Source organism: Halanaerobium hydrogeniformans (assembly GCF_000166415.1).
Taxonomy (GTDB): domain Bacteria; phylum Bacillota; class Halanaerobiia; order Halanaerobiales; family Halanaerobiaceae; genus Halanaerobium; species Halanaerobium hydrogeniformans.
The window spans coordinates 346030-403700 of record NC_014654.1; the positions used below are offsets into that span (position 1 = coordinate 346030).

Annotated in this window: 52 protein-coding genes, 2 tRNA genes, 1 other RNA gene and 3 pseudogenes (1 of these 58 running past the window's edge); 49 read left to right on the top strand and 9 right to left on the bottom strand. The window is 36.2% G+C overall.

Annotation, left to right across the window (positions count from 1 at the left end):
- Positions 1 to 109 precede the first annotated feature (109 nt).
- The 6 genes and pseudogenes from HALSA_RS01480 (at position 110) to HALSA_RS01505 (ending at position 5896) form a co-directional block, all read left to right on the top strand.
- The gene (locus tag HALSA_RS01480) at positions 110 to 703 is read left to right on the top strand and encodes a TetR/AcrR family transcriptional regulator (RefSeq protein WP_238524766.1); all 594 of its coding nucleotides are present in this window, start codon (positions 110 to 112) and stop codon (positions 701 to 703) included.
- Positions 704 to 716: 13 nt separating this feature from the next.
- Positions 717 to 1429 (top strand): annotated as a pseudogene (locus HALSA_RS01485) (ABC transporter ATP-binding protein).
- Positions 1430 to 2674: an ABC transporter permease gene (locus HALSA_RS01490; protein ID WP_013404874.1), complete on the top strand. Its 1245-nt coding sequence runs from the start codon at positions 1430 to 1432 to the stop codon at positions 2672 to 2674.
- Positions 2675 to 2688: 14 nt separating this feature from the next.
- The gene (locus HALSA_RS01495; RefSeq protein ID WP_013404875.1) at positions 2689 to 3957 is read left to right on the top strand and encodes an ABC transporter permease; all 1269 of its coding nucleotides are present in this window, start codon (positions 2689 to 2691) and stop codon (positions 3955 to 3957) included.
- Between the two features lie 17 nt (positions 3958 to 3974).
- Positions 3975 to 4742 (top strand): outer membrane lipoprotein-sorting protein, encoded by a 768-nt coding sequence (locus tag HALSA_RS01500; protein WP_013404876.1) that lies wholly within the window; start codon positions 3975 to 3977, stop codon positions 4740 to 4742.
- 11 nt (positions 4743 to 4753) lie between these two features.
- The gene (locus HALSA_RS01505) at positions 4754 to 5896 is read left to right on the top strand and encodes a hypothetical protein (RefSeq protein ID WP_013404877.1); all 1143 of its coding nucleotides are present in this window, start codon (positions 4754 to 4756) and stop codon (positions 5894 to 5896) included.
- Positions 5897 to 5993: 97 nt separating this feature from the next.
- Here the strand turns inward: HALSA_RS01505 and HALSA_RS01510 are convergent, their stop codons facing one another.
- On the bottom strand, positions 5994 to 6947 hold the full coding sequence (locus HALSA_RS01510) for an aminopeptidase (RefSeq protein ID WP_013404878.1): 954 nt from the start codon (positions 6945 to 6947) through the stop codon (positions 5994 to 5996).
- A 281-nt stretch (positions 6948 to 7228) separates the two neighbouring features.
- On the opposite strand from HALSA_RS01510, the pseudogene HALSA_RS01515 reads away from it, so the two are divergent.
- Positions 7229 to 8546: pseudogene (locus HALSA_RS01515) on the top strand (RNA-guided endonuclease InsQ/TnpB family protein).
- A 128-nt stretch (positions 8547 to 8674) separates the two neighbouring features.
- Here HALSA_RS01515 and HALSA_RS01520 read toward each other — a convergent pair.
- Together HALSA_RS01520 and HALSA_RS01525 are read right to left on the bottom strand one after the other, a co-directional pair.
- Positions 8675 to 8983: a DUF6092 family protein gene (locus tag HALSA_RS01520; RefSeq protein WP_013404879.1), complete on the bottom strand. Its 309-nt coding sequence runs from the start codon at positions 8981 to 8983 to the stop codon at positions 8675 to 8677.
- The gene (locus tag HALSA_RS01525; RefSeq protein ID WP_013404880.1) at positions 8976 to 9512 is read right to left on the bottom strand and encodes a nitroreductase family protein; all 537 of its coding nucleotides are present in this window, start codon (positions 9510 to 9512) and stop codon (positions 8976 to 8978) included. The genes HALSA_RS01520 and HALSA_RS01525 overlap by 8 nt, the downstream gene beginning before the upstream one ends.
- Positions 9513 to 9654: 142 nt before the next feature.
- On the opposite strand from HALSA_RS01525, the gene HALSA_RS01530 reads away from it, so the two are divergent.
- The 16 genes from HALSA_RS01530 (at position 9655) to HALSA_RS01605 (ending at position 25874) form a co-directional block, all read left to right on the top strand.
- The gene (locus tag HALSA_RS01530; protein WP_013404881.1) at positions 9655 to 11286 is read left to right on the top strand and encodes a PucR family transcriptional regulator; all 1632 of its coding nucleotides are present in this window, start codon (positions 9655 to 9657) and stop codon (positions 11284 to 11286) included.
- Positions 11287 to 11418: 132 nt separating this feature from the next.
- Positions 11419 to 12096, top strand: a complete 678-nt coding sequence (locus tag HALSA_RS01535) for an aspartate/glutamate racemase family protein (RefSeq protein WP_013404882.1) — start codon at positions 11419 to 11421, stop codon at positions 12094 to 12096.
- Entirely contained in the window at positions 12093 to 13013 is a 921-nt protein-coding gene (locus HALSA_RS01540; protein ID WP_013404883.1) for a DUF1177 domain-containing protein, read from the top strand. Before HALSA_RS01535 ends, HALSA_RS01540 begins: the two co-directional genes overlap by 4 nt.
- Positions 13014 to 13114: 101 nt before the next feature.
- A complete protein-coding gene (locus tag HALSA_RS01545; RefSeq protein ID WP_013404884.1) occupies positions 13115 to 14677 on the top strand; it encodes an ABC transporter substrate-binding protein in 1563 nt (520 codons plus the stop codon).
- Positions 14678 to 14810: 133 nt separating this feature from the next.
- Positions 14811 to 15833: an ABC transporter permease gene (locus HALSA_RS01550; RefSeq protein ID WP_013404885.1), complete on the top strand. Its 1023-nt coding sequence runs from the start codon at positions 14811 to 14813 to the stop codon at positions 15831 to 15833.
- Between the two features lies 1 nt (position 15834).
- Positions 15835 to 16692 carry an ABC transporter permease gene (locus HALSA_RS01555; protein ID WP_013404886.1) on the top strand — a complete coding sequence of 286 codons (858 nt, stop codon included), beginning with the start codon at positions 15835 to 15837 and terminating at the stop codon, positions 16690 to 16692.
- A 19-nt stretch (positions 16693 to 16711) separates the two neighbouring features.
- A complete protein-coding gene (locus tag HALSA_RS01560; protein WP_013404887.1) occupies positions 16712 to 17740 on the top strand; it encodes an ABC transporter ATP-binding protein in 1029 nt (342 codons plus the stop codon).
- Positions 17733 to 18731: an ABC transporter ATP-binding protein gene (locus HALSA_RS01565; protein ID WP_013404888.1), complete on the top strand. Its 999-nt coding sequence runs from the start codon at positions 17733 to 17735 to the stop codon at positions 18729 to 18731. Before HALSA_RS01560 ends, HALSA_RS01565 begins: the two co-directional genes overlap by 8 nt.
- Positions 18724 to 19545, top strand: a complete 822-nt coding sequence (locus HALSA_RS01570; RefSeq protein ID WP_160143043.1) for a nitrilase-related carbon-nitrogen hydrolase — start codon at positions 18724 to 18726, stop codon at positions 19543 to 19545. Before HALSA_RS01565 ends, HALSA_RS01570 begins: the two co-directional genes overlap by 8 nt.
- A gap of 211 nt (positions 19546 to 19756) precedes the next feature.
- On the top strand, positions 19757 to 20191 hold the full coding sequence (locus HALSA_RS01575) for an NUDIX domain-containing protein (RefSeq protein WP_013404890.1): 435 nt from the start codon (positions 19757 to 19759) through the stop codon (positions 20189 to 20191).
- Positions 20192 to 20346: 155 nt separating this feature from the next.
- Entirely contained in the window at positions 20347 to 21573 is a 1227-nt protein-coding gene (locus tag HALSA_RS01580) for a 6-phosphofructokinase (protein WP_013404891.1), read from the top strand.
- A gap of 95 nt (positions 21574 to 21668) precedes the next feature.
- Positions 21669 to 22556 carry a fructose bisphosphate aldolase gene (locus HALSA_RS01585; RefSeq protein ID WP_013404892.1) on the top strand — a complete coding sequence of 296 codons (888 nt, stop codon included), beginning with the start codon at positions 21669 to 21671 and terminating at the stop codon, positions 22554 to 22556.
- Between the two features lie 207 nt (positions 22557 to 22763).
- A complete protein-coding gene (locus HALSA_RS01590) occupies positions 22764 to 23522 on the top strand; it encodes an epoxyqueuosine reductase (RefSeq protein WP_013404893.1) in 759 nt (252 codons plus the stop codon).
- Positions 23523 to 23528: 6 nt separating this feature from the next.
- A complete protein-coding gene (locus HALSA_RS01595; protein WP_013404894.1) occupies positions 23529 to 24065 on the top strand; it encodes a hypothetical protein in 537 nt (178 codons plus the stop codon).
- Between the two features lie 16 nt (positions 24066 to 24081).
- Positions 24082 to 24873, top strand: a complete 792-nt coding sequence (locus tag HALSA_RS01600) for an SDR family oxidoreductase (protein WP_013404895.1) — start codon at positions 24082 to 24084, stop codon at positions 24871 to 24873.
- Between the two features lie 113 nt (positions 24874 to 24986).
- Positions 24987 to 25874, top strand: a complete 888-nt coding sequence (locus HALSA_RS01605; RefSeq protein ID WP_041595747.1) for a fructose bisphosphate aldolase — start codon at positions 24987 to 24989, stop codon at positions 25872 to 25874.
- Between the two features lie 77 nt (positions 25875 to 25951).
- Here HALSA_RS01605 and HALSA_RS12310 read toward each other — a convergent pair whose 3' ends face one another.
- The gene (locus tag HALSA_RS12310) at positions 25952 to 26281 is read right to left on the bottom strand and encodes a DUF5684 domain-containing protein (RefSeq protein WP_013404897.1); all 330 of its coding nucleotides are present in this window, start codon (positions 26279 to 26281) and stop codon (positions 25952 to 25954) included.
- A gap of 40 nt (positions 26282 to 26321) precedes the next feature.
- Entirely contained in the window at positions 26322 to 28142 is a 1821-nt protein-coding gene (locus HALSA_RS01615; RefSeq protein WP_013404898.1) for a helix-turn-helix domain-containing protein, read from the bottom strand.
- A 213-nt stretch (positions 28143 to 28355) separates the two neighbouring features.
- On the opposite strand from HALSA_RS01615, the gene HALSA_RS01620 reads away from it, so the two are divergent.
- The 5 genes from HALSA_RS01620 to HALSA_RS01640 all read left to right on the top strand — a co-directional run bounded on the left by HALSA_RS01620 (position 28356) and on the right by HALSA_RS01640 (position 33795).
- Positions 28356 to 29537, top strand: a complete 1182-nt coding sequence (locus HALSA_RS01620) for a hypothetical protein (RefSeq protein WP_013404899.1) — start codon at positions 28356 to 28358, stop codon at positions 29535 to 29537.
- A 66-nt stretch (positions 29538 to 29603) separates the two neighbouring features.
- On the top strand, positions 29604 to 30845 hold the full coding sequence (locus HALSA_RS01625; RefSeq protein ID WP_013404900.1) for a Zn-dependent hydrolase: 1242 nt from the start codon (positions 29604 to 29606) through the stop codon (positions 30843 to 30845).
- Positions 30838 to 32004, top strand: a complete 1167-nt coding sequence (locus HALSA_RS01630; protein ID WP_013404901.1) for a M20 family metallopeptidase — start codon at positions 30838 to 30840, stop codon at positions 32002 to 32004. The genes HALSA_RS01625 and HALSA_RS01630 overlap by 8 nt, the downstream gene beginning before the upstream one ends.
- A 15-nt stretch (positions 32005 to 32019) precedes the next feature.
- Entirely contained in the window at positions 32020 to 33186 is a 1167-nt protein-coding gene (locus HALSA_RS01635) for a M20 family metallopeptidase (protein WP_013404902.1), read from the top strand.
- Positions 33187 to 33384: 198 nt separating this feature from the next.
- Positions 33385 to 33795, top strand: coding sequence for a DNA-3-methyladenine glycosylase (locus tag HALSA_RS01640; protein ID WP_013404903.1), 411 nt, complete (start codon positions 33385 to 33387; stop codon positions 33793 to 33795).
- Positions 33796 to 33902: 107 nt separating this feature from the next.
- Here HALSA_RS01640 and HALSA_RS01645 read toward each other — a convergent pair.
- A pseudogene (locus tag HALSA_RS01645) lies at positions 33903 to 35284 on the bottom strand (RNA-guided endonuclease InsQ/TnpB family protein).
- A 326-nt stretch (positions 35285 to 35610) separates the two neighbouring features.
- Here HALSA_RS01645 and HALSA_RS01650 point away from each other — a divergent pair.
- Complete coding sequence (locus HALSA_RS01650) at positions 35611 to 36483, top strand: aldose 1-epimerase family protein (protein ID WP_013404904.1); 873 nt, start codon at positions 35611 to 35613, stop codon at positions 36481 to 36483.
- 32 nt (positions 36484 to 36515) lie between these two features.
- Positions 36516 to 37190 (top strand): CDGSH iron-sulfur domain-containing protein, encoded by a 675-nt coding sequence (locus tag HALSA_RS01655; RefSeq protein ID WP_013404905.1) that lies wholly within the window; start codon positions 36516 to 36518, stop codon positions 37188 to 37190.
- Between the two features lie 86 nt (positions 37191 to 37276).
- Here HALSA_RS01655 and HALSA_RS01660 read toward each other — a convergent pair whose 3' ends face one another.
- Entirely contained in the window at positions 37277 to 37555 is a 279-nt protein-coding gene (locus tag HALSA_RS01660; RefSeq protein WP_013404906.1) for a hypothetical protein, read from the bottom strand.
- 151 nt (positions 37556 to 37706) lie between these two features.
- On the opposite strand from HALSA_RS01660, the gene HALSA_RS01665 reads away from it, so the two are divergent.
- Both HALSA_RS01665 and HALSA_RS12315 read left to right on the top strand, forming a co-directional pair.
- Positions 37707 to 38435, top strand: a complete 729-nt coding sequence (locus HALSA_RS01665) for a pirin family protein (RefSeq protein WP_013404907.1) — start codon at positions 37707 to 37709, stop codon at positions 38433 to 38435.
- 297 nt (positions 38436 to 38732) lie between these two features.
- A complete protein-coding gene (locus tag HALSA_RS12315) occupies positions 38733 to 42056 on the top strand; it encodes a PAS domain S-box protein (protein ID WP_013404908.1) in 3324 nt (1107 codons plus the stop codon).
- A 148-nt stretch (positions 42057 to 42204) separates the two neighbouring features.
- Here the strand turns inward: HALSA_RS12315 and HALSA_RS01675 are convergent, their stop codons facing one another.
- The gene (locus tag HALSA_RS01675; RefSeq protein WP_013404909.1) at positions 42205 to 42582 is read right to left on the bottom strand and encodes a CoA-binding protein; all 378 of its coding nucleotides are present in this window, start codon (positions 42580 to 42582) and stop codon (positions 42205 to 42207) included.
- 217 nt (positions 42583 to 42799) lie between these two features.
- On the opposite strand from HALSA_RS01675, the gene HALSA_RS01680 reads away from it, so the two are divergent.
- Positions 42800 to 44038 (top strand): sensor domain-containing diguanylate cyclase, encoded by a 1239-nt coding sequence (locus HALSA_RS01680; protein ID WP_013404910.1) that lies wholly within the window; start codon positions 42800 to 42802, stop codon positions 44036 to 44038.
- Positions 44039 to 44103: 65 nt separating this feature from the next.
- Here the strand turns inward: HALSA_RS01680 and htpX are convergent, their stop codons facing one another.
- The gene (gene htpX, locus HALSA_RS01685) at positions 44104 to 44934 is read right to left on the bottom strand and encodes a zinc metalloprotease HtpX (protein WP_041595748.1); all 831 of its coding nucleotides are present in this window, start codon (positions 44932 to 44934) and stop codon (positions 44104 to 44106) included.
- Positions 44935 to 45171: 237 nt separating this feature from the next.
- Here htpX and HALSA_RS01690 point away from each other — a divergent pair, with 237 nt between their 5' ends.
- The 16 genes from HALSA_RS01690 to holB all read left to right on the top strand — a co-directional run.
- Positions 45172 to 46137, top strand: a complete 966-nt coding sequence (locus HALSA_RS01690) for a Gfo/Idh/MocA family protein (protein WP_013404912.1) — start codon at positions 45172 to 45174, stop codon at positions 46135 to 46137.
- A 6-nt stretch (positions 46138 to 46143) separates the two neighbouring features.
- A complete protein-coding gene (locus HALSA_RS01695; RefSeq protein WP_013404913.1) occupies positions 46144 to 47229 on the top strand; it encodes a DegT/DnrJ/EryC1/StrS family aminotransferase in 1086 nt (361 codons plus the stop codon).
- A 341-nt stretch (positions 47230 to 47570) separates the two neighbouring features.
- A complete protein-coding gene (locus HALSA_RS01700; protein ID WP_160143044.1) occupies positions 47571 to 47840 on the top strand; it encodes a hypothetical protein in 270 nt (89 codons plus the stop codon).
- Between the two features lie 537 nt (positions 47841 to 48377).
- Positions 48378 to 49121 carry a SagB/ThcOx family dehydrogenase gene (locus HALSA_RS01705; protein ID WP_013404915.1) on the top strand — a complete coding sequence of 248 codons (744 nt, stop codon included), beginning with the start codon at positions 48378 to 48380 and terminating at the stop codon, positions 49119 to 49121.
- A gap of 102 nt (positions 49122 to 49223) precedes the next feature.
- Positions 49224 to 49673, top strand: coding sequence for a tRNA adenosine(34) deaminase TadA (tadA, locus tag HALSA_RS01710; protein ID WP_013404916.1), 450 nt, complete (start codon positions 49224 to 49226; stop codon positions 49671 to 49673).
- Between the two features lies 1 nt (position 49674).
- Positions 49675 to 49765: transfer RNA gene (locus HALSA_RS01715), tRNA-Ser, on the top strand.
- A 133-nt stretch (positions 49766 to 49898) separates the two neighbouring features.
- Positions 49899 to 49990 (top strand) — tRNA-Ser (locus HALSA_RS01720).
- Positions 49991 to 50019: 29 nt separating this feature from the next.
- Positions 50020 to 50285: signal recognition particle sRNA large type (gene ffs / locus HALSA_RS12540), an RNA gene on the top strand.
- A gap of 66 nt (positions 50286 to 50351) precedes the next feature.
- Positions 50352 to 52160, top strand: a complete 1809-nt coding sequence (gene dnaX, locus HALSA_RS01725) for a DNA polymerase III subunit gamma/tau (protein WP_013404917.1) — start codon at positions 50352 to 50354, stop codon at positions 52158 to 52160.
- Between the two features lies 1 nt (position 52161).
- On the top strand, positions 52162 to 52470 hold the full coding sequence (locus HALSA_RS01730; protein ID WP_013404918.1) for a YbaB/EbfC family nucleoid-associated protein: 309 nt from the start codon (positions 52162 to 52164) through the stop codon (positions 52468 to 52470).
- Positions 52470 to 53069 carry a recombination mediator RecR gene (gene recR / locus HALSA_RS01735; RefSeq protein WP_013404919.1) on the top strand — a complete coding sequence of 200 codons (600 nt, stop codon included), beginning with the start codon at positions 52470 to 52472 and terminating at the stop codon, positions 53067 to 53069. The genes HALSA_RS01730 and recR overlap by 1 nt, the downstream gene beginning before the upstream one ends.
- A gap of 300 nt (positions 53070 to 53369) precedes the next feature.
- Positions 53370 to 54836, top strand: coding sequence for an IMP dehydrogenase (gene guaB / locus HALSA_RS01740; protein ID WP_013404920.1), 1467 nt, complete (start codon positions 53370 to 53372; stop codon positions 54834 to 54836).
- Between the two features lie 113 nt (positions 54837 to 54949).
- Positions 54950 to 55900, top strand: coding sequence for a thioredoxin-disulfide reductase (trxB, locus tag HALSA_RS01745; RefSeq protein WP_013404921.1), 951 nt, complete (start codon positions 54950 to 54952; stop codon positions 55898 to 55900).
- Positions 55901 to 56052: 152 nt separating this feature from the next.
- On the top strand, positions 56053 to 56679 hold the full coding sequence (tmk, locus tag HALSA_RS01750) for a dTMP kinase (RefSeq protein WP_013404922.1): 627 nt from the start codon (positions 56053 to 56055) through the stop codon (positions 56677 to 56679).
- Positions 56679 to 57038, top strand: coding sequence for a cyclic-di-AMP receptor (locus HALSA_RS01755; protein ID WP_013404923.1), 360 nt, complete (start codon positions 56679 to 56681; stop codon positions 57036 to 57038). The genes tmk and HALSA_RS01755 overlap by 1 nt, the downstream gene beginning before the upstream one ends.
- 12 nt (positions 57039 to 57050) lie before the next feature.
- A protein-coding gene (gene holB, locus HALSA_RS01760) for a DNA polymerase III subunit delta' (RefSeq protein WP_013404924.1) crosses the window boundary here: on the top strand, positions 57051 to 57671 show its 5' portion. 369 nt of this gene lie beyond the right edge of the window; the window shows 621 of its 990 coding nt (coding positions 1-621); it begins with the start codon at positions 57051 to 57053; its stop codon lies off the right edge, out of view.

Here is a 57671-nt window from a genome sequence, read left to right on the forward strand (position 1 = left end):
ATGTGACTACAAAGTCATATGACCTAATAGTCATAAAATATAAATAGAGGTGATAGAGGTGCCAAAACAAACTTTTTTTAATCTGCCTTCAAAAAAGAGGGAGAGAATTTTGCAGGCCGGAATGGAAGAGTTTTCTGCTTATCCATATTTAAAAAGCAGCACAAATAGAATTATTGAAAATGCAGATATATCCAAGGGAAGTTTTTATCAATATTTTGATAACAAAAAAGATCTTTATAAATATATTATCAAAAAAGCTACTGATGAAAAAATAGAATTTTTAAATGAGCAGCTGGTAGATTTTGAAAAGCAGAGTTTTTTTGATTATTTAAGAGAATTATTTATTGGTGGAATTAAATTTAAAAAACAGTACCCCTTACTTTCTAAAATCGGAGATAGATTATTAACAGGTGATAATGAGAGTTTAAAAAAAGAAGTTTATGATGAAAGCAGACCTAAGAGCAATCAGTTCTTTTTAAATATACTTAAAAAGGCTGCTGTAAGGGGAGAATTAGACCCGGAAATTGATATCGAAATGACCGCATATATGCTGACAGATTTTTCAATAAGTATAATTGACTATTATTTTAAACAGTATGAACCAGAAAATAATGACAGGGTAGTAGAAGAACTAGAACAAATTCTTGAATATGTAGATAAAATGATCTATATTATGAAAAATGGAATAGCAAAAAAGTGTTAAGGGGTGTTTAAAAATGGCTCTGGTTAAATTAATCGAATTAGAAAAAATATATCAGCAGGGTAAAATTGCCGTCCCGGCTTTAAGGGGAATAGATATGGAAATAGAGTCTGGAGAGTTTACAACTATTTTTGGTCCTTCTGGTTCAGGAAAAACAACCCTGCTTAATATGATCGGCTGTCTGGATAAGTCTACTTCGGGAGAGATTATCTTTGCCGGTAATTCCATTAATCAGCTAAATAGAAACGAGTTAGCTGATATAAGACGCTATAATCTAGGGTTTATCTTTCAAAGCTATAACCTTATTCCGGTTTTAACTGCTTTTGAAAATGTAGAATTTGCGATACGATTGATCGATAAACATACGAAAAAAGAGCGCCGCGAAAAAGTAATGCATATTTTAGATGAGGTTGGCCTGGCAGATATGGCTTATAGAAAGCCAAATGAATTATCAGGTGGACAAAAACAGAGGGTAGCGATCGCCAGAGCTTTAATCAAAGAACCAAAATTGGTTCTAGCAGATGAGCCAACTGCCAACCTGGATTCTGAAACCAGTGAAGAGGTGCTTGAGATAATGAAAAAAATGAATAAAGAATTAAATACTACCTTTATTTTTCTACTCATGATCCTCAGGTTATGGAATATGCCAAAAGATTGGTAGAAATAAAAGATGGTAAGATCACTAAAGATCAGATGACAGCAGGTGAACATGAAGAAGGGAGCAGATAAATGTTTTTGATTAAGCTGGCCTTAAAGAATCTTAAGCGCAGAAAAAAAAGAACTTTTATTATGGCAGTCATTTTAGCAACTGCAGTTATATCTTTTCTGCTTTTAGACTCCCTTATGATAGGAATGATGGATTTATCATTTGGAAATGTCATTGACTTTGAAACACCCCATATTGAGATAGCTCAGAAAGAGTTTTTTGCAGAAATAGATGAGGATGAAGAACCACCTTTAGAACAGGCTTTTATTCCTGAACGATCAATGCTTGATGAATTAAGAGAGGTTGAAGGCTTTAGAGCATTAACTTCTGTGATAGACTTTTCAGCAACATTTATTTCAGGCAGATATGATTTTCCAGTCCTGGTTAGGGTAATAGATGAAGAAAGTTTTAAAGATGTATTTCGTCATCATGAACATTTAGAAAAAGGAGAATTTATATCTACTGGGGATTCAGGAGTTGTGATAGGTAAAGATTTAGCAGAGTTTTTTAACTTAGATATTGGAGATTATTATACCCTTAGATTTAGAGATAAAGATAATTACTTTAGTACAATAGAGGGTGAGATAAGAGGTATAATTTCAACTCCTCATCCAGAAGTTAATCAAAGAACAGTTCTGATCGCCAGGGATCAGGCAGTAGAAAGACTGGCAGTTGAAGAAAATAGTGTGACCCAGTTGATGCTGAGAATGGATAATCGTGATCTGGCTTTAGATAAAACTGATCTATTAGCAGCCAGTTTTGCTGATACAGACTTTGAAGTTCGTTCCTATAGAGATGCTTCTGAGATGCTTGTAGCGATTGAGGCCTGGGGCTATTTAGAAACATATTTTATTTTAGCACTCATTTTATTGGTAGGAGCCATCGGTATAATAAATGCCATTGTATTATCTGCCTTAGAAAGGGTAGGGGAAATCGGAATGATGAAAGCGATGGGATTAAAAGAAAAAGAGATTGTAAAAATATTTATTATTGAAGCAGGTGGAATCGGAGTAATAGGTGCACTGTTAGGCTGTCTTGTTGGCGGGATATTAAATGCTATTTTTGTTCAATATGGTATCGCTCTAGAAGGTTTATGGGATGCTGAAGCCCTTGGTTTACCTTTAACTGGAAGACTTTATGGAAGCTGGAGTTTATCTTCTTTTATTTTTATATTTATCTTTGTAATTATAATAACCGTGATTGCCAGTATTATACCTTCATATTGGGCAGCACGCAAAGATCCAGCAGATGCCATTCATCATAAATAACATAAGTTCTGGAGGTGAGAATAATCTATTTATTAAAAGTTGCCTGGCGTAATCTAAGCCGTAATAAGGTGAGAACCTTTGTTTCAGTTCTGGCAATTACTGCAGTTGTGATGATCGTAATCTTTGCCAGAGGCTTGATGCTGGGGTTTACCGAATCAAATTTTCAAACATATATAGATAATAGTTTTGGCCATGTTAGGATAACAGAAGAGGAGTATCAAATTAGAGAAGCTTTATTACCTCTTGAATATACTGTAGATGGTTTTGCTGGAGCGGGAAAAAGTGAGATGATCTCTGAAATCAAGACCCTTGATCGGGTAGAACATGTTCTGCCAAGGATTCGTTTTGGAGCTATGGCCAGTATTGATGATAGATTAATCAGGATGTCTGGAGTGGGAATTGATACTGCTGCGGAAAATGAATATGGGGCCTTAAAAGCAGATCTTAAAGAAGGAAGAATGCCTGAATCAGATAATGAAATATATGTAGGTAGTGGATTAATGGAAAAATTAAATGCTGATTTAGGTGATAGGGTAACTTTTTCCTTTGCTGATGCCTATCAATCATTAAGGGGGCGCAGCTTTAAGATTGTAGGTGTAAGAGAATCGGGAGTCGTACAGTTAGATGACAATTTCTTTTATCTACCCTTAAGCACAGCTCAGGATATGTTGTGGATGGAAAATGAAGCAACTGAATTACTGGTCTTTGCTGCTGATGCTCAAGAGGCAGAACGGCTGCAAACTGATATAAATACACTTCTAAGCGAAAAAAATGCTGAAAACTATACATCGGTCATCTGGAATAAGGCTGATCCATTAATAGAAATATATAATGAAGTAGGTAATTTGATGAATCTAGTTTATGTGTTATTTATATTGCTTGGTACAATAGTAGTGACCAGCAGTTTAAATATGATTATTAGAGAAAGAACTTCTGAAATTGGGATGATGGCTGCCCTTGGTTTAAAAGAAAAAGAAATAATGAAAATATTTGTTTATGAAGGTTCTTTTATGGGAGTAATCGGCAGTTTGATGGGTGTGATTGGTGGTGGAATAATAACATTTTATTATTCTATTGAAGGTATATATGTAGATGTATTTGCAGATGCTATGAAAGAATTAGATGTCCTTGTAGAACCTGTTTTTTATCTTATTTTTAATTTTGAGAATTTGCTTATAAGTTTTGTGCTTGGAGTAGTTGTGGTTACTTTAGCCTGTCTGTTCCCTGCCTATAAAGCTGCAAAAATGGACCCTGTAGATGCATTACATTATATTGATGAATAATTAAGGAGGGTTTCAATGTGATTAAAAAATTAAATTTATATCTTTTTATTTCTCTAATTCTATTTTTGCCATTGCTCTTTAGTTTTTCTTTTAATGTAGCAGCTGAAGAGCTAAGCGCTGAGCAAATAATGCAGAGAGTTGATGAAAATGAATATATAGAATCAGGTAGAATGGAAGCCGAAATGATAATTGAAGACCGTGGTAGAGAGATCGTCAAAGAGATGTTTTCCTTTATTGAAGGTCATAATAATTTAACCGAATTTACTAATCCCAGGGATAGGGGTACTAGATACCTGAAATTAGATGATGACCTCTGGATGTATTTTCCGGATGCTGAAGATTTGGTCAGGATTTCTGGTCATATGATGAGAGAAGGTATGATGGGCAGTGATTTTTCCTATGAGGATGCACTTGAATCACAGAGGCTGAGCGAACTATATAATTTTGAATTAGAAGGTATAGAAGAGATCAATTCCAGAGAAGCATATATTATTTCCGGTCTTGCTCGTGAAGATAAAGATGTCTCTTATTATGAGAGGAAGATCTGGGTTGACAAAGAACGTTTTGTAATCCTGCGTGATGAATATTACAGCACTGGTGGAAGGATGATTAAAGAATTAGATGTAAAAGAGTTAAAAGAATTTGAATCCGGACGCTGGTTCCCGGTCATAGCTGTTATGAATGATAAGTTAAAAGAAGAAAGTCAGACTACTTTAAAAGTATTAGAATTAGAATTTGATTATGATATTCCAGAAGGTAAAATTTCTCTAGAAGAACTACAGTGAGAGGTGTTGAAATGTTTTTTAAATTAAAAAACAATTATAAATTGCTTTTGACACTCTTTTTAATAATAACTTTTCTCTTCTTTGCAGATAAAACAGCAGCAGTTGAGCTGGGAGGTAAATTAGAACTTGAAAGCTCTTTGTTTTATGATGATTCTGTAGAACTTTCTCTCAGCGGCAGGAGTGAAGTAGAATTTTTCTTTGCTGATTATTCTAATTTTGAACCCCGCTTTGTTCTGCAGTCTTCACTTGATGATGATGGGCAGGCTGAACTTGAGATAAAATATTTATATCTTCGTCATCGAAAGGATAATAAGAATTTAACCATCGGTCGTCAGCCGGTTTCCTGGTCATATGGAGCTATAATTAATCTCCTGGATTATGGCCTTGGAATAGATGATCTGGCCAGCGATACTATCGAGCCAGGTATTGATGGCTTTCGCTATCATCATTCTTTAGGTCAGGGTAGGAGTTTACAGCTGGTTACTTCTTTTTCTGAACTTAATGTTGATGATTGGGAAGAACTTGGTTATGGTGCCAGATTGCGACTGCCTGGATCTGGCTATGATTTAAGCTTTCAGGCCAGTTATCAACCGATTTCAGACATAGAAAATGAAAATGATGAAAATAACGATAATTTGTTGAGAGCAGGGATGAGCTATAATAGAGACATAAGAGATCTGGGAACTTACGGCTCACTGGGTTATTTTTCTTCTTCTGATACAGATGATATTATGCTCCAATTTGGGATTGATTACAGCTGGATGATCGGTGATCTTAGAAGAAGACAGGTCTTTTTGCAGGCTGAATATTATAGGTTTTTAAGAGATAATTTGAGTGCAGCTTATCTAGCAGGGCTGGATATTGGTGGTGCAGAGGAATTAGGTGGAGATAGCAGTACAGCAGAAGGTCTTGCAGCCGCACTATTTGATAATAGAGATTTTTTGCTGATTGATCTCTCAGTTCAACTAGATCATTTTTCTAAGCTTGGTGTTATATTTATGGGAGAAAGCCAGGACAATAGAAAGCTTCTCGGTTCTTATTATACAAGTGAACTAGGGGGAGGCTTTGAAATAAGATTTGACGGAAATCTAGCTAAAAATGAAGAAGATGATTACCTCTATGGAATTTCTTCAACCCTCAGTTATTATTTTTAATATTGGAACAAAAAAGACATTGTCCTTTTGCTCTCCATTCAACTGAAGAGCTTCCGGGCAATGTCTTTAAATAAATTCAAATCTTTAATCATTATTTTTAAATTAGATGTTTACCTTTTTCAATTACAGCTTCACCATCTAAATAAAGGTTCGGTTCTAAGATAACTCCATCGATGTGGATAGCTGCTTCTACATTTCCACCCATTGAAGCATTATCACCAAAAGCTATGTGAACAGTGCCAAATACCTTTTCTGCTTCAAGCAGGCTGCTTGAAAGCTGGGCTTCCTCATTCGTTCCAATTCCCAGTTCAGCAATATTGTAGACATTTTCGTCATCGGCAGAACTTAAAAGCTCTCTTATTTCAGCTGCTGCTTTTCCACCTTCTATTTTTTTTACAAGACCATCCTTGATGGTAACTACAATATCTTCATCCATATCATTAATACCTGCTATAGCACCATCTATGACAAGTGTGCCATTTGCACTACCTTCAACAGGAGCTGTAAAAGCTTCACCTGCCGGGAGATTGCCGTACTCTCCTTTGTTAACTATAATACCAGTATCTGCTGTAGCTTTGCGGCCTGCAATAGAAAAGCTGAGTTCTGTTCCCTTTGCAGTAGTGATTTTTACTTCTTTGCTTTGATCTAATTTAGCAGCAAATTTTTTGCTTAAATTACTGATTTTATCATAATCTGCTCCAAGGGTTCTGATCATCATATCTTCTGTTATACCTGGCATAGTAGCTATTCGGGCGCCATTTTTACAGGCTTCTATTCTGGCCTGGGTATGGGATAAAGATTTAGTTGTTGGAGCTAGAACAACATCTGCATTTTTCATGGCTGCAGCCACAAATTTTGGTGGTTCTTCCCCATGGGTTGTTCTTTCGATCATTTTGATTAGAGCTGCTTCTGCATTAACTTCCAGGCAGGCCTCTAAAAGGCTTTCTCCCACGGCTACAGATTTTGGATCAACAATAACTAAAACATCTTCTCCTTTTTTAATCTGCAGACAATCGTTAACAACCGTTTTACTTGCTTCTTCCACTGACATAGAATCTCTCCCTCATTGATTATTTATCTGAAACTGCCAAGAAAACTCCATCCAAGCTATGCATTGGGTGGAGATGAATTGGCTATTTATTCTGATTTTCAATATACTTTTTAATTGTCTCAATAGCAGCATCACCAGAAGATACAATAATGATATTGTAGACTATAAACAGAATGATAATTGTTATTTAAGTCTCTATCCATAAAAATCAAACCTCCATTTTTCTTTTACAAGCAAACATATGTATGATATAATTATAGTAGGATGGAGGTGAAAAGTCAATGCGATTATCATTTAAATTCAAGCCTAAATTAAGCCATAAGCAATTAGTAATAATTAATGAATTAGCCTGGCATTGCTCTAAATTATATAATACAGTCAATTATCAGATTAAAAATAATAAAGATGTAAAAGCTGTCTATACTGAATTAGAAACTAGATATAAAAATAACTGGCATAATGACTACCTTCACTCCCATAACAGACAACAGGCATTAAAGCAGTTAGCTAAGGACTGGAAAAGTTTTTTTTATTCTCTCAAAGATTATAAAAAGAATCCTCAAAAATATAAGGGTCAGCCAGGGTCACCTAATTTTAAACATATGAACAGTAATCCCTGTGAAATAATTTTTACCAATTTAGCTGTTAGAATTAAAGATAACAAATTACTCTTATCCTTATCTAAAAAGATACAATCTAAATATAATGTGAAGGCTCTTAATTTTGAGCTGCCTGAAGCAGTTCAAAGCATTATAGATTTAGATGCTGTCCAGCAGATAAAGATTAAGCAGGACCGTATTTCTAAAAGATGGTATCTCTTAATTATCTACAAAGTTAAAGAGGCAAAAGAAAGTAAGAAATCTAACATAATGGCAGTTGATCTAGGTCTTGATAATTTGGCTACTTTAACATTTAAAAACAATTCTGATTGTTATATTATCAATGGTAAAACTATTAAATCCAAAAATTCTTATTTTAATAAAGAAATTGCCAGACTACAAAGCATTAGAATGAGGCAGTTAGCTACCAGTAAAATTAGAGATACTAAACGAATAAAATATCTGAGATTAAAGAGAAAAAATTATATTAGAGATTATCTCCATAAAGCTAGTTGCAAAATAGTTGATTTAGCAATTGAAAATCAAGTAGAAACTATTGTAATCGGAGATATAAAAAATATTAAACAATGCAGCAAACTTAAATCTTTTGTCCAAATACCGATTCAGAGATTAAAAAAATTAATTGAATACAAAGCTAAACTAAAAGGTATCAAAGTTGTTGAAATTGATGAAAGCTATACTTCTGGGTGTACTAAAGCTTTTAATTTTAATTACGCAAGGTAAGCTTTAGTATGACCGTATTCGATTTGGCCGCTATTCAGTAGATCTGGAAAAAATAAATAAAAGTAACTATGATAAATCCAGAAGAATTACTAGAGGTCTCTTTAAAACTAACGCGGGCCTATTAATTAATGCTGATCAGAATGGTAGTTTTAATATACTTCGTAAATATCATAACGATAAATGTATTCTCAGACCTATCAAAGAGGCGAGAGATAATGGATTTGTGGACAATCCTTCAAGATTAAGGGTATCCTAAACTATTAGGAGCAAAACTTAAAAGCCAAACATCTTGTAAACTGACCTAGTAATATAGGTTGAACTTTAATCTATATGAAGCAGTTAGAAGCTCCCTCTAAATCTTGGTTTTGATTTAGGTGGAGAGGTTCACATTTCTTTATTTAATTCAACAACAAGTTTGTTGATAATACTATCTAAATTTTCTGCACAATCTTCTTGACAATCTTCTGCTAGACATTCCCTTTTTATCTCATCAAGTTCTGAAATAATCTCGTCTAAATCTGTTTCATTCTTTTCTTTTATTACATCTGCCTTTTCTAGAGTTTGATATAATTTGATCGTTGAGTCGATAAGGCGAAAAGGTCCATAACTTTTTGGCTCATCGATCAATCCTCTAGCACTGGTAGTCATATGAGAAATTAACTTTAAAACTTCTTTTTGACTTAGTTCACTCATTATCTTCTTCACCCCAATGATTAAAATAAGATATTTTTTCAAGTTTATCCCTTTTTGGTGGAGGTGGTTCAACAAAAGAATGCCCCACCGAGATCAATAACTCGGGTTCAATTTTATCAGGCAGTTTTAATAATTCGATTAAAGCACCTCTATTAAATGATTTTACCGGACAACTGGCAAGGTCTTTTTCTGCAGCTAAAAGCATGATGTTCTGGGCAGCCATAGAAATATCCATTCTGCTTAAAATATCTCTACCAAATTTACCTCCCTTTTGATAGGCCAAGTTTTTATCATAACAGAGAATTATTAAAGCAGGTGGATTTCCAGACAGGCCTGGACTAAAAGCATCAATCTTTTCTAGTAAAATATCATCATCAACAACGATAAACCTCCATGATTGAATATTACCTCCAGAAGGAGCCCATATAGCAGCTTCTATTAGTTCGCTTAGGTCATCTCTTGGTATTTTATCATTACGGAAATTTCTTATACTTCTGCGTTTTTTTATTAGATTTAAAAGCTCTCCCACTATATCACCTCTTTTGAATTTTACTAATTTAATTCTACAGCAGATAATAAGTTTTGTCCAATGAAATTTAAATATTAATTATTTTCTAATATCTTTTCTTAATACCTAAATTTCTGATATAATAATTTAGGAGGTGTTTGATTTGAACCTGACAGTTGAGGCTATTTTAAAATGCGATTTTATGGAAGGGGCCAGATTGCTTGCTGGAATATCTGCCTTAGAAAAAGAGATAAAATATGTTGATATCATTGAGGTCCCTGATGTAATTAACTGGATAAATGAAGGTGGTTTTTATCTAACCACCGGTTATTCTTTTAAAGATGACCTGCAGTCTCAAAAAGAGCTTGTTCAAACTCTGGCTGCAAAAGAAAGTGCTGCTTTATGTATCAAAAAAGGCCGTTATTTTTCGGAGATTCCCGAAATAATTATCAAAACCGCCAATGAGCTTAATTATCCAATCATCGAACTTCCCCAGGATAAATCTTATGTGGATATACTACTGCCTTTAAGTAGTATGCTTTTAGATAAAAAAACCTATTTATTAAAACACTCAGAAAAGATCCATCAGGATTTAACAGATGTTGTTTTAAGTGGGGGTGGTTTAGATCATCTGGCCCAGACCTTATATAAGCTGATCGATAAATCTGTTTTAATCCAGGATAGAGAACAAAAAAAGTTGGTTTTTGTTGGTGATAAAGAAAATCTCCTGGAAAATGAAATATATATTCCAGAAACGGAATTAAAAAAAATGCTTTTAAAAGAAAATATAAATTTGATCAAATTAGAAGGTCAATTCAGGTTGATTACTCCGGTTAAGGTTTCAGGTAATATATTAGGATATGTTTCCATATTTTCAGGTCAGAACAGGAATATAGAGAAGATAGATTATCGGGCTTTACAACATGCAGCAACAGTTATTGCACTTGAGATGCTGAAAGAAAAAGAAAAAAATGAAGTGGAAAAAAGGCTTAAAATTGACCTTTTTAATGATTTAATCCAGAAAAATTATAATTCTGAAGAAATAATAATAAATCGAGCCTTAAATTTGAACTGGGATTTAGAAAAAAATTATCTGGTAATAGTTTTTGAAATAGATGATTTTGAAAGTTACTACCGGGATCTAGAAGAAAGACAGGAATATCAGATCAAAGATATTCAGGATAAGATCAAGCGGATAATCAGAAGACGCTTACTGTATGAACACAAAGACCTGATCGTGATCAATAAGAGCTCCTCTTTTATTGTTTTTTATAATTGTGCCAAGCTTGATCAGGAAAATAGAAAAGCAAAAAGTCTTGCATTTGCTGAAAATATAGCAGCTGAAATCGAAAAAGAAATAGCCAGCATAAAACTATTCGTAGGCTTTGGAGGACATTATCAGGGTTTAGATGGTATTCGAAAAAGTTATCAGCAGGCCAGACAGGCAATCGAGATGGGTAAAAAAATTAATAAAGAGAGCAATCTTTTTCACTATGATGATCTTGGTATTTTTAAGGTCCTGGTAAAATTAGATAACAGGGAGTGTTTAAGCGAATTCAACAAAGAGATGCTTGGGCCACTGCTGAAAGACGAGAACAGTGATCTTTTAAAAACCATCGAAGCTCTATTGAGCTCTTTTAATAATAAAAGGGAAGCAGCTAGAAAGCTCAACATCCACCGTAACACCCTTGATTATCGGATTAAAAAAATTGCCAAATTGCTGGATGTAGATCTGCAAAATAGTGAGAACTGGTTAAACCTATATCTAGCTTTTAAGGTTAAACAGATGCTTTAATTGTGCATAGTGCATAGTAATTATCTGAAAAGTTTTGATAAATGCACATATAATTTGCTGCTCTGCTGTGGTAAAATTATTATTAAGAATATTTAAACATAAAATCACAAATCAAAAAAGAGTTGATTTTAAATGCTGCAAAAAACGATTGCTGTAATCAGGGTGGTAACTTTAGACAATGCAATGGAGAGGAACAAGCATGCTCTAATCTTAAAAAGGCACTATCCCCAATTTAACTTTGTAACTTTTACGATACCTGATCAAAAAGAAGGGGTGCATGATTTTAAATCACATCAAAAATCTATCCCTAAAATTATCAAACTGGTTGAGCAGATAAAAAATGAGGTTGATGCAGTATTAATTAGTTGTGCTGCAGATCCAGCTGTTGCTGAATTAGAGCAGTTTTTGGATATTCCCGTCTGTGGGACCGGTGCCAGCTCAGCTCGTTTTGCCTTAAATTTAACTGATAAGGTAGCTGTAGTAGGAATGGGCAAATTTAAAATTGACGAAATTGTTGGAATTTTAGGAGATAATTTAGTAGATTATCAGCTCCTTAAAAATGCTAAAACAACCAATCAATTAAATACTCCAAAAGGAAAAATAGAATTAATCAAAGCAGTAAAAAACATTCACAAGCAAGCATCAGCAGTTATCCTAGCCTGTACTGGTATGTCGTCGATGGAGATAACAGATCATCTGGAAAAAAGTTTTGAACTTCCTGTTATAGATCCCTTAGTTACAGGAGCCTTGTTTTTAAAAAAAGAGCTGCGGGCTGCTGAAGCTAAAGAATTTAGGGAGGAAAAGACATGATTTTAAAAGAAGTAATCGATATTTATGATCTCTTAGACAGAGCAGATGCCAGTGGTAAAGAGCTCGCAGATTATTTAAGGGATAATGGTGCTGACAAGGTAGAAGTTACCAATATAGAAGGAGAAAAAGGTACCACCGATGGATTAAAGATAACCATTGAGGGGGCAACGAAAAATGCTCCGGTTTTAGGGATCGTGGGCCGACTGGGTGGTATAGGTGCCAGACCAGAAATTAAAGGTTTTGTTTCTGATGGAGATGGAGCTTTAACAACTCTGGCAGCTGCTTTAAAACTTGCCAGAATGAAAAAACGAGGTGATCAACTCCAGGGTGATGTGGTACTGACAACCCATATTTGTCCAGATGCACCGACCAGAGAACACGAGCCAGTTCCTTTTATGGATTCACCAATCGACATGGAGGCCATGAACAAACATGAAGTCTGTGAAGAAATGGATGCAATTTTGTCTATTGATACAACAAAGGGCAACAGAGTTTTAAACAACAATGGTTTTGCGATTTCTCCGACCATCAAAGAAGGCTATATATTGAAGGTCAGTGAGGACCTTTTATCAATCATGGAAACGGTTACCGGGAAAAAAGCTTATGTATTACCTGTGACCCAGCAGGATATAACACCATATAGCAATGGATTATTTCATATAAACAGTATTTTTCAGCCTGCCGTAGCTACAGCAGCACCTGTTGTGGGAGTAGCGATTACAACCGATATGCCTGTTGCTGGCTGTGCCAGTGGGGCAAGTAATTTTTCTGATATAGAAAGTGCAGGTAGGTTTGTAATAGAAACTGCTAAATGTTTTACAGAGAAAAAATGCAGTTTTTTTGATGAAAAAGAATATAAAAAGTTGATCAAACTTTATGGTGATTTAAAGCAGTTTCAAACAGTTGGGATCAAATAAAATATTTTAAGGGAAGTGGTAATCTTCAATAACTAAATTCTTTGCAAAAAACAAAATTATTTATTGTTATTTTATCCATTAAAAAACCGAGGAGGAAGAAAATGAGTAGAAAGAGTACCTTGATGCTGACATTTGTTTTTATCTTGTCTATTTTGATTTTTTCGGCAGGCTTTGTAAGTGCTCAAAGAAATATTGTGAGCATGAGCATGAATCAGGATATTGATACGATCGATCCTTCTAAAACCACTGATTGGACAGAAGCGATGGCAATTCTTAATATGTATGATTCACTTGTAATTCCAAATCCTGATGGTACTATGGCTCCCCTTGTTGCTAGAGAATGGGATTATAGTGATGATGGAATGAACTATACATTTTACTTAAATGAAGGGATTAAATTTCACGATGGCAGGGAGTTAACTGCAGAGGATGTAGTGTTTTCTTTTGAAAGGATGCTTGATTTGGGACAGGGTTATTCCTGGCTCTGGTCTGATGTAGTGGAAGACGTTCAGGCAGCTGATCAATATACGGTAGAGGTTAAAATGCAGGAACCATATGCTCCTTTTATTTCAACATTACCCTGGCTTGCTATTTTAAACAAAGAACAGCTCATGGAAAATGAAGTAGATGGAGACTATGGTCAGGACTGGCTCTTAGAAAATGATGCTGGTTCAGGTCCTTATAGATTTAAAAGTTGGGACAGGGGAACCGAATTGGTTTTTGAAAGATTTGAAGATTATTTTAGAGGCTGGCATGAAAATCCTGTAGATGAGGTTAGAGCCCGGATTATCTATTCTGATTCAACTGTACTTTCAGAAATGAGAACCGGTAACCTGACGATAGCTGACCACTACCGAGAGGTAGAAAGTTATGGCAGGATGGAAAGCCTGGATGGGGTAAACATTGAAACCGCTCAAACTGGAGAAATCTTTTATCTTAAAATGAATACCCAAAAAGCACCTGTTGATGATATCCATGTTAGAAGGGCACTTTCCTGGGCTTTTGATTATGAAACCTTTAATGAGTTAATAAGTCCTGGAACAGAACAGGCACAGGGGCCAGTACCACAGGTTATACCAGGTCATAATCCGGATGTTTTCCAGTATGAATTTGATCTTGAGAAAGCTAGAGAAGAACTGGCAAAAAGTGATTATGAACCCGGTGAAATCTCAATTGATTTTGTTTATGTAGAAGGTATGGAAAGGCAGCGTCGACTGGGTCTGATGTTCAAGCAAGATTTAGAAGAAATAGGTATAGAACTTAACATCAGCTCTGAAACCTGGGGTAGAATAACAGATTTAGCTTCCTCAGTAGAAACAACACCTCATATAACAAATATCTATAGTGCTGCCAATTATCCAGACCCTGATAACTATTTATTTACCGCTTACCATTCTTCAGCTTCTGGAACCTGGATGTCCATGGAGTGGCTGGAGGATGAAGAAATTGATGAATTAATTTTGGAAGCCAGAAGGACAATGGATCGAGAAGAAAGAGAAGCAATATACCACGAAATACAAGATAAACTAGTAGATCAAGCACCCAGTATATATGTCTATTCATTACTGAAAAGATATGCCCTGCAGGATTATCTTGAAGGTTTTAAATTTGTACCAGTAATGTCTTTTGAATATGACTTCTATAAAATGAGCATTGCAGATTAAATCAAATTACTAATTAAATGAGAATTGAATCTGGCTTTCAATTTTTATTAATAAATGATATAATCTACTGGCCTTAGTGGTCAGTAGATTATATTTTGTTTTTTTATCTCCAATTATTTTGGGAGGCTAGGCAATGAAATATATTGAATATATATTAAAAAGATTAATCTATTCACTGGTGGTTCTTTTTGGGCTTTCTGTGATCATATTTATTATTTCCAGGGTTATACCTGGTGATCCGGCAAGAATGGCCCTGGGACCACATGCAACCCGAGAACAGGTTGAAGCTTTAAGACAGTCGATGGGGCTTAACCTTTCTTTAGTAGAACAGTATTTTATGTATATCGGTAATTTATTCAGGGGAGACTTTGGTATATCCCTGATTTCTAGAAGAAATGTTTTGGTAGATTTAAGATTATATTTCCCGGCAACACTTGAACTTATAATTTATACCATTATCTGGGTAGTAATAATCGGTGTTCCGATGGGAGTTATTTCGGCAGCAAAAAAAGACAGCAAAATTGATAACTTTTTTAAAACTCTTTCTTTTTCCGCCGTGGTAGCCCCTGCTTTTATTATCGGTCTGGCTTTTCAATTAATATTTGGTTATGCTTTAAACATCATGCCGATTACAGGCCGTTTAAGTTCTGCTTTAACAGCTCCCCCCCGAATCAGTGGTATGCTTAGCTTTGATGCTTTGCTGCAGGGAGAATTTCAGGTCTTTTTTAATTCTCTGCGCCATATTCTTTTACCTTCTCTTGCCCTATCGATGCCTGGTATCGGCCAGGTTTCTAGAATCACAAGGGCCAGCATGCTTGAGGTTGGCAGTAAAGATTATATTTCTGTCATGCATTCTTATGGAGTACCAGATGGAATAATAAACTTCGTTTATATGCTAAAACCAGCCTTTATCCCCAGTTTAAACATTATCGGGATGACCTTTGCCTCATTATTGGGCAATGCCTTTTTAATAGAACAGGTTTTTTCCTGGCCGGGAGTAGCTAGATATGGTATCAATGCCCTTCTTCAGGTTGATTTTAATGCCCTGATGGGTGTTGTACTGCTTATCGGAGCAGTTTTTTTAGCTACCAACTTTATTATAGATCTGCTGATGGGTCTACTTGATCCCAGGGTCAGATTATCAGAGGAGGATTAAGATGTCTTTGCTAAAAAATGAGAAATTAAAAGAAAACTGGTATAGATTTTCGCAGAATAAGACCTCTGTTATCGGTCTTATTATAGTACTTACGATCATAATTCTGGCTATTTTTGCACCATATTTAACACCTTATCCAGGTCATAGAGGGGCCCAAATTGATTTTAGAAATACTTTTCAGAGTCCCAGTCGGAGCAATATTTTTGGTACCGATGATGTGGGAAGAGATGTATTTACAAGGGTAATCTTTGGCTTTCGCTTTTCCCTCCTTTTATCTGCGATAGTGCTTTTGATTGGGGTACCGATCGGGACCATTCTCGGTCTGACAGCAGGCTATTTTGGTGGCACGGTAGAAATGGTAATCTTGAGATTTACCGACATGATGCTCAGCATACCACCTCTGGTGATGGCTCTCTCTATTAGTGCTGTTTTAACTCCGAATTTAAGAAATATGATGATAGCCCTTGGAGCTATCTGGTGGACCTGGTATACTAGACTTGTCAGGTCGATTGTTGTTTCGATTAGAAATGAAAATTTTATTAAATCTTTGAAGTTGATGGGGGTTGGCCACCTTCATATTATGTTTAAAGAAATATTACCTAACTGCATCTCTGAAATTCTGGTCAAGGTAACCCTTGATATAGCTTTTATCATCCAGCTTGGGGCAGGACTCAGCTTTTTAGGGCTGGGAGCTCAACCACCGAGACCAGCGTTGGGAACTATGATTGCTCAGGGGACTTATCACCTGCCAACAGACTGGTGGATGACCGTTTTTCCGGCTTTAGCCATCCTTTTATTGGTTTTTGGTTTCAACTGGCTGGGAGATGGGTTAAAGGATATGCTTGATGTAGAATTGTAAAGCAAAGGATGTGTCTTTTTTGCCAAATAATTATTTGATGGAAGTTAAAGATCTTTATATAGAATTTGAAAGATATGCCGGTAGGGCTAAAGTATTAAACGGGGTTAGCTTAAATATTTCAGCCGGTGAAAGGGTAGGACTGGTTGGAGAAAGTGGTTGTGGTAAATCCCTAACTGTTAAAACTATTATGGGTCTGCTGCCGGAAAAAAGAATAAAGGTATCAGGTAAGATAAAATATAAGGGTCAGGAAATACTGAAGGCTAATGATGCAATAAGAAAAAAGATAACCGGTAAAGAGATGGTTATGATTTTTCAGGACCCGATGACCTCATTGAACCCGGTATTTACGGTTGAAAAGCAGATGATGGAAAACATCTGGTGGAATTACTATCCTCAAAGCAATGGATTTTCTCTTTTTAAAAAGAAAAGCAAAAAGAAAAAAGCAGAACTTAAAGCCCTGATAGAAAAAACTTTAAATGAGGTAAGACTTTCTGATAGTGAAAGGATCCTTAACAGCTATCCTTTTCAATTAAGTGGTGGGATGAGACAGCGAGTATTGATCGCAATGGCTCTTGCCAGTCAGCCCAGCCTCTTAATTGCTGATGAACCTGGTACAGCTCTTGATGTTACAACTCAAAAGCAGATCGTTAAATTGCTTGATGATCTGATCAGGAAAAAAGGACTGGCAACATTGATGATCACCCATAATCTGGGTTTAGTTAGAGAAAATACAGATAAGGTCTATATTATGTATGGAGGTAATATTGTGGAAAGTGCAGCAACCGAAAAAATATTTTCAAATCCCCTCCATCCTTACACGAGAGGACTACTGGACTCTGTACCAAAATTAACGGCTGAAGGAGTCGGAAGTGGAATAGAAGGAACCGTTCCCAATTATTTTGAAGTAGGGGAAGGCTGTCGTTTTGAACCACGCTGCAGTTACAGGATCGAGAAATGCAAACTGCAGAGACCGGAACTCAAAGCAGAAGAGGATGGACATTTTGTAGCCTGTTTTAATCTGCCGGGAAAGGAAGAAAACAATGGCTGAAAAGATCTTAGAGGTTGAAAATCTCAAAAAACACTTTGTGCTTGAAAAAGGCGTTTTTATTAAAAAAAATAAAATCATTAAGGCTGTAAATGATGTCAGTTTTTCTATCAATAAGGGTGAGATTTTTGGTCTGGTGGGAGAATCAGGTTCAGGCAAAAGTACGGTAGGTAACTGTATTGTCGGTCTATATAAACCAACTTCTGGTAAGATTTATTATAAATCAGAGCGGATCGACCAAATTGCTTTACAGGAAAAAGAGACAAAAAAATATCGGGATGGAATTCAGATGGTTTTTCAGGATCCAACTTCTTCTTTAAATCCAAGGCGGACAGTTAGACAGATCTTAGAAGTTCCCTTAAAAAAATATAGAAAGATTAAGGGAAGAAAAAATTTGGATAGAGAGATTAAAAAACTGATTAAGATGGTTGAATTATCACCCGGTAATATAAATAAATTTCCTCGTTCTTTAAGTGGTGGACAAAAACAGCGGGTCTCAATCGCCAGGGTTTTAGCCTGTGATCCTGAATTTATAGTTTTAGATGAACCCACTTCTGCCCTTGATGTTTCGGTTCAGGCTAAGGTTATTAAAATCTTAAATGAACTAAGAAAAAACATGGAGCTATCCTACCTTTTTATTACCCATGATCTAAGTTTAATGAGGAATATAGCCGATCAGGTAATGGTTATGTATTTAGGTCAGGCATGTGAATTAGCCGACAATGAAAGTTTATATAATAATCCATCTCATCCTTATACTAGAACATTATTAAGTGCGATACCGGTTGTATCTGAAGCAGAAGAAAAACTCAAGCCAAAGGATACAGAGGTAGAGGGTGAGATTCCGAACCCAAGTAATATACCGGATGGATGCAGTTTTCATAATCGTTGTGATAAGGCTTTTGCCAAATGTAGTCAGCTTGAACCGGAATTTATAGAAATAGCTCCCGGTCATTTTGTTAGATGTCATCTATATGCCAAAAGGGGTGAGTAAAATTAAGCAAAGAAAACTAAAACTTGCACTTGTCCAGTTAAAATGTGAATTAGGCAATTTAAAGTATAACAAAGATAAAATTTTAGAACATCTAGGTAATGCAAAGGCCGAGGGGGCTGATATTGTCTGTCTACCTGAGCTTGCTACTACCGGCTATAATCTTGAACTTATGGGAAACGATATTTATGATTTAAGTGTTGGGCTAGATGATGATTATTTAAAATATTTTTGTAATTTTGCCAAAGAGCAAAAAATAAATATAATTTTACCCCTATCTTTAAAAGAGGAAAATGGAGATATATACAATACCGCCTTAGTTATCAACAGACAGGGGGAAATCATCGGTAGATATGATAAAGCCCATCTTTTTTTACATGAAAAGAGATTTTATAACTCCGGAGAAAGTTATCATATTTTTGAACTTGAGGGAGTAAAATTCGGGATCATAATTTGTTATGATCTAGGTTTTCCGGAAGCAGCAAGAAAAATGGCCCTACAGGGAGCAAAAATATTATTTGTGCCTTCAGCCTGGAGAATTCAGGATATAGGTATCTGGGATTTAAACACCAGACAGCGGGCTTTAGAAAACAATTTATTTTTATGTGGGGTTAACAGGGTTGGTTCGGAGGAAGACCTCTATTTATTCGGGGGAAGCAGGGTTGTAAATCCCCATGGTCAGATTACAGCCAGCGCCTCTCAGGGAAATGAAGAGGTACTAATCACTGAGATAGACCTTGAAGAAGTTGAAAAAGCCAGAGATTATTATCAGTATTTATTTGCAAGAAGAAAAGATTTAGATGAGGATCTGAGCTAAGCATAGCTTAGAGTTTTAGAGCATTAATGTTGATGGGTTAAGATCTCAAAACTGGATAATGATATAAGAACATCAAAACCCGGCTCTGTCGGGTTTTTTCTTTTTTAAAGCAAATAATTTTAAAAAGATTTCTAGCAGGAAAAAAGGATTTAGAAAGTAAATAATTAATTATATAATAAGAAGTTGTGATTAAATTAAAGGAGTTGATTTTATGCAGTATCCAGAAGTGGTGGTTGGAGCGGTTATTTTAAACCCTGATGATGAGGTGTTAATCTGTCGTTCAACAAAATGGAATAATAAATATATAATACCAGGTGGTCATGTTGAACTGGGAGAGGGGATGGAGGAAGCTTTAATAAGAGAGGTAAAAGAAGAAACCGGGCTGGATGTTCATTCAATAGAGCTGCTTAGCCTCAAAGATAGCCTGCAGAGTAAAGACCTGGATAAGCATTTTATATTTATCGATTATCTCTGTAGGACCGATTCTTATCAGGTAACTTTAAATGATGAAGCCGACCTCTATGAGTGGGTGGATTTAAATGAAATAGAGAAATATGATCTAGGTCAATTTGTTAATTCATTATTAATTGAGCTTCGGGATAAAAATGATCCGGCCCATAAGACCTCTATATTTTACGGTTATTAATTAACAAAATAATTAAAATATTAAATTAATTAAAGGAAATTATTTTCAAATCATTAATTATAATAATAAGAGCAAAATTAAATTGGTGTAGGTTTAAACTCCGTCTTAAGACTTTATTGCTTTAAAATTATAAAATCAGCAGTGGAGGGATGATTATGAAAAAAAGAAATTGTTTGCTTGGACAATCAGGTGGACCTACAGCAGTAATTAATTCCAGTTATAGAGGTATTCTCGACCAGGTAAAAAAATCAGCAGATTTAGATAGGATTTATGCGATGAGGTTCGGTTTGCAGGGTCTTCTAGCAGGGAAATATTTTGATCTTACAGAAAAAAGTGAAAAGGAATTAGAATTATTACAGAACACCCCATCTACCGTAATCGGTACTTCCAGGTATAAGATCGATCATTATGATGAAAATGAAGAGGATTATATTAAGTTTTTTAACTTTTTAGAAGAGCATCAAATAGCTTATGTGTTTTATGTTGGTGGTAATGATTCGATGGATACTGTAGCAAAGTTGACCAGTTATGCTGAAGAAAAAGGAATTGATGTTAGGATAATGGGTATCCCCAAAACAATTGATAATGATATAGTAATAACAGACCACTGTCCTGGCTTTGGTAGTGCAGCCAAATATATTGCAACTTCCGTTATGGAAATTGCCAGAGACAGCAGGGTCTATGATCTTAAAAACGTTCATATCATCGAAACAATGGGCCGCAGTAGTGGCTGGCTGGCAGCTGCAAGTATTTTAGCAGCCAACGAAAAATTATATGCTCCAGATTTTATCTATCTACCTGAGGCAGTATTTAGCATCGATAAGTTCTTTGCAGATGTTGAAAAGAAAATGAAAGAACAGAAGGCGATAACAGTCGTTGTATCAGAGGGTATCAAAGATAAAAATGGAGAATATATTTCGGCAGGTAAAAGTACCGCCCATGATCAGTTTGGGCATAAAAAACTTGGTGGAGCAGCTTATACTTTAAAACCTATTATAAAAGAGAATCTCTGTAATCGGGTTAAGGCAATCAAGTTTGATGTTATGCAGAGGGCAGCAGCCCACTGTGCTTCTGGTAGAGATATAGTGGAAGCCTATCAGGTTGGTGCAGAAGCTGTAAAAGCTGCTCTGGCTGGTGAAACCGGTAAAATGACAGCAATTAAAAGAATCTCCAATGATCCCTACCAGGTAGAGATAATAAAAGTTGAGGCTGAGAAAGTAGCCAATCAGGTAAAATTAGTGCCTGATAAATGGATTAATGAAGATCATAATGGGGTAACAGAAGGATTTAAAGATTATGTTTTACCCTTAATTCAAGGTGATATAGATATGGAGACAGAGAACTCATTACCTGTATTTTCAGAACTGGAAACTGGGCAATAAATGCAAATTGTGAAGTTTGTAATTAAGCCTGATCTTTAATATAATGTAAATAAGACAAGCAAAACTTTGGGGGATTTAGTCAAAGGGGGGTATTTATGAATAAAAAGCAGTTTGAAGTAATGAAAAATGAGGATGGTTTTATTGCGGCTTTAGATCAGAGTGGTGGTAGTACTCCCGGTGCTTTAGAAGGTTATGGAATTCCAGAATCTGAATATGAGAACAGAGACGAGATGTTCGAGCTTATTCATCAAATGCGGACAAGAGTTATTACGAGCCCTGTCTTTAGTTCTGGCTATATTATAGGGGCAATTCTTTTCAAACACACTATGCGAAACAAGATGGAAGGAAAATATACAGCAGATTATCTCTGGGAAGATAAAGGAATAGTTCCCATTTTGAAAGTTGACGAGGGTAAAGAAGAAATAAAAAACGGTGTTCAGCTGATGAAGAAGATGACAGAGCTCGATGATTTGCTCAAAGAGGCCGAAAAGCACAATGTTTTTGCTACAAAAATGCGTTCTGTAATCCATGAAGCAAATCAAGCTGGGATTAAAGAAATAGTTGCACAGCAGTTTGAGTACGGTAAAAAAATAGCTGCAGCTGGTTTTGTTCCAATTTTGGAGCCTGAAATCAATATTCACAGTGAAGATAAAGCTGAATGTGAAAAGATAATGAAAGAAGAGATAATCAAAAATCTGGCGGAACTAGATGATGACGAGATAATCATGTTTAAACTTACCCTACCTGAAGAAGCTGATTTTTATCAGGAATTGATCGAAGACCCTAATGTTTTAAGGGTAGCTGCTTTATCTGGAGGTTACAGCAGAGATGAGGCAACAACTAAACTCGCTAATAATAACAAAATGATAGCTAGTTTTTCCAGGGCACTACTGCAGGATCTCCATGTTGAGCAAACAGATGAACAGTTCAATATAGCGATGAAGGATGCAGTAATGGAGATTTATCAAGCTTCAATAACTTAAAAATTTAAAGAAATAAATAGCTGGATCGCTCAAATTATTGCCTGACATTTTGTCAGGCTTTCTTTTTGTTTACTCATAAGTAGATAAAGGTTGTAAAAAGTGTTAAGTTAAGTTTAGACTTTCCCTTTCATATGATATAATCTAATTGAAATTTTAGCTAAGCTAGAGATTTGAAATTATTTAAGCGATATAAATGGGGGATAAATATTGAAAAACAAGCTAAAGAAAATAGTCAAAGAATATATTTCAGAATATCAAAGTGACTCAGATATTAAAAGTTCCTGGAGAGAACCACTGCTTGAATTTGCAGCAGCAGATGACCCTTTATTTGAAGATTTTAAAAAAATCATCAGTCCCAGTCATGTTTTACCGGAAGATATACTATCTGGTGCAAAAACTGTTTTAGCCTATTTTATACCTTTTAGCAAAGAAATTGTTAATTCTAATTTAACTGGAGAATACAGCTCAAGAGAATGGGCGGTTGCTTATGTAGAAACAAACCAGTTAATTGCAGATTTAAATCAGCATCTAAAGAAAAAACTGGCTGAAAAAGGCTGGCAGGTAAGCAGCATTCCAGCTACCCATCACTTTGATAAAGAACGTTTGATTAGTGACTGGTCTCACCGCCATGCTGCTTATGCTGCAGGATTAGCTAAATTTGGCATCAACAATATGTTGATTACCGAGAAGGGATGTGCAGGTCGAGTAGGAACCCTGATCACTGATTTAAAAATAGAGCCATCACAGCCGATAGATAAAGAACTTTGCTTAAATAAGGCGGGGGAAAACTGTCAAAAGTGTGTTGACAACTGTGTTAATGATTCACTGAAGGTAGATTCTTTTGCCCGTTTTAAGTGTTATGAGCAGCTTTTGAAAAATGATCAATTTTTTTCAGAGCTGGGTCTAACAGATGTCTGTGGAAAATGTTCGGTTGGTCTACCCTGTTCTTTTAGAGCACCACTTTAAAAAGGAGTGAAAATAATTAAAACAATAGATTATGAAAAATACTTAAAAGAATATGATAATACCTCAGGCCTTTACCCAGGAGCCCTTGCTGAACTGGGCGAAAAATATCATCAGAAGTCTTATCTGAGTCGGGAAGAACTTTATGAGCTGGCCCATTTAAATTCTACCAGAAGTTCCTATCATGTTAAAAAGAATCCAGAAGACAGGGTGGAAAAGTTAACCGGGATAGCCTATCAGATTGATGATACCTTTGCCAGACTGGCTTTATACAGCAGTTTAATGGGAATTGGGATTCCAACTGCTTCAGCAATTTTAACCTCATTAGATCCTGAAAACCACTGTGTAATCGATACAAGGGTCTGGGCAACACTCTGGAGGCTAGGCTACTTTGAAAAGGAAAAAGAAAGTTTTAAAGCAGATGATTATCTAAAGATAATCGATATTGTTCGCAAAATGGCGGCAGAATCTAAGTATAATTCAGCACAAGTTGGCTATGCACTATTTGCCTATGATGTTGTTCATCGAGAAGGAAACCTACACTAAAAGGGAGTGTGAGAGCATGGATTTAGCAATCAGCGGCAATTCAGCAATAGTTATCGCCTCAAGCAGTGGCCTGGGTAAGGCAGCAGCAGAATCACTGCTTAAAGAAGGAGTCAGTGTGATAATCAACGGTAGGGATGAAAAGCGGCTTCAAGAAAGTGCAGATGAGTTAAAAAAACTTCAGGCTGGTAGAGTAATTGCAGTTCAGGGTGATATCACCAAAAAAGAAGATCTTAAAAAAATTGTGCAGACAGCAGTTGATGAATACGGGAGAATTGACCACCTTGTTACTTCAGCTGGTGGACCACCTTCTCTTTCTTTTCTGGACTCTGAGGAAGAAGACTGGTATTATGCATTTGACCTCTTATTGATGAGTGTTGTAAGACTTGTTAAAGAAGCATTTCCCTATCTAAAAAAAGATGGTGGGGGAACAATAGTAAATATCACCTCAATCAGTGTTAAAGAGGCGATTAATGACCTGGTACTCTCAAATTCTGTTAGAATGGCTGTGATAGGTTTAATGAAAACCCTCTCAAAAGAGTTGGCACCAGAGCTTAGGGCTAATGCTGTTTTGTCCGGTTTTCATGAAACTAAAAGGGTTCAGGATCTTTTTGAAAAACAGATTGCAGATGGTAAGTTCCAGAGTTATGAGCAAGCTTTAGATTCAAAAAGAAAAAACATACCTCTGCAAAAAATAGGATCACCTGCTGAGTTAGGTGATTTGATAGCATTTTTATCTTCGCCAAAATCAAGCTATATTAATGGTAGCTCGATCGTGATTGATGGAGGTTCCAGTGCTTCTAATCTTTAAAAATTTAACAAATGATAAAAATTCTTAATAGTGTTTGTAATTTTGTCTGGATAATTATATAATGAAAATTAGAATATTAATTTGAGAAATATTAACAAATGGGGTGTATATTAATGAATAAAAAACAGTTCGAATTTATGATGAATGGTAGAGGATTTATTGCAGCTCTTGATCAGAGTGGTGGTAGTACACCCGGTGCTCTTGAAGGTTATGGAATATCAGAAGATGAATATGAAGGTGAAGAAGAGATGTTTGATCTTATTCATCAAATGCGGACACGGGTAATAAGCAGTCCTGCTTTTACTTCCAAAAAAATACTGGGAGCAATTTTGTTTAAAGAAACCATGGAACGCTCTATGGAAGGAATGCCGACCGGAGATTATCTCTGGGAAGAAAAAGGTGTTATTCCCTTCCTTAAAGTAGACCAGGGTAAAGAGGAAACTGAAGATGGGGTTCAACTGATGAAAGAGATGACCGAGCTAGATCAGCTGCTCGAAAGAGCGAAAGAAAACAATATTTTCGGTACCAAGATGCGCTCTGTTATCCATAGTGCAAACCCAAAAGGCATTAAAAAAATAGTTGAGCAGCAGTTTGAATATGGTAAAAGAATAGTTGAGGCTGGATTTATTCCCATCTTAGAACCAGAGGTTAATATCGATATCGATGATAAAGCAGAAGCTGAAGAAATCTTAAAAGATGAGATTTTAAAACAGCTGGAAAAACTTGAATCAGATAAAATTTTCATGTTCAAACTTTCAATTCCAGATCAACCTGATTTTTATACAGAATTAATAGAACATCCACAGGTACTAAGAGTTGTAGCTCTTTCTGGTGGTTACAGTCAGCAGGAAGCTGTTGATAAACTAAGTGAAAATCACGGTTTAATCGCCAGTTTCTCAAGAGCGCTGCTCCAGGATCTACAGGTTGAGCAGAGTGATGAAGAATTTGATGAGGTCTTAAAAGATGCGGTTGATAAAATATATCAGGCTTCAATAACTTAATTAAAACTTAAGTAGAATTATAATTACTAAATCCCCTGTTTTTTAAGCAGGGGATTTTAAAATTATTGATCCATTTGTTAAAGATCCTTGTAGACTATTTTTTCGCTAAAAGCTATATAGAAAACATAGAAATGGGGCAAAAACAGCATCAAAATTGCATGCCAGGCAGGCTGATTGAACTTTTTGATAAAAGTGACAAATAATATCAGCCCAATTATCACATTGGCGATGGGGATAAAGAGTAAGATTAGCCACCAGGTCGGTTTATCGGTAATTTTTATGATGATATAGATATTATAGATTGGGATTAGAGATTTCCAGCCCTTTTCACCTGCTTCGATAAATAGAAGCCAGATGCAGATGGTTCCAAAAAGATAATATGAGAGGCGGATAAGTTCTTCATTCACAATTTTTCAACTCCTTAAATAAAGCCTGATTAATTAAAAACTAAATAATATCCTCAATTTCAAAAGCCAACTGTAGTTTTAAGCGGTCATTATAATCATCAAAGTCAATATTTAAAATTTCCTTGATCCTGTTTAAGCGATAACTTAGGGTATTTCCATGGATATGCAGTTTTTCCTTGCTTGTTGTCCAGCTGCAGTTGCTCTGCAGATAGACTTTTAGGGTTTTGATAAGATCATTTTTAGATGAATTATTGTAATTTTTAAGTGGTTTAAGTATTTTTTCGGCAAAAGCTGCTAGTTCTTCAGCTTCGTTTTTGCTGAGCAATTTTTTGATTTCCTGTTGATCATAAAAAGCATAGTTTTTATCCTTTTCACTTTCAAGCATCGGTAGGGTATTTAAGGCCTGAAAATATGTTTCTTTAAAATCATCAATTTTTTTAAAGGAGCTGCTGATTACCATCTTATAGGAAAAATCATCTTCTTTAAAAGCAAAAATAGGGGAAAACAATTTTTTTAATTTCAAATTAAAGTTTTTGATTTTTTCTTCAGCTTCATCATGCAGTTCTTCCACAATAATAATAATCATATTTCTTTTGATCAGGGCGATCGAGTTGGGGAAAAACTCTTTGCTCTTTTTGTTGATTAGATTATAATATTTTTTCAGCAGCTTTTTGCTCTCCTGTTCATCTTTTGATTGAAGTGAAAAATCGATGACTATTATCTGATGGCTTTTATCAAAGTTAAAACCATAACTTAAAGCAGATTTTTTTATGAAAGCACAATCATTATTGATCAGCAGGCTGTCAAGGAAATCTCCCTTCAATGACTGCTCCATATCTGAGATCTCCTGCTCTTTAATTAGCTCTAAAGCGATGATCGTTGTTGCTCTTTCGGCTGTTACCGTCTCAAGTTCATCCAGTTTATTTCTGCATTCATTGACCACACAAAACCAGCCCATAACTTCTTTTTTAACGATTATCGGAAAAATTACAAAGTTAATATCTAGTGAGTTTTTTATATAGAATGTTTTTTCTTGTCTCAAATAAGGGATCAGTTCGGCTATATTATCACTTATCTTACTTAAGTTAAAATCTTTGGCAAAAGAATGATAGCGCAGATTATAAAAAATATCCAGGATAAAAATATCTTTGCCGATCATGTTTTTTAATTCCTGTAGTATATCTTTAATTGAAGAACCACTTAAAATCATATTGGTTAATTTTGTATGAAGACTATTTGTATATTTATATTTATTTTTTTGTTCCTGAATAATCCGGTTATATTTTTGCAGCTTTTTATTTGTTTGCAGCTGCCTTTTATAATTTCTGGCATTTATGATAGCGATGGTCGCCTGGACGGAAATATCATTTAAAAATTCTACATCTTCATCTTTAAGTGAATATTCGTCACTGGTATTATCTACAACCAGAACACCTATTACCTCATTTTTATAGATCAGTGGACAGCAGATTGCTCCCTGTATTTTTTCGGCTAATACTCTAGCCTCAATTGCCAGGCGCTTATTTTTGTTACGCATTTTGTTCATCGCTTCTTGAACAGCTTTGCTGTCTCTAAAAAACATTGTTTCTTTTTTAGAGTATGTCTGACCTGTCATCGATTCTCCGGGTTTTAACTGTACATCTTTAACAGCATCTCCCATTCCAAAAGAAGCATATACTTCTAGAAAACCACTTTTTTCGTTCATCAAAAAGATGGCCCCCATATCACCACCAGGGGTAAGTTCAAGTGATTTGCTCATCAGTGTTTTTAAGATTGTATCTACATTTTTTTCGGAGTTTAATAGTTTTATCGTTTCCAAAAGCGAATGCATTTTTATTAGTTTTTTTTCTTTCACCTTCATTAGAAACTCCCTCTGCTCTCTATAGCAATAATTAAGATTTTTGCAAATATTTTTCTCTGATTTAAAAATATTATATAATTATATTCAGACAAATTCAATGTTTAGAACTAATAACTGAGTTAAACTTTGGTGTAAACAATATGGTCACAGCCAATTATTATTGTTATAATAATTGAAAAGTATCAGAGTAGAAGCAAAACGAGGAGGAAATTTATGAGTTTATTAATGGCATTTTCAATCGTACTAATTATTCTAGCAGTTGGAGACATTATTTCAGCAAAAACGAAGGCTTTTATTCCTTCGGTATTTGTCGCAGCACTATTATTCTTATTCGGTTTTTGGACGTTTTTCCCAGGGGATATAGTTGCCCAGGCGGGTTTTCAGACACCTGTAGTCTATTTATCGATGTATCTTTTGATAACCCATATGGGAACCCTGCTTTCTGTTAAGGAATTAGCAGGTCAGTGGAGGAGTGTAGTTATCGCACTGATAGGTATCGTGGGTATTATTTCTTTAACGATGACCATCGGTTCAGCAGTTTTTGGTTTTGAAGCAGCAGTTACAGCTACTCCACCACTTACAGGAGGTGTTGTGGCAGCGATCATCATGAATGAGGCTGCAGCAGGACTGGGTTTAGAACAGATGGCAGTTTTAGCTATTATAACCTATGTTATGCAGGGTTTTATCGGTTATCCTTTAACCTCACTGATGCTTAAGATCGAGGGAACAAGATTGATCGAGGGCTACCGAAAAGGAGAAATAGAATATAAAGAGGTTGCGGAAGAGGGAGAAGAAGAAAATTCTAAAAAGTTGATACCACCTGTTCCCGAACAGTATCGAACTACTTATGTTCTTCTGGCCAAATTGGGTCTGACAGCCTGGGCTGCAGTAGCTGCAGGTACTTTTTTAGAACCATATATAGGTATTTCGCCTTTTGTCTATTGTTTGATTTTTGGAGTTATTGCCAATGCGATCGGTTTTGTGGAAAAACGACCCCTTAACCTTTCTAATTCATTTGGCTTTTTGATCACAGTTTTAATGGCATTCATCTTCGCAGGTCTTTCTGATGCAACCCCGACAATGCTGGCTGAACTGGCAGGACCACTGATCGGGATTATTGTATTTGGTGTTACAGGTATGGCGATCTTATCAATTTTAATGGGTAAGTTTTTGGGCTATACCAGAGAGATGTCTTTTGCGATCGCCTTAACAGCACTTTACGGTTTCCCACCAAATTATATATTAACAGAAGAAGGGGCAAAAGCTCTGGCAGAAAATGAAGAAGAAAAGAAATTTTTAATGAGTGAAATGCTTCCCGAAATGCTGGTTGGTGGTTTTACCACGGTTACGATAGCATCTGTAATCATCGCCGGTATTTTTGTCAACTTCCTGTAGAATTTTAACGGGTAGATATAGCAGTTAGTTAATCGGGAGCTTTTTGGATTAGGAAGGATGGAAAATATGGAAAGCAGTTTAAAAAGAATAAAAAAGCATTTAATAAAGCTTTCAGAGTTCAATACAGATTCAGGAGAAGGTTTAAGCAGATTCACCTTTACTAAAGAGGAAGAAGCAGCAAGACAATATTTAAAAAATGAACTGAAAAAAATCGGGGTTGAGGCCTATGAAGATCAGGCCGGAAATTTATTCGGCAGGATCGCTGGAGATAATCCTGATGCTCCAGCAATTATGATCGGGTCTCATTATGATTCTGTAAAAAATGGTGGTCATTTTGATGGACCTGCAGGAGTAATAATGGGCTTAGAAATTATGACCCTATTACAAGAAGAGGGTTTTAAGCCCCAATATCCAATTGAGTTTGTAGCTTTAATCGAAGAAGAAGGTGGTAGATTTGGCTCCGGACTTTATGGAAGTAGAGCTATGGTTGGTGCAATATCTTATCAGGATCTGCTTAATTACAAGGATAAAGCTGGAATATCTATGGCAGAAGAGCTTAAAAACCACGGTTTTGATCCTAAAAAGATTAAAGATGCAGCAAGAGATCCAGAATCCATCAAGGCCTTTATCGAGCTTCATATCGAACAGGGGCCGGTTTTAGAAAATGAGGCAAAAGATGTAGGTTTGGTCGACTTTATCGTTGGCATCAATGAGTTTAAAGTTAAGCTCAAGGGCCGACCCGATCATGCTGGAACAACCCCGATGGATATGCGCAAGGATGCACTTTTAAGTGCGGCAAGAGTAGTGCAGGAGGTTGAAAAGGCTGCCTTAAAAGCAGCTAATGGTACTGTTGCTACTGTTGGTGAAATGGAGGTAAAACCTGGAGCTGCAAATATAGTTCCGGGAGAAGTTGAATTTTCGGTTGATATAAGATCCAAATCAGCTGAGCTTGTTGAACAGGTTAAAAATGATATCCGCAGTATCTTAGCAGAAGAAGAAAAAAATGCTGCTGTTGAATGGGAGATAAATGAATTATTGAGTGTAGATCCAATACCTTTATCTGAAGAAATACTGGTCCTTTTTGAAGAAAGTGCCCGGGAAAATAATTTTAGTTATAAAAAAATGATCAGTGGGGCAGGTCATGATGCGATGGTTATGGCTGGAATGACAGATGTGGGTCTTGTCTTTGTACCCAGCAAAGGTGGTAGAAGCCACTGTCCTGAAGAATGGACAGATTATGAGGACCTCCAAAAAGGTATAGAGGTAATTTATCAGGCTGTTAAGAAATTGGGTGGTCAGGATGGATAAGATCAAAGATCTAGCAGAAAAATATTTTGATTATGCTGTAGAGATGCGCCGAGAATTTCATATGCATCCAGAAGCAAGCATGCAGGAAGAAAGGACTTCTGCCAGGGTGGCAGAAGAACTGGAAAAGCTTGGTTTAGAAACAGAAATTGTTGCCGGGACAGGTGTTGTAGCAACTATAGAAGGTAAAAAAGGTGCTAAGACGATCGCTCTTAGAGCTGATATGGATGCTTTAGAACTGGATGAAGAAAATGATATAGAATATAAATCAAAAAATGATGGTCTGATGCACGGCTGTGGTCATGATGGCCATACCGCAGGACTGCTGACAGCCGCCAGAATAATTAACGATCTGAAAGATGAATTCAAGGGCAGGGTTAAACTGCTCTTTCAACCCGGTGAAGAAGTAGCAGAGGGTGCCAAAGCTATGGTTGAAGCAGGTGTACTGGCTGATGTGGACTCTATAATGGGGATTCATCTCTGGAATGAGTTGGAAACAACTAAGGTATCACTTGAAGCTGGCCCCAGGATGGCTGCTGTAAATCTATTTAAGATCGATGTCAAAGGTAAGGGTGGACATGGTTCAATGCCTCAGCAGGGTGTTGATGCCCTAACAGCAGGGGCAGCAATAGTTATGAATCTGCAGTCTATTGTCAGCAGAGAAATAAGCCCACTCGATCCTTCGGTGTTAAGTGTCGGTATTTTTAAATCAGGTTCCAGATTTAATGTACTGCCGGGTAAAGCCTATCTGGAGGGGACAACCCGTTGTTTTAGTAGGGAACTAAATGATAAATTTCCTCAAATGATAGAAAGGGTAGCTTCGGAAACAGCTCAGGGTTATAGAGCTTCGATAGAGATGGAATATAATAAGCTGACCCTTCCCTGTATAAATGATGAAGAGCTGACAGAGATCGGCCAAAAGTCGGTGGTAGATCTTTTTGGTGAGCAAAGCTTAGCCCATGTAGAAAAAACTACCGGTGGAGAGGATTTCTCATTTTATACTGCAGAGGTTCCAGGAGTTTTTGCCTTTGTCGGTTCCAAAAATGAGGACAAGGTAGAATATCATCCCCATCATCATCCGAAGTTTAATATTGATGAAGCTGCTTTAAAGGTCTCTGCAGCTCTTTATGCAAAATTCGCCCTGGATTTTTTAAGCACTTAAAAAAAGGTGGTATAGATGGATTTCAATGAACTTTTAACTGCAGAAAAAGAATATTTAATAGAACTTAGAAGAGAATTCCATAAAAACCCTGAAAAAAGCTGGCATGAATATCAGACCTCCCGGAGAATAAAGGAAGAGTTAGATAAAATAGGGGTTAAATATCAAAGTTTTGCTGGTACAGGAGTTGTTGCAGTAATCGAGGGAGCAGAAGAAGGTAAAACAGTTGCTCTAAGAGCTGATATGGATGCTTTAGAATTAGACGAGGAAACAGAGCTCAGCTTTAAATCAGAAAATGAAGGTTTAATGCATGCCTGTGGTCATGATGGTCATACCGCAATGCTGTTAACAGCAGCAAGGGCTCTTGTTAAGGTTAAAGATAAATTATCAGGAAAGATAAAACTTATCTTCCAACCAGCAGAAGAAATGGTTGCCGGGGCCAAAGAGATGGTAAAAGAGGGAGCTCTAGAAGATGTGGAGGCAGTGTTAGGTATCCATCTCTGGAGTGGTTTAAAAACAGGGATAATAAACGTTGAAGCTGGCCCGAGAATGGCCTCAGGTGATTATGTTATGATAGATTTTATCGGTGCAGGAGGTCATGGCTCACTTCCCCAGCAGACCGTAGATCCAATTGCAGCAGCGTCAGCTTTTGTGATGGAATCCCAGGCTGTTATGAGTCGGGAAAGTAGTCCTTTAGATCCGGTTGTTTTTACAATCGGTAAAATAGATTCGGGAAGTAGATTCAATATAATTCCTTCTCAGGCTGCATTAGAAGGAACCCTGCGCTGTTTTAGTGAGGAATCAAGGACTGCTGCTTCAGAAGCTATCAAGAGATTTGCTAAAAAAACTGCTTCAGCATATAGGGCGGAAGCTGAGGTTGAGATTAAGGAAGGAACACCTCCTACAGTTAATGATCCTCAGATCGTTGAATATGCTCAAAGGGCTGCCCGTCAAATCGTTGGTGATGAAAATTTAGTTTCAATGCAGAAAACAACCGGCAGTGAAGATATGGCATATTATTTGAGAGAGGTTCCAGGCTGTATGGCTTTTGTAGGGGCTGGATTTGAGGATCAAAGTAAAAACTTTCCTCATCATCACCCTGAGTTTAATTTAAATGAAGAAAGCCTTTTGATAGGTGCCTCACTTTACTTTAATTTTGCCCTGAATTTCTTAAATAATGATTGAACTTTTAATCTTTACAATTAAGTTGAAGTTTCTAAGGAGCTCTTCTCTTTTGAGAAGGGCTTTTTTTAGCTAAAAATCTGTTGAGATATTATTTTCGGAAATATAATAAAGGAAAAAGCAAAATTTAATAGAAGTATTTATTGAGGTAAAGTTGGAACTTTAATAATATTATAATGTTTAGATTAAAGAGGTGGTAGCTTGAGATTATCTCAGGAATTTTATCTGCAGGATGCTTTAACCGCAGCCCAGGATTTAATCGGCAAGATACTTGTCAGAAAAATAGCTGGAAGCAAAGTTAAGGTCCGGATAGTAGAAACTGAGGCCTATTGTGGCATTAATGACAAAGCTTCTCACGCCTATAATAATAAGCGGAGCAAAAGAAACGAAACTATGTTTAAACAGGGTGGGATTGCCTATATATATTTAATTTACGGTATTCACAATCTATTTAATGTGGTGGTCGGAAGTGAAGGTGATCCTCAAGCAGTACTTATCAGGGCAGTTGAGCCTTTAAATTCACTTGAATTTATAAAAAAAAATAGAAAGATCAAAAGCAGTGAACCTCTCCACCTAAATCAAAACCAAGATTTGCATCAAAAGAGATACTAGCTTCGCGTCGGATGGAGCTTCTAACTGCTTCATATAGATTAAAGTTCAACCTATATTACTAGGTCAGTTTACAAGATGTTTGGCTTTTAAGTTTTGCTCCTAATAGTTTAGGATACCCTTAATCTTGAAGGATTGTCCACAAATCCATTATCTCTCGCCTCTTTGATAGGTCTGAGAATACATTTATCGTTATGGTATTTACGAAGTATATTAAAACTACCATTCTGATCAGCATTAATTAATAGGCCCGCGTTAGTTTTAAAGAGACCTCTAGTAATTCTTCTGGATTTATCATAGTTACTTTTATTTATTTTTTCCAGATCTACTGAACAGCGGCCAAATCGAATACGGTCATACTAAAGCTTACCTTGCGTAATTAAAATTAAAAGCTTTAGTACATCCAGAAGTATAGCTTTCATCAATTTCAACAACTTTGATACCTTTTAGTTTAGCTTTGTATTCAATTAATTTTTTTAATCTCTGGATCGGTATTTGGACAAAAGATTTAAGTTTGCTGCATTGTTTAATATTTTTTATATCTCCAATTACAATAGTTTCTACTTGATTTTCAATTGCTAAATCAACTATTTTGCAACTAGCTTTATGGAGATAATCTCTAATATAATTTCTTCTCTTTAATCTCAGATATTTTATTCGTTTAGTATCTCTAATTTTACTGGTAGCTAACTGCCTCATTCTAATGCTTTGTAGTCTGGCAATTTCTTTATTAAAATAAGAATTTTTAGATTTAATAGTTTTACCATTGATAATATAACAATCAGAATTGTTTTTAAATATTAAAGTAGCCAAATTATCAAGACCTAGATCTATTGCCATTATGTTAGGGTTATTATTTTCTTTTATTTCCTCGCTCTTATAGACGATTAGTAGATACCATCTTTTAGAAATACGGTCCTGCTTAATCTTTATCTGCTGTAAAGCATCTAAATCTATAATGCTTTGAACTGCTTCAGGCAGCTCAAAATTAAGAGGGCCAAATCGAATACGGTCATACTAAAGCTTTCCTTGCGTATTATAAATTAAAAGCTTTAGTGACCTTCACATTATATTTAGATTGTATCTTTTTAGATAAGGATAAGAGTAATTTGTTATCTCTAATCCTAACAGCTAAATTGGTAAAAATTATTTCACAGGGATTACTGTTCATATGTTTAAAATTAGGTGATCCTGGCTGCCCCTTATATTTTTGAGGATTCTTTTTATAATCTTTGAGAGAATTAAAAAAACTTTTCCAGTCCTGAGCTAACTGCTTTAATGCCTGTTGTCTGTTATGGGAGTGAAGGTAGTCATTATGCCAGTTATTTTTATATCTAGTTTCTAATTCAGTATAGACAGCTTTTACATCTTTATTATTTTTAATCTGATAATTGACTATATTATATAATTTAGAGCAATGCCAGGCTAATTCATTAATTATTACTAATTGCTTATGGCTTAATTTAGGCTTGAATTTAAATGATAATCGCATTGATTTTTCACCTCCATCCTACTATAATTATATCATACATATGTTTGCTTGTAAAAGAAAAAATGGAGGTTTGATTTTTATGGATAGAGACTTAAATAACAATTATCATTCTGTTTATAGTCTACAATATCATTATTGTATCTTCTGGTGATGCTGCTATTGAGACAATTAAAAAGTATATTGAAAATCAGAATAAATAGCCAATTCATCTCCAGCCAATGCATAGCTTGGATGGAGTTTTCTTGGCAATTTTATATAAAAACCAACAATTTTGTTTCTAGAAGCTAAATTAATAAGCTGTAGAGTTAATAGAAAAGGAGGATTTTATGTATAAAATTGAGAACGAAGAACTTTTAGTCGAATTTGAGCTGCTTGGTGCTCAGATGAGAAGGCTTAAATCAAAAGTTAAGGATAAAGATTATTTGTGGCACGGAGATGCTAAATACTGGAAGCGAAGTGCTCCAGTATTATTTCCCATTGTGGGCAGGTTAAAAAATGATGAATATCAATTTGAAGGTAAAAAATACAGCCTTTCTCAGCATGGTTTCGCCAGAGATAAGGACTTTGAGCTCAGAGAAAATAAAGAGAAGAGGATATTATTCCGTCTTATCCACTCTCAGGCTACTCTGGAGGTTTATCCTTTTAAATTTGAACTCTACATAGAATATAGACTAAAGAAAAATAGGCTAGAAATAGAATATCGGGTTAAAAATATAGATGACAGAGACATCTATTTTTCCATCGGGGCTCACCCTGCATTTTACTGGCCGCTTGATAAAAATTTGAGCAAAGAAGATTATATTTTAGAATTCGAGCAGCCGGAAAACTTAAAACGACATTTATTAAATGAAAAAGGTCTTTTGACAGCTGAAAGTGAAGATTTTTTAAAAGACAGCAGAAAAATAGAGCTTAATGAAGAATTATTTAAAGCTGATGCTCTGGTTTTTAAAGATCCTAAATCACAGAGTATTACTTTAAAATCTTCCCTATCCAATGATGAGCTAAAACTTAACTTTGAATCCTTTCCCTATCTGGGTATCTGGTCAAAAGCTGAAGGTGCTCCCTTTATATGTATAGAGCCCTGGTATGGAATAGCTGATTCTGCTGACTCCGAGGGCGATCTAAAAAATAAAGAAGGAATAATTAGACTCAAAAGCGAAGCAGAGTTTTACTGTCAGCACAGTATCGAAATCAAATAAGAATTTAAATAATTTAAAAATGAGGTGTTAAAATGGCTAAAGAAGAGGCAAAAATAAAAATCATAAAAGATGGACCTTATCTTGTCACTGGTGGGATTCCCTTAAAGGAAAAAATAATCGTTGAAGTAGGCAATCATTATGAATATCAGCCTGGAAGAGAGTTACCCCAATCTGAAAGCTATTCCCTCTGCCGCTGTGGTCAGTCAAATAATCCACCTTTTTGTGATGGCTCCCATCATGAGGTCGATTTTGATGGTACAGAAATAGCAGACAAAGTGGATTACCAGGAGCGGTCAGAACATATAGAGGGTGAAGAAGTAGATCTTTTAGATGACCATAGATGTGCACTGGCCAGATTCTGCCACACAGAAAAGGGCAGCACCTGGGAAATGGTAAAAGAATCAGCAGATGAAGAAAAGAAAAAAGAGGCAATTAAATCTGCTGATGAGTGTCCTGCTGGCAGACTAACCGTAATTGATAAAGATGGTGAGTTTTTAGAAAAAGATTATCAACCCCAGATAGAGATCTTACAGGATGGTGAATATGGTTTTGGAGCTGGTATTTATGTAAAAGGAAAGATTTTAGTTGAATCTGCAGATGGAAGCCATTATCAGAGACGCAACAGACTTACCCTTTGCCGCTGTGGTAAGTCCAGAAACAAGCCCTTTTGTGATGGCTGTCATTTAAAATTCAAGTTCAAGGAATAGCAAAAAGAAAAGCTCCCCGTCAGAGATCAAATTCATCTCTTTAACCGGGAGCTTTGAAAATTAGGGGAGAATTTAATTAAAAATTATTATTTACCGAATCTTTGTCTATTTGTTTGTTCACCACGTTGATTAAAACGTCCATTTTCTCCTGCTTCTTGTTTAAGCATTCTTGTTTCCTGTCTCTGTTCTCTGATCTGCAGTTCTTCGTCAGTACATTCTTCTCCATTTTCTCTGTATTGAGCTGTCTCTGTCTGGATGTTCATTCTCTGCTGCATATTCCTGCCCTGATCGGCAGCAAAAATCAAGCTAGTAGAAGTAGCTATAAGGGCCAGAACTATGAGCATCACAAGTACCATCTTTTTCATTTTTCATTCCTCCTTTTGCTGTTCTAAATCAAGTTTAACAATTAAATATGAAGATATTATGAATTTAAAATTATTTTTGTAAAGTAATTTATTTAAATTTTCAAAAAAATAGAATAAAATTAAATGAAGAAGTCAATAAGGAGGTAATATAATGAAAGCAGATAAAATTTCAGCAGTTAAAAAAGCTGAAGGTGCAGGTGCAGAGGTAAATAGACTTTTCCCCAATAGAAGCCGCAGTGATTTTCATGACCCATTTGTTTTGCTTGACGAGTTTTTTGTTGAGCCCCCAAATGAATTTGCTCCCCATGAACACAGGGGATTTGAAGCAATAACCTATATGCTAGAAGGTCATTTTATCCATGAAGATAATTTAGGTAATAAAGCTGAGGTGGGTCCGGGTGGGATTCAGGCTTTTAATGCCGGGAAAAGCATTACCCATTCAGAAAAACCCGGGCCAGAAGGTTTAAGCAGGGGCATACAACTCTGGATCAATCTTCCTCAAAATATGAAAAATTCAGAACCAGGCTATCAAACAATCAAGGCTGATCAGATCGAAGAAGAATCAACATCTGATCTTTTGATCAGGAAGATAGCAGGTCAGGATTCTAAATTAGAACTACAGACAGAAATAGAATACCTTGATATTAAGGTAAAAAATGATACTAAGTTCCATGATAAACTAAAAACAGATCAGGTAGGCGTGGTTTACCTGATTAATGGTAAAATAGAAGGTGAGTATGACCTTGCTGCCAGAGAAGGACTGCTGATCGAAGCTGGAGAAGAGATTTCTCTTGACTTTAAAGAGGGCAGTAGATTGATATTCTTAAAAGGGAAACCTCATCATCAGGCGATAAAATTAAGAGGTTCATTTGTGGAGTAGGTTAATCAAAATAAAGTTGTGAAAAAGGCAGATATTTAAATATATAGGCAGGAAAATTTAATTTTAGCGTGAACTATAATTATATATAATCCCTTCATTTTGAGTTAATATTTTCTAATTGTTTGTTTAATTAATAATGGCTCTGGTGAAGGGATACTTTTGTTTAATTTAGCTTATTTAATTTACATTATTATTAATAACTGATATTATTATGGGTGATATATTAATATATCAACCATAAGGTAAAGAAATTTACCTTATTAAAAATAATTTAAAACAGAAGAAGGAGTTTAATTAATGGATCAAAACATTGTTATAATTGCAGCCAAAAAAAATATAGAGGAAAAAATAGAGTCTCTAGTTTTACAGATGGATAATATTATTGAAGCTAGTTTTTCTTCAGCCGAGCAAGCAGCTGCTTATATTTTAGCCAATCCAGGTAAAGTAGATTTAATAATTTTAAGCAGTTTTTATGAAGATGGAATTTTTTCTTATCAAATCGCAGAAAAGATTAAATCTAAGTATGAGCTGCCGATTATTTTTCTAAATGATGGTGCTCAGAGCTTTAATTCTAAGGCGAAACTTAAAAATGGAGATCTTGTTCTCAGCCTGCCTGAAAATAAAACCGAGCTTGAGATTTTTAAATATAATATAAAAAAGTTTATAAATAATTTTAAAATAAAACAGCAGTGTCAGTTAAAGCAATATTCTCTGGATTCACTCTCAGCTCATATTGCTGTACTTGATCAAAAAGGTGTAATTAAATATACCAATAAGGCCTGGGATGATTTCGGAAGAGAAAATGGTTTAGAGCCGGCCCAGAGCGGGGTCGGGATCAATTATCTTGAGCTGCTGGAAAAGGCTGCTGAAGCTGAAAACAGCTCTGATATTCTAGCAGGATTAAAAAGTGTAATCAATCAAGAAAAAGATCTATTTACCTTTGAATATCCCTGTCATTCCCTGTTTGAAGAAAGATGGTTTAAATTAAGGGCCACTCCTTTTAAAGGTAAGGGAGCCTTTGCAGCAGTTGTTGCTCATGAAAATATCACTCAACGCAAACTGGCGGAAAAAGAACTGGAAGTTTTAAATAAAGAGTATGAAAATATTTTTGAGAATGTTCAAAACAGTATTTTTCTTTTAAATGTAGAAACTGGTGAAAAAATTACTTATCAGCGTTTAAATTCTTTAGAAGAAAATTTAACCGGGATTAAAACCGGTGCTATTAAGGGTAAAACCCCTGTTGAAGCCTTTGGAGAAGATCTGGGCAGTAAAATCGAAAAAAGGTATAGAAAATGTCTGAGAAAAAAAGAAAGCATAGAATATGAAGAAAAGATCGAACTTCCGGGAGGATTAAGGTACTGGCTGACCAAGTTAAATCCAATAATCATAGATGGAAAAGTAGAAAAAATTGTGGGAACTTCACTTGATATAACGGAATCGAAGCAAAAAGAGGCTAAACTTGAGGCCATTTTTAAGGCCAGTCAAAATATATCCTTTATAATCACAGAGGCAACAGATGATAAAAGGGATTCTGTGATCAGAGAGTTCAGTCCAGGTGCAGAAAATATTTTTGGTTACAGTAGAGAGGAAATGATTGATTCTTCTGTTTCTAAGCTGCACAGTAGGGAAGAAACTCGTCAGTTTCCCAATATGCATGCCCTTATCGAAGACGGAAAAAGCTGGAGTGATGAGGTAGTATTAGTTCGCAAAAATGGTGAAAGATTCCCGGCTTTGTTTACTGTTTTTCCTCTGGGTGATTATGCAGATAAAAAGCTTTTAACCTTGGGAGTAACTGTCGATATTTCTGAGCGTAAAGAGGTTGAAGAAAAGCTTAAAAAAAGCAAAAAGTTGTATCAGGGTTTAATCGAATCACAAAATGATTTAATCGTTCGGGTTGATAGTGAAAACAGATTTAACTATGTTAATGATGCCTACTGTGAATTATTCGGCAAAAACAGGAAGGAACTTATCGGTAGTAAATTTACTCCCTTAGTTCACGAAGATGATTTAGAAAGCACCTTAGAAGCGATGAAAGATCTCAACAAACCTCCTTATAGGGCTTATATGGAACAACGGGCGATGACAGTTGACGGTTGGCGCTGGATTTCCTGGGAGGATAATGCGATTTTAAATGAAATGGGAGAGATCACAGAAATACAGGGTGTAGGAAGAGATATCACCGAACTTAAAGAAACAGAAAAGGCACTTAAAGAAAGCCAGAGAAAACTAGAACAGTTAATAGCCCAGACCACAGCTGTTATTTACTCCTATCAGATAGTTGATGGTGAACTTGAAATAACCTATCTCAATGAAAATGTAGAGAACATTCTGGGTTTTAAACCTGAAGATTTTATCGGTGAAGAAGAATTTCATTTGAGCTGTGTTCATCCTGAAGATAGAGAAATATTAAAAGAAAAAATCGAAAAAACCACGATCAAAGATATTTCAATTGATGAATACCGCTTTAAGGATAAACAAGGTAATTACTACTGGTTATATGATCAGCAGAAAGTTATAAGCAGAAAAGGTGGAGTGATCAAGGTTATCGGTTCCTGGCTTGATTATACAGCTGAACACGAAAAACACAAAGAAAAAATAGATAAACTGCTTTATAAAGATGTTTTAACTGGGCTCAATAATAGAAAATATTTTGAAGAAAATGAGATTATTAAAGTAATAGATCAGAAAAATAATTTACCCTTGAGTGTTATTAAAGCGGATATTAATGGACTAAAGCTGATTAATGACAGTTATGGTGATGAGCTTGGTGATCAATATTTGATCAAAGCAACTCAAATTTTGGAAGAATCGGTTCCTGAGCAGGCTGTTATGGCCCGCTGGGGTGGAGATGAATTTTTAATTCTGCTTCCCAAAACAGATAAAGTTGAAGTGCAAGCAATAATGAATGAAATCAGAACTAAAATGGACCGTTCTTTCATCAAAGATATCCCCATTTCGATGGGGCTAGGTACCGCAACTAAGTTTGATATTGGTCAGGAGATGGAGACAGTTTTAACCGAAGCCGATGATCTGATGTATCAAAATAAATTGCTGGAAAAAAGAAGCGCAAAAAGCAAGATCGTGGAAAGTATAATTAATGCCCTTGCAGCTAAAAGTGATGAGACCAAAGACCATGCTGTTCGAATGAGTAAAAATGCGCGTGAGCTTGGCAGGAGACTTGGGCTTGATAATTCAGAATTGGATAAACTTTCTCTGCTGGCAAAACTGCATGATATAGGTAAGACCACTATTTCTGAGGAGATCTTAACAAAGCCGGGTAAACTGAATCAAAAAGAATGGGAAATAATGAAAACCCATCCCAAAATGGGCTTTAAGATCGCCAGTGCTTCTAGTGAATTTGCTGTAGTAGCTGAAGAGATATTATCACATCATGAGCGCTGGGATGGCAGTGGTTATCCCAGGGGTTTAAAAGGGGAAGAGATTCCTTATCTGGCAAGGATCATCTCAATAATCGATGCCTATGATGTTATGACAAATGAGCGGCCTTATACTAAGGCCATAAATGAAATAGATGCATTGGCTGAAGTAAAACGCTGTGCAGGCAGCCAATTTGATCCACAGATTGCTGAAGAATTTATTGCTATGCTTTCAGGTGAGTGAAGAAAAAATTAATAATAATTCAAGAGGGGTATTGTTGTAGCTGATAAGTATTTTAATGGAATTGGCGGCAGTGATACCCCTCTGTCGATTCAATAATTCAGGGAAGAAATGAAAGAATAATCGACTTTTTTAAATTTCCAGTTTTAAATCAGTCCAGGTTGATCAAAACACAGCTTTCAACAATAGTTATCTTATTATTTTTAGCAAAGTCTCTTATTTGAGAGCTCCTTGTTCCCGGCTGCAGCCAGACATAATTAATACCTTCAGTTTTGATGTTTTCCATTACTTTAATTCCAATTCTAGGATTAACAACCATATCCACAACATCTATTTCTACAGGGACTGAAGCCAGGTCAGGGTAACATTGATCTCCATCAATAGTTTCGAGATTTGGATTGACAGGATAAACATTGTAATTGTGATTTTTAAGTTTTTTATATATTTTATAGCCAAATTTATTTTTCTTGTCTGTAGCACCCACCACAGCCCAGTTCTTCATTTCTAAAGTCTTTTCTCTATCATTCATTTGCTTTCCCCCCTTAGTAAAAAATTAAATTTCTTGATCTTAAGCTAATTATACTTAATTAAAGATATTATTTCAATCTCTAGCATTTTTAGTGAGAATATTTCATCAATTAAAAGGATAAATCTTTTTGCTGGAGAATTATTAAATAGAGAGCTTTTTAAATAGCTGTCTGGATCTTTGAATTCTGTTCTCGGCAAGAAAAATTAAAAGGGGCGATTTGCCATGGATATTAGTCCTCTCAGCAAAAAAAATATTAGACAGCTTAATAGAGGGAGCCTTTTTATTTGATAAAGCAAAAAACATAATTTATTTAAACAAAAATGCGGTAAGAATTACCGGCTATAATCTGGCGGAACTGCAGAAACTAGAGGATTTTTATGAACTCATAAAAGATCCAGCTGTTAAAGAAGATATTTGCTGCCATCTGGGCCAGGAAGATTATTATGGGATAGTTTCCATCAGAGATAAATTTGCCTCTGAAAAATTTGTAGAGATCAAGTTTTGTTTTTTAGAAAACAGACTTTATTTGATCACCATGGTTGATATCACCTTTAGAATAAAAAAAGAGGCTGAACTAAAAAATATAGAAAACAAGTTCAGGCTTGCCGTAAAGGGAGCAAAAATAGGGGTATGGGAGTGGGAAGAGCAAAAGGGTTATTCACTTTTAAATCCTGAAGATATGAATTTTTTCCATTTTCGCGCTGGTTTTCAGAAATTGGATGAAAAGCTGCTTTTGAAAAATATCTATTTTGATGATAGAAAAAGGGTTGCAGCAGAAATCGATAAAATAGTTAATCAAAACAAAGATTATTTAGAAGTTGAATACCGGGTTAAGAGTAAAAATGGCGATTGGAAGTGGATCAGAAATCTGGCCCGGGTCTATGAAAGAGGAGAAGATAACAAAGCCCTTAAAATCATTGGGATTTATTTAGATATTGATGAACAAAAAAAGATCGAACGCAAGATTACCGAACTATCTTTAAAAGATGAACTAACAGGGCTCTACAACAGAAGGTTTTTTAATGAAGAGATCGCGAGGTTGAAAAACTCACGAGATTATCCTATTACAATTTTAGTTGGTGATATTGATGATCTTAAACAGATCAATGACAGCTGTGGTCACAATGCAGGTGATGATTATATTAAACTGACAGCTAAAATATTAAAAAATAATCTCAGGGCAGCTGACATAGTTGCCAGGATAGGTGGGGACGAATTTGCTGTAATCCTCCCCAAAACAAACTGGGCTATTGCTGAAGAAATCTGTGAGCGGATCAAAAATGAATATAAGCAGATTAACCACTGTAGTGATTCAGAAAAAGAATTCAGCATTTCACTGGGTATTGCTACAATCAACAGCAGTGCAGAAGATATTGAAGATTGTTTTAATAGGGCAGACAAAAGGATGTATAAAAATAAACTGCAGAAAAAATTTAATAAAAGATTCGATATTTAAATTAAAAAATGCTCCCTCCAGGCTCAAGCTGAGCCGGATAGGAGCACTGTTTTTTTAAAACTATATTATATTCCTCTTTTTCTTAGTCTTTTGATCCTTTCTTCTGTTGGGGGGTGGGTACTAAAGAGCTTTGCCATCCCTTCACTGGAGAGAGGATTCATAATAAACATGTGGGCAGCAGCCTCATTAACCTGCATTGGACTCCTTTGGGAATAACGCTGCATTTTTTCGAGAGCACTTGCAAGGCCTTCAGGATTTCCAGAGATCTGACCACCTTTTTGATCGGCATAATATTCTCGTGAACGAGAAATAGCCATTTTAATCATTATCGCGGCAAGGGGAGCAAAAATAATTGCTAAGAGCTGTACCAGCCCACTACCTTTACCACGTCTGCGGCCAAAAATCATTCTATAACGTCCCATTCTGGCTAGAAAAGCTAGCGCACCTGCCATCGTTGCAGCCATCGTCTGGATTAAAGTATCACGATTTTTAACATGAGCCAATTCGTGGGCTATTACCCCTTCTAACTCTTCTTCATTGAGTAGATTTAAGATACCTTCTGTAACTGCAACTGCAGCATGAGAAGGATTTCTACCTGTTGCAAAAGCATTTGGCTGTTGTGAAGGAGTAAGATAAATATCAGGCATAGGAATATTGGCATTTCTACTTAACTTCCTCACTATTTTATAAACTTGAGGAGCTTGATCCTCACTTAAAGGTTGCGATTTCGTCATTTTAATAGCAATTTTATCACTTTTCCAGTAGCTGATAAAGTTGATCACCATGGCAAAAACAAAAGCCATAATAAGGCCATCCTCACCAGCAATTAAACCTCCTAAGAAAAGGAAGATAAGGGTTAAAGAAAACATCAGTAAAAATGTTTTTATACGGTGCATAATAAAACCTCCTTTTAAATCTAATTTATTTAAATTATCATGAATTTCCATTAATTCTAAATCAATATATTTCTACCTAATATAATTTTAACTTAAAAATGCTAATAATACAAATTAGAATCTGATTAAAAAAAGCCTAAAAGTTCTATCATTTGCCTTGATTTTTTGCTATAATTACTATAGTTAGGCTTAAAATAACTGAAATTTTAGTTTTTAATTTAAAGAGGGAGGATATATATGACAGAAAAATTAAAAGTTGGTGTAATTGGGGTCGGCAGTATGGGAGAACATCATGTTAGAAATTATCTCTCATTAAAACATTTATGTGAATTTATAGGTATTTATGATAATGATCAGAAAAGAGTAGAAGGGATTGCTCAAAGCTATGGAGTAAAAAGTTATGGTGATCTGGAAACTCTATTTGCTGAGGTTGATATTATAAATATTGCTACTCCAACTTCTACCCATTACGATATTGCAATGGCGGCTTTAGAAAGAAATGTTCATGTTTTAATAGAAAAACCGATTACAGCTGAGATTGCAGAAGCTGAAGAAATTATAAAAAAGGCTGAACAAAAAGGTCTGGTAGTTCAGGTTGGTCATATTGAGAGATTTAATCCGGCGGTACTGGCCTTACCAGAGGTCTTAAAAGATAAAAAAGTAATAGCTCTTGATAGCAAAAGGCTGGGTCCCTATGATCCCCGTATAAGTGATACCGATGTTATTCAGGATTTAATGATTCATGACATAGATGTAGTCAATTCTATCGTTTCCGGTCCAATTTCTGATATTGAAGCTTATGGAAAAATAACTCATTCTGATGGATTGATCGATTATGCTGTAGCAAATATGGTGATGAGCAATGGTGCGGTTGCCACCCTAACGGCAAGTAGAATAACTCAAAAAAAGGTGAGAGAGTTGACGATCACAACCGAAGACTCATATATTGAGCTGGATTATCTACAGAGAAAAATTCTGGTGACAAAGAAGAGAGAATTGCTCGGTGGCAAGAAAAAACAGCCTAAAACAGAGCTGGAAGAAATAATAGTTGAAGAAAAAGAACCACTTAAAAGCCAGCTGAAACATTTTATTAATTCAATAAAAAATGGAACACGACCTCTGATAGATGCAAATGATGCTCTGGAAGCACTAAGTTTAACTAAAAAAATTCAAAAAAGAATCTATAGTAAAGGAAGGAAGTAGAGATATATGATATCAATCGCCCAACCTCTGGTTAATAAAAAAGAAAAAGAACTGGTTTTAGAAGTAATGGACAGTGGAATGTTAGCTTCTGGTTCATATGTGAATAATTTCTCCAAAAACTTTGCCGATTTTATCGGTTGTGATTATGGAGCTGCAGTTTCGAGTGGAACAACAGCCTTACATACAGCATTACTTGCCGCAGGTATTGGTGAAGGAGATAAGGTGATAACAACACCTTTTACCTTTATTGCCAGCTCAAATTCTATACTTTATACAGGAGCAGAACCTGTTTTTGTCGACATAAAAGAAGATAGTTATAACATAGATCCCGAAAAAATAGAGGCTGCCCTGAAAAAAGATCCAGATATTAAAGCTCTGCTGATAGTTCACCTCTTCGGTTTAAGCTGTGATATGGACAAAATAATGGAGCTGGTAGAAAAATATGATCTGATTTTAATAGAAGATTGTGCACAGGCCCATGGAGCGGAGTTTGATGGTAAAAAAGTCGGTAGTTTTGGTGATCTTTCAACCTTTAGCTTTTATCCAACCAAAAATATGACAACTGGTGAAGGTGGAATAGTATTAACAAATCAGGAAGAATTACATCAGAAGGCTGCCAAAATAATTAATCATGGTCAGTCAAAAAAATACAGCCATGATATTCTGGGTTATAACTTCAGGATGACAAATCTGGCTGCAGCAATAGGTTTAGCTCAGCTAGAAAAGTTAGCAGCTTTTAACCAGAAAAGAATAGAGAATGGAGAATTTTTTAATCAAAACTTAGCAGATCTCGATTGGCTGACAATACCATCTAAAGCAGCTAATAAAAAACATGTTTACCATCAGTACACATTAAGAGTAAAAGATCGGGCTGATTTTGCCAGCTACTTAAGTGAAAATGGGGTAGGTAACAGTATTCACTATCCTTCTGCAGTTACCCAACAGCCCTATTATAAAAAGCTTGGTTATGGAGAACTCAGTTTTGAAGTCACAGAAAAAGTAGCAGCAGAAATCATCTCAATACCTGTCCATCCTGCTTTAAGTAATGAAGAACTTCAGAAAATTGTAGATCTAATCAAAGCCTATAAATAGATTAACTCTCAACAGTAAAAATTCTGATTTTAGAGCTTAAATGACACAAAAATTATAAAAAAAAGCAAAAATATCACAAATTTCGACTTTTTAGCTATATTTTTAGCTTTAAATATGTTATAATAATTCTACAGCTAAATAATTAATAATAATAATAGATTAAAGCAAAATAATTTAATTAAAGATATTAAAAATTAAACAGGGTAATTTCAGATTATAATTCAGAGGATTTAAGTAATTTGGAAAAAGCCCTGTTTTTTATTTATCAACTTTGTGAAAAATGTCTTAAATTGGAATTGTGATTAAAAAATGGAGGGAATACAAAAATGGAGGGGATACAAATGGATTTTAAATTAAAAAAAGTTGATGAGATCAGCAGAGAATTGTCTGAGTTTGCTGAAGTGTTGGTTAAAATGAGTGAAAAATCCGAATTTAATAAAATGACAGAAGATTGTTCAAATTATTCTCTCGATCAAAAGCTGGATAAAATTGAGGCAGACTTAGAAGTATTACGGACAAGAATCATGTATGATGAAATTCTAAAAAAAGTTAATACACTTAATATAGAGCATTTAAAAAAACAGTATCAGAAATTGAATAGATACCATTAGTGGACCTCACCACCCAAATAAATAGACAATTTAACTCCACCCAATACATAGCTTGGATGGAGTTTTTTGACAGTTTTAGATAAATTTAAAAAGCTAAAATTAGGCAAAAAAATAACAAGGTTCTGACGAATCTTTCTCAACTTCTTGTTCGTAGTGTAGCATTTTTTACTTTTCTTATTCTTTCTTTTTGCTTTAATTTAGTCCTCCTTTACTATTTTTGATTTCCTTAAGATTTATTACTAAAGAAAGCTATACCTTAGTAATATTCTTTTGGTCATCTCCAATAGTAAATTCATAGGCTTTGATCTTACGCCTAAATCTTAGCAAATTTACTTAAATAAGAATTTCAAAATACTGCTTTCGAACAATCCGTTTTAGGACTTCCTCAGAACCTTGTAACTACATTATAGTGCCAAACTGACTAAAAGTCAATTCTTTAAAATGAGCATATGATTAAACTAACTCGGTAATTTGTCGAATTACTAACTTATACTCTAAATATTTGCAAAATTTAAAATCTTTAACGGGGGAGGTACTATGAACTTTAAAGCCGGTTTTGAAAAATTTCGTGGTTTTGGCTATTATTTTTTGCTTGCAGTTCTTTTATTTGCTGTAATGTTCCTTTATTTTTATCTCTATGGAGATGGCGGTCGAAGTGCGAACAGCCTTTCTTATGGTGATCAGGTAGAATTAGCCGAAGTTGAGATCAGAGAATCCGAACTTGAAGGGTTGATCTATGCTCGAAGATCGATTAGGGATTATCAGGCTGAAGAAATATCTTTTAATAATATTTCCAAACTGCTCTGGTCTACAGTCGGAACTACCGTTGATGGTATCAGTGGGCCGACCAGGGCTGCTCCTTCTGCCGGGGCAACAGATGCAGTAGAAATTTTTCTTGCTGTAAAAGATGTAGAGGACATAGATGCCGGGATTTACCATTATCAGCCGGCAGAAAATACTTTGCTGGAAGTTAGCTCAGAAGCTAAATCAGCTGAGCTGGAAGCTGCTGCCCTAAATCAATCTGCTGTTGGTGATGGAGGGGCGGTCATTATTATCACAGCTGTTTTTGAGAGGACTATAAGGCGTTATGGAGAAAGAGGAGAGCGCTATGTTCATATGGAAGCTGGCCATGCTGCCCAGAATCTGCTTTTGATGGCAGAAAATTTAGGTCTGGGTAGTGTTGTGATAGGAGCTTTTGATGAAAATGAAGTTAGATCTATTCTGGGTAGTGAAAATCATGAGCCACTGCTTTTGCTGCCCATTGGAGTGCTTGAAAATTAGTTTTTTTCTTAAATGAAAAAAGCACTTGCAAAATGCAAAATCAGCTGTTATAATGGTTTGTGTTGCAGGAAAAATTGAATCAAAAAATACAGGAGACATTCTATGAACTTTGATCAGAAATATATGCAGATGGCCCTGGCTGAAGCCAGGAAAGCTTATCAAAGGGCAGAAGTTCCAATCGGTGCAGTTGTGGTTTGTGATGATCGAGTAGTTGGTCGCGGGTTTAATCTCCGGGAGCAAACTCAAGATCCAACTTCTCATGCCGAAATTATTGCCCTTAAAGAGGCTGCCAAAGAACAGGCTAGCTGGCGCTTGGAAGACTGCCAGCTTTATGTAACTCTAGAACCCTGTCCGATGTGTGCAGGAGCTATTTTGCAGTCAAGGATAAAAAGGCTTGTTTATGCAGCAGCTGATCCTAAAGCAGGAGCTGTTAAAAGTCTTTATCAACTGCTGGGTGATGATCGTTTTAATCATCAGGTAGAAGTTGTATCTGGAGTTATGGAAGCAGAAGCCGCTCAGCTATTAAAAGATTTTTTCCGTGAGTTAAGATAACGGAAGGATGGGTGAGTCTGGCTGAAACCGCTCGACTCGAAATCGAGTAGGCATGATATGCCTCGGGGGTTCAAATCCCTCTCCTTCCGCCAAAAGGCAGTTCGTTTCTGAGAATTCATAGAATTATAAATAAACTTAAAATGTGGAGACTTAGAATTGGAGTGATAGTACTTAATTTTTCATCCAACTTCCAACTTCTAATCTCTAAATTCTAACTTCCAAACTGGAGAGGTGTCCGAGTCTGGCTTAAGGGGCCCGCCTGGAAAGCGGGTGTAGGCTTTCACCTACCGAGGGTTCGAATCCCTCCCTCTCCGCCATTAAAATTTTATAGATTTTTAAAGTTTGGCCGCACTAAATGGGGTGTTAGCGGTGCCCTGTAACCTGCAAACCGCTACAGCAGGATTGATGCCTCATTGAGGGTTTTCTCTTTCAGGGTCTGGCCCTGTTAAGTAGTGTTGACAATTGGGTCTCGCGCAATGAAGTCTTATGAACTCCGTCAGGTCCGGGAGGAAGCAGCGGTAAGTAAGTCGCTTCATGTGCCGCGAGGGTGCCTGGTTCGAGCCAACTGCCAGGGTAACGCCTGGGAGGGGGAACTCGATTTGAGGTGTGCGGCCATCTTTTTCTAACACCCGGAATAGGGTGTTTTTGTTATATAATAATAATTTAGGGGTGAATTAAATGTCCTTTCTCTCTCTTTACAGAAAATATCGGCCGGAAGATTTTACAGATTTGATCGGTCAGGATCATGTGGTCCAGACCTTAAAAAATGCCTTAAAAAATGATAGGGTGGCCCATGCTTACCTCTTTGCCGGACCTCGCGGTACAGGTAAGACTTCTACTGCCAAGGTTTTTGCTAAAGCCTTAAATTGTGCAGATCCAGCAGCTGATTTAGAACCCTGTGGAGAGTGTAATTCCTGTCAGAGGATCAGCAGTGGTAGTTCACTTGATGTAATCGAAATTGATGCTGCTTCTAACAGGGGTATTGATGAGATAAGGGAGTTAAGAGAAAAGGTTAAATTTTATCCAGGAGAAGGACAGTATAAGGTATATATAATCGATGAAGTACATATGTTAACAACAGGAGCTTTTAATGCCCTTTTAAAAACTCTTGAAGAACCACCTGATAGTGTTGTTTTTATCCTGGCAACTACAGAACCTCATAAGGTTATTACGACCATTATGTCCAGATGTCAGCGCTTTGATTTTACTTTACTGAGCCTGGGAGATATAAAAATGAGGTTAAAATATATAGCTGAGCAGGAAGGTTATGAGATAGATGCAGCAGCTCTCGATATATTAGCCCGCAGTGCTCGAGGTGGTATGAGGGATGGAATAAGCCTTTTAGATCAGGCAATATCTTTTAGTGATGGTCAGCTTGCCGCTGAAGAAATCGCCCGGATGCTGGGCAGGGTTAATAAGGATAAATTAAAAGAATTTTTACTTTATTTAAGCAAAAATCAGAGTCAAAAAGCTCTGCAGTTATTGGATAAACAGCTTGAGGCTGGTTTAGGTATAGAAAGATTTAGTGATGAACTGGTAGCTTACTGTAGAGAACTGCTTTTAATAAAAGAGTGTGGGGTTAACTCAGGTATTTTAGAGTACTCCCAGAGTTATTTAGAAGAGCTGGCAGATGCTGCCGCCAATTTAAGCACAACTCGGATCACCAATATTATAGATGAGTTTGCTAAATTGAAGCAAAAACTGCGTTCCAGTGCAAGCCCCCGTTTACAATTGGAGATAAGTGTTATAAAATTAAGTAGTAAGCAGAGTGCAGAATCTTCTCTTGAGGCCAGACTTTCTCAGCTGGAATTTAAATTAAATGATCTGCTGCAAAAAGGAAGTATAGCTGTCAACAAAGAAGTTCAAAAGCCAGTTCAGCCAGAAGTTGAAAACAGAGCTAAAAAATCAAGCAGCAAGCAAGCAGAAACTCAAGCAGAAAGCACTCAAAATAAAAAAGCTGCTCAACCTGAGCAAAAAAAGGCTGTACCAGCTCAAAAGGAAGCTAATTCTGCCGAAGGAGATCTCAGCCTGGAAAAAGTAAAAAATTACTGGGCAAAGCTTTTAAGTGAAATTAGAAAACGCGATATTTCAGTTCAGGCTTTATTAAGAGAAGCTGAACCAACTGCTGTTGAAGGCAAAAAGATCATCATCGTGTTTCCAGAAGACAAAAAATTTCACTTTAAGGGAGCAAGGTCAAATCAGTCCCTGATCTCTAATGTTATCGGCAGTCTTTTAAATCAATATGTTGAATTAGAATTTATACTTGGTGATTATAAAAAAAAATCGCTAAATGAGCAAAAAAGCAGTCAAAGTAGAAGTGATAAAGCAGCTGGAGAAAATACTAACTTTCAAAGTTCTACTTCAGCCAAAAAAAGCTCTCAAAGAGATAAAAATCAGAGTTTTGGCATAAAAGAAATTGCCAGAATATTTTCTGGAGAGATAATTGAAGTTGATGAAACAATTTTAGAAAAAAAAGGAGGCAACTAAAATGGATATGAAAAAATTAATGAAACAGGCACAGCAAATGCAGACAAAGATGGCTAAGATGCAGGAAGAACTTGAAGAAAAAACTTTAGAATCAACTGCCGGTGGTGGAGCCGTTAAAGTTGTTGTTAATGGTAAGCAGGAATTAGTAGATTTACAGATCGATCCTGATGCTGTAGATCCAGATGATGTAGAAATGCTGGAAGACCTTATTTTAGCAGCTGTTAACCAGGCAATGCGTGAGATGCAAGAAATGGTAAATGAAGAAATGGGTAAGGTAACTGGTGGGATGAATCTACCAGGGATGCCGTAATGAATCCCTATCCCAGGCCGATGGGAAAATTAATTGGCGAGCTGAGTAAACTGCCCGGTATTGGGCCTAAAACTGCCCGCCGACTTTCGTTTTATATTCTCGGCCAGAGTAAAAATGAGGTAAAAACCCTCTCTGATGCTTTGATTGAAGCCAGGGATAAGATCAATTACTGTTCAAGATGTAATCATTTAACAGAAGGTGATATTTGTTCTTTCTGCAGCTCAGATGAGCGTGATCTTTCAATAATCTGTGTGGTAGAAAGTCCTCGTGATGTGGTTGCTATGGAAAAAACTGGAGAATATAATGGGCTTTACCATGTTTTACATGGAGCAATATCACCGATGGATGGGATCGGCCCTGATCAAATTAAAATCCGTAGCTTAATGCCCCGTTTAGAAAAAGGCGAGGTAGAAGAAATAATCATAGCGACTGATCCTAATGCTGAAGGAGATGCAACCGCTATGTATCTGGCAAAGTTGATCAAACCACTTGGGGTAAAAGTGACCAGAATTGCTCACGGAATTCCAGTTGGTGGAGACTTAGAATATGCAGATGAGGTAACCCTTTCTAAGGCTTTAGAAGGCCGCCGAGAAATATAATTTCAGATAAGCAAATTTTAGGAGCCTTTAGTCGGGCTCTTTTTCTATATTGTTTTTTTCTCTTATGGTGAAATTTCACCAAGCTGATTTAATCTGCGATTATGATAAGATAATCACAATATCAATTCAGCCGCTTGACATTGGGACCTGGCTTTGTTAAAATACATAAAATATTAGATTATAGAATAGTAGTAATTATTGATAAATTAGTTAAAAATTTCATTTTAATAAAGACATTTTGCATTATTATGACAGGGTGGTAATGGATAAATTTTAAGAAATAATACAGGGGGTAGAGTAATGGATAAAATAATTAAAGAAGCTTTAACTTTTGATGATGTTTTATTACAACCACAGAAATCTGATGTAGTCCCGAGAGATATAGACACTAGAACTAAGTTAACTGATGATATTTATTTAAACACACCTATTATTTCGGCTGGAATGGATACTGTTACCGAAGCTGATATGGCGATCGCAATGGCCAGAGAAGGTGGATTGGGTGTTATCCATAAGAACATGTCCATTAGAAGACAGGCCTCAGAGGTTGACAGGGTAAAAAGATCAGAAAGTGGAGTTATTATCGATCCATTTTTTCTTTCACCAGATGCTTTGATCAGTGAGGCTGAAGAACTGATGTCAAAATATCATATTTCCGGTGTACCAATAGTTGATAAGGACAATATTCTGGTAGGTATTTTAACAAACAGAGATCTCCGCTTTGTAGAAGATTATGATCGTCCGGTTTCAGAGGTTATGACAGATGAAGAACTTGTAACCGCTCCGGTTGGTACAGATCTTGAAGGGGCAAAGGCTAAATTGAGAGAACATAAAATAGAAAAACTACCCATAGTTGATGAAGATGGCAAATTGAGTGGTCTGATCACCATCAAGGATATTGAAAAAGCCAAGAAATATCCTAATGCTTCCAAAGATAAGCAGGGAAGGCTGCTGGTTGCTGCAGCTGTCGGTACCGGAGATGATACCATGGATAGGGTTGCTGCTTTGGTAGATGCTAAAGTAGATATTATCGTAATTGATACTGCTCATGGTCATTCTCAGGGGGTTATCGATACAGTTAAAATTATTAAAGAAAAATATCCTGACTTAACAGTAATAGCCGGTAATGTTGCGACCGCAGAAGCTACAGAAGATCTCATCAAAGCTGGGGCAGATGTAGTAAAGGTTGGGATTGGTCCAGGTTCAATCTGTACAACAAGGGTTGTAGCAGGTGTTGGGGTACCACAGATTACTGCTATTAACGATGCTGCCAAAGCAGCTGATAAATATGGAAAAACTGTTATTGCAGATGGTGGTATAAAATATTCAGGTGATATAACAAAGGCCATAGCTGTAGGTGCTCATTCGGTTATGATTGGAAGCCTTTTAGCCGGTACGGAAGAAAGTCCTGGAGAACTGGAAATCTATAAAGGAAGAAGTTTTAAGGTATATAGAGGTATGGGTTCTGTTAGTGCTATGAAACAGGGAAGCAAGGACCGCTACTTCCAGGAAGAAGAAACCGAAACAGAAAAATTTGTTCCAGAAGGTATAGAGGGAAGGGTACCATATAAAGGTACACTTTCGGAAACTATTTATCAATTGGTAGGTGGTTTAAAATCTGGGATGGGTTACTGTGGAACTCCTGATATAGAGAGTTTAATCAAAGATTCTAAGCTGCTTAGAATATCTTCAGCAGGTTTAAGAGAAAGTCATCCTCATGATGTAAAAGTTACTAAAGAAGCTCCTAACTACAGCTTTAATGATTAAGGTATATGTTTTGGACCATTGTTATTAACTTAACAGAAATTTTTAGCAAAGCATATTATTCTTATAGTTGTGGTTTGTTATTATAATCGTTTTAATTACAGGGGGCGTTAGTGATGAGTGAAGAAAAGAGAAAAAAAGAAAAGTTAATAATAATCGGTGGAGGCCCAGCAGGGATTACTGCTTCAATTTATGGGGCAAGGGCTGGCTTGAATCCACTGGTTTTAGTAGGACCTGAGCCAGGGGGTCAGATTACAACTACTTCTGAATTAGAAAATTATCCTGGTTTTCCCGAACCGATCGGAGGATTTGAATTAACCCAAAAGATGACAGCACAGGCTGAAAACTTTGATGTTCGTTTAGAATACGAAAGTGTTGAAGATCTAAAGCCTGAAGGTGATAATTATATTGTTAAAACTGATATGGAAGAATATGAAACTGAAACGGTAATCATAACTACAGGTGCAGAACCGAAGACCCTTGGCCTTGAGAAAGAAGATAAGCTTCGGGGTAATGGTGTGTCTTACTGTGCTACCTGTGATGCAGCTTTCTTTAAGGAAAAAGATGTTGCAATAGTTGGTGGTGGAGATACAGCTTTATGGGAGGCAACCTTTTTATCTAAATTTGCCTCTAAGGTGTATATTATTCACCGTCGTGATAAATTTAGAGGAGCTAAAAGACTTGGTGATAGGGTAAAAAACCTGGACAATATAGAAATAGTCTGGGATACAGAAGTTAAAGACCTTCATGGTGAAGATAAATTAGAAGGAATAAGAGTTTTTAATAATAAGACAGGAGAAGAATCTGATTTAGATGTGGATGGATTTTTCGTCGCAATCGGTCATCAGCCGAGAACTAAATGCTTAAATGGTTTTGTGGAATTAGATGATTACGGATATATTATTACAGATGATAAGCAGCGTACCAATCTTGAAGGTGTTTTTGCAGCAGGAGATGTGCAGGACCCTGATTACAGACAGGTTGTGATCGCGGCAGGGAGTGGGGCGAAAGCTGCCATTGAAGCTGCTGAATACCTGGAAGAAAAACATGATAAAAAAGCAAAATAATCTTTAAAAATGAGCTCGGCTTTAGCTGCTGTCAGTTTAATGACAGCTGGACTGGAGCGGGCTTTTCTTTTATTGCAATAAATGCCTGCATATTGTATAATTATTATACAATGAGATAATATTAACAAAGCTTTAGAGAGGAGCTGGCTGTTTTGGGAGAAGGCTTTTTTATTACTTTTGAGGGGATAGAAGGTTCCGGGAAATCAACCCAGATTAAACTTTTGGGTGATTATTTGAAAAAAGAGGGCAAAGAAGTCGTGATTACCCGAGAACCGGGAGGAACAGAATTGGGTAAAAAAATCCGCCAATTATTACTTGATCCCGCTCATGAGGATATGGATTACAGAACAGAAATTCTCCTTTATACTGCAGATCGAGCTCAGCATTTTAAGGATGTTATTAAACCCGCTTTAAAAGCCGGTAAAGTAGTGATTTCAGATAGATTTGCAGATTCTAATTTAGCCTATCAGGCAGCTGGAAGAGGATTGGATTATGAGCTGGTATATAAGATCAACGACTGGGTTATTGATTCCCGCTGGCCTGATTTAACCTTTGTTCTGGATGTAGCTATTGCTGAAGGTTTAAAGAGAGCAAGGGCCTCCAGTTTTGATTTAAATGGAGACCGCCTGGAAAGAGAAGCAGATTCTTTTCATCAGAGAGTTAGAAAGGCCTATTTAGAGATGGTAAAGAGAGATAGATTTGCCCTTGTAGATGGTAATTTGGCTGAAGAAGAGGTTCATCAGGAGGTCAAAAATATAATTACCAGGAGGTTATTCTAATGGGAAAAAGAGCAGAAGCAGGTAAAACCATCAAAATGGTAATTGCTGTAGTCCATGACCATGATGCTGCAGATCTATTAGAAGCTTTGACAGCTGCAGGTTTTCAGGCTACCAAGCTGGCTTCAACAGGTGGATTTTTAAGAGAGGGAAACACCACTTTTATAATCGGTTCTGACAGAGAACATGTTGATGAGGTATTAGAGATCATTAAAGAAGAGTGTCAGGCAAGGAGCAAAACGGTTGCACCTATGTCACCTGTGGCTAATTCACTGGAAGGTTATTATTCTTTTCCGATGGAAATAAAAATTGGTGGAGCAACAGTCTTTATTATAGATGTTGAGCAATTTGTTAAGCTGTAGAGGAGTTGAATTATGAGTTTTGATTCTATTTTAGGACAGGAAGATGCTGTAGAAATACTTCAGGATGAGATGGAAAAACAAAGGATTAGTCATGCCTATCTATTCAGCGGTCAGTCTGGAATTGGAAAATCCAAACTTGGCTATGAGTTCGCGAAGGCAGTTTTTTGCCGGGAAGAAGAACTTGACAGCTGTGATAAATGTATCAGCTGTCGTAAAATGGAGCATCAAAACCATCCCGATTTTAAGATAATCTCTATTCTGGAGAACAAAAATATTATTTCCATAGATCAAATTAGAGAACTGAAAAAAGAAATCGCCTACAAACCTTATGAAAGCGAAAAAAAGCTATATATTATAGAGTCAGCAGATCAAATGAGCAAAGAAGCTGCCAACAGTCTTTTGAAAACCTTAGAAGACCCACCTTCTTTTGCAACAATTATTCTGCTGGCAGAGGATACGAGCCGACTGCTGCCTACGATAATATCCCGCTGTCAGCAGCTAAAACTAAAAAATCTGGCCCAGGGTAAAATCAAAAAGCTGCTGCTTGAAAAGGGAATAGCAGCAGAAAAGGCAGAAATTTTAAGTAGAACTGCCCAGGGCAGTCCGGGGAAGGCCCTGGCTGCAGCAGAAAAA

What these genes read in the sequence shown, in the direction of transcription:
- HALSA_RS01490 (WP_013404874.1), top strand. Translation starts at nt 1,430, where the DNA reads ATGTTTTTGATTAAGCTGGCCTTAAAGAATCTTAAGCGCAGAAAAAAA.
- HALSA_RS01505 (WP_013404877.1), top strand. Translation starts at nt 4,754, where the DNA reads ATGTTTTTTAAATTAAAAAACAATTATAAATTGCTTTTGACACTCTTT.
- HALSA_RS01510 (WP_013404878.1), bottom strand. Translation starts at nt 6,947, where the DNA reads ATGTCAGTGGAAGAAGCAAGTAAAACGGTTGTTAACGATTGTCTGCAG.
- HALSA_RS01520 (WP_013404879.1), bottom strand. Translation starts at nt 8,983, where the DNA reads ATGAGTGAACTAAGTCAAAAAGAAGTTTTAAAGTTAATTTCTCATATG.
- HALSA_RS01535 (WP_013404882.1), top strand. Translation starts at nt 11,419, where the DNA reads ATGCTGCAAAAAACGATTGCTGTAATCAGGGTGGTAACTTTAGACAAT.
- HALSA_RS01540 (WP_013404883.1), top strand. Translation starts at nt 12,093, where the DNA reads ATGATTTTAAAAGAAGTAATCGATATTTATGATCTCTTAGACAGAGCA.
- HALSA_RS01545 (WP_013404884.1), top strand. Translation starts at nt 13,115, where the DNA reads ATGAGTAGAAAGAGTACCTTGATGCTGACATTTGTTTTTATCTTGTCT.
- HALSA_RS01550 (WP_013404885.1), top strand. Translation starts at nt 14,811, where the DNA reads ATGAAATATATTGAATATATATTAAAAAGATTAATCTATTCACTGGTG.
- HALSA_RS01555 (WP_013404886.1), top strand. Translation starts at nt 15,835, where the DNA reads ATGTCTTTGCTAAAAAATGAGAAATTAAAAGAAAACTGGTATAGATTT.
- HALSA_RS01565 (WP_013404888.1), top strand. Translation starts at nt 17,733, where the DNA reads ATGGCTGAAAAGATCTTAGAGGTTGAAAATCTCAAAAAACACTTTGTG.
- HALSA_RS01575 (WP_013404890.1), top strand. Translation starts at nt 19,757, where the DNA reads ATGCAGTATCCAGAAGTGGTGGTTGGAGCGGTTATTTTAAACCCTGAT.
- HALSA_RS01580 (WP_013404891.1), top strand. Translation starts at nt 20,347, where the DNA reads ATGAAAAAAAGAAATTGTTTGCTTGGACAATCAGGTGGACCTACAGCA.
- HALSA_RS01585 (WP_013404892.1), top strand. Translation starts at nt 21,669, where the DNA reads ATGAATAAAAAGCAGTTTGAAGTAATGAAAAATGAGGATGGTTTTATT.
- HALSA_RS01600 (WP_013404895.1), top strand. Translation starts at nt 24,082, where the DNA reads ATGGATTTAGCAATCAGCGGCAATTCAGCAATAGTTATCGCCTCAAGC.
- HALSA_RS01605 (WP_041595747.1), top strand. Translation starts at nt 24,987, where the DNA reads ATGAATAAAAAACAGTTCGAATTTATGATGAATGGTAGAGGATTTATT.
- HALSA_RS01615 (WP_013404898.1), bottom strand. Translation starts at nt 28,142, where the DNA reads ATGAAGGTGAAAGAAAAAAAACTAATAAAAATGCATTCGCTTTTGGAA.
- HALSA_RS01620 (WP_013404899.1), top strand. Translation starts at nt 28,356, where the DNA reads ATGAGTTTATTAATGGCATTTTCAATCGTACTAATTATTCTAGCAGTT.
- HALSA_RS01625 (WP_013404900.1), top strand. Translation starts at nt 29,604, where the DNA reads ATGGAAAGCAGTTTAAAAAGAATAAAAAAGCATTTAATAAAGCTTTCA.
- HALSA_RS01630 (WP_013404901.1), top strand. Translation starts at nt 30,838, where the DNA reads ATGGATAAGATCAAAGATCTAGCAGAAAAATATTTTGATTATGCTGTA.
- HALSA_RS01635 (WP_013404902.1), top strand. Translation starts at nt 32,020, where the DNA reads ATGGATTTCAATGAACTTTTAACTGCAGAAAAAGAATATTTAATAGAA.
- HALSA_RS01650 (WP_013404904.1), top strand. Translation starts at nt 35,611, where the DNA reads ATGTATAAAATTGAGAACGAAGAACTTTTAGTCGAATTTGAGCTGCTT.
- HALSA_RS01655 (WP_013404905.1), top strand. Translation starts at nt 36,516, where the DNA reads ATGGCTAAAGAAGAGGCAAAAATAAAAATCATAAAAGATGGACCTTAT.
- HALSA_RS01660 (WP_013404906.1), bottom strand. Translation starts at nt 37,555, where the DNA reads ATGAAAAAGATGGTACTTGTGATGCTCATAGTTCTGGCCCTTATAGCT.
- HALSA_RS01665 (WP_013404907.1), top strand. Translation starts at nt 37,707, where the DNA reads ATGAAAGCAGATAAAATTTCAGCAGTTAAAAAAGCTGAAGGTGCAGGT.
- HALSA_RS12315 (WP_013404908.1), top strand. Translation starts at nt 38,733, where the DNA reads ATGGATCAAAACATTGTTATAATTGCAGCCAAAAAAAATATAGAGGAA.
- HALSA_RS01675 (WP_013404909.1), bottom strand. Translation starts at nt 42,582, where the DNA reads ATGAATGATAGAGAAAAGACTTTAGAAATGAAGAACTGGGCTGTGGTG.
- htpX (WP_041595748.1), bottom strand. Translation starts at nt 44,934, where the DNA reads ATGCACCGTATAAAAACATTTTTACTGATGTTTTCTTTAACCCTTATC.
- HALSA_RS01690 (WP_013404912.1), top strand. Translation starts at nt 45,172, where the DNA reads ATGACAGAAAAATTAAAAGTTGGTGTAATTGGGGTCGGCAGTATGGGA.
- HALSA_RS01695 (WP_013404913.1), top strand. Translation starts at nt 46,144, where the DNA reads ATGATATCAATCGCCCAACCTCTGGTTAATAAAAAAGAAAAAGAACTG.
- HALSA_RS01700 (WP_160143044.1), top strand. Translation starts at nt 47,571, where the DNA reads ATGGATTTTAAATTAAAAAAAGTTGATGAGATCAGCAGAGAATTGTCT.
- HALSA_RS01705 (WP_013404915.1), top strand. Translation starts at nt 48,378, where the DNA reads ATGAACTTTAAAGCCGGTTTTGAAAAATTTCGTGGTTTTGGCTATTAT.
- tadA (WP_013404916.1), top strand. Translation starts at nt 49,224, where the DNA reads ATGAACTTTGATCAGAAATATATGCAGATGGCCCTGGCTGAAGCCAGG.
- dnaX (WP_013404917.1), top strand. Translation starts at nt 50,352, where the DNA reads ATGTCCTTTCTCTCTCTTTACAGAAAATATCGGCCGGAAGATTTTACA.
- HALSA_RS01730 (WP_013404918.1), top strand. Translation starts at nt 52,162, where the DNA reads ATGGATATGAAAAAATTAATGAAACAGGCACAGCAAATGCAGACAAAG.
- recR (WP_013404919.1), top strand. Translation starts at nt 52,470, where the DNA reads ATGAATCCCTATCCCAGGCCGATGGGAAAATTAATTGGCGAGCTGAGT.
- guaB (WP_013404920.1), top strand. Translation starts at nt 53,370, where the DNA reads ATGGATAAAATAATTAAAGAAGCTTTAACTTTTGATGATGTTTTATTA.
- trxB (WP_013404921.1), top strand. Translation starts at nt 54,950, where the DNA reads ATGAGTGAAGAAAAGAGAAAAAAAGAAAAGTTAATAATAATCGGTGGA.
- HALSA_RS01755 (WP_013404923.1), top strand. Translation starts at nt 56,679, where the DNA reads ATGGGAAAAAGAGCAGAAGCAGGTAAAACCATCAAAATGGTAATTGCT.